The sequence below is a fragment of the Streptomyces sp. WAC04114 genome, assembly GCF_019733245.1.
GTDB lineage: Bacteria > Actinomycetota > Actinomycetes > Streptomycetales > Streptomycetaceae > Streptomyces > Streptomyces massasporeus_A.
Genome location: NZ_JAIGQA010000004.1, coordinates 1 through 55,293, shown reverse-complemented (window position 1 = coordinate 55,293; position 55,293 = coordinate 1). Strand labels below are relative to the sequence as shown.

Here is a 55,293-nt window from a genome sequence, read left to right as displayed (position 1 = left end):
GCCAAGGACGCGGCCGGGGCCGAGGGGCTCATCGGGCGGTTCGGAGTGGGCTTCTACTCCGGCTTCATGGCGGCGGACGAGGTGACGCTGGTGACCCGGCGCGCCGGCGAGGGCCAGGGAACCCGCTGGACGTCGCGCGGCGAGGCGACGTACACGCTGGAGAGGGTCGACGACGCGCCGCAGGGCACGTCCGTGACGCTCCACCTCAAGCCCGCCGACCCCGAGAACCAGCTGCACGACTACACCTCGGAGTGGACGCTCCGGGAGATCGTCAAGCGCTACTCGGACTTCATCACCTGGCCGATCCGGATGGTCCCGGAGGCGAAGGACGGCGAGGACGCGCCCGAGCCCGAGACGCTGAACTCGATGAAGGCCCTGTGGGCGCGCTCCCGCGACGAGGTGTCCGACGACGAGTACCACGAGCTGTACAAGCACATCAGCCACGACTGGCGCGAGCCCCTGGAGACGATCCGGCTCCAGGCCGAGGGCACCTTCGAGTACCAGGCCCTGCTCTTCGTCCCCTCGCACGCCCCGCACGACCTGTTCACACGGGACTTCAAGCGAGGCGTCCAGCTGTACGTGAAGCGCGTGTTCATCATGGACGACTGCGAGGCGCTGCTGCCGCCCTACCTCCGCTTCGTCAAGGGCGTCGTCGACGCCCAGGACCTCTCGCTCAACGTCTCCCGCGAGATCCTCCAGCAGGACCGGCACATCCGGATGATGCAGCGCCGGCTGACCAAGAAGGTGCTGTCCACGGTCAAGGAGATCAGGACCAAGGACGCCGAGCGCTACGCGACGTTCTGGCGCGAGTTCGGCACCGCCCTGAAGGAGGGCCTGGTCACCGACTCCGAGAACCGCGACGCCATCCTCGCCGTCTCCTCGTTCGCGACCACGCACTCCGCCGACGAGCCGACCACGCTCGCGCAGTACGTGGAGCGGATGAAGGACGGCCAGGACGACATCTGGTTCATCACCGGCGAGTCCCGGCAGAGCATCGAGAACTCCCCGCACATGGAGGCGTTCCGGGCCAAGGGCATCGAGGTCCTGCTGCTCACCGACGCCGTCGACGAGGTCTGGGTCGACGCCGTCGGCTCGTACGAGGGCAAGACGCTGCGATCCGTAGCCAAGGGCGAGATCGATCTCGACGCCGAGGACGAGGAGAAGGCCGGCGAGGAGCGGGAGAAGCAGGCCGAGGAGTACGCCGGGCTGCTCGGCTGGATGCGGGAGCGGCTCGACGAGGACATCAAGGAGGTCCGCCTCTCCACGCGGCTCACGGTCTCCCCGGCCTGCGTCGTCTCGGACGCGCACGACCTGACCCCGGCCCTGGAGAACATGTACCGGGCGATGGGCCAGGAGGTGCCGCGCACCAAGCGGATCCTGGAGCTCAACCCCGGCCACGCGCTGGTGAAGGGACTGCACCAGGCGTACCAGGCGAGCGAGGACCGTACGGAACTCGCCGAGTCCGCCGAGCTGCTGCACACCCTGGCGGTGCTCGCCGAGGGCGGTCAGCCCAAGGACCCGGCGCGCTTCGTCAAGCTCGTGGCGGACCGCCTGGAGCGCACGCTGTAGTCACGGGTCCGGATCAGGGGTGGTCCGGGGCGCCCGCCGGGCGGGCGCCGGGCGGGGTGGTGCCGGTACCCGGCGGGACGACCTCGCCCTGGACCACCTTGGGCGCCGGGGCCGTCCCGGCCTCCTCGTCCTTCGCCGCGCGGGCCTCGGCCTTCAGGATGCGGGTCGCCTTGCCGGCCGAACGGGTCAGCTCGGGGAGCTTCTTCATCCCGATGACGGCTATGACGACGATGAGAATGATCGCGAGCTCGCTCAGTCCGAACATGGTGTCCTGTCCTCTCTCGCCCGGGCCGGGCACGGCGTGAGCGTATCGGGCGGGGAGCACGATGTGATCGCCGTCCCGGGATGCGGCCCCAGGTGCCGGCGCAGGTGCGGCAGCATCCCGCGGTCGAGCAGCTCCTGCCGCCAGACCAGCCGGGCGTGCTCCACCTGTTCGGCGGCCGGGGGCCCACCGCGCCGGCGCAGGGCCGTGTGCGGCACGGCGGCCAGGGTGACGAGGCCGTTCACGGCCGCCACGAGCGCCATGGTCCAGCCGGCCGCGACGAGCGACCCGGGCAACGGGCCGAGGGTGTCGGCGACATGGAGCAGACCGCCGATCAGGAGCAGTGCCGCGGCGGACGTGCCCGCCACGAGCGGTGTGAGCACCGCGAGGGCCGGCAGCAGGCTGCCCGCGCCGAGCAGGCTCCGCGTCTCGTGGCGGGCGGCCCTGCGGACGGCCAGGTAGGAGCGGTACGGCCGCTCGGCCGCCGCCGCGATGTCGTCGGCGTGGGCGAGCGCGTGGGCGCGCAGGTGCGCCGCCGCCCGGCCGGTCGGGTCGGCGCCCAGGACGCCACGGATGTCCGCGGTGCCCAGCGCGTGGTGCAGTACGGCTTCGAAGTCCGCGCGGTCGTCCGGGCGGAGGCGGGACGGGTCGGCCACATGGTCTCCCGGTCGGTTGCTGGGGCGGCGCCGGGCCCGGCCACACGCGGTCGGGCCCGGCGCCGCGGTCGGTCCGTCTCAGACGTTGACGCCGAAGTCGGCGGCGATGCCGGCCAGCCCCGAGGCGTAGCCCTGGCCGACGGCGCGGAACTTCCAATCGGCGCCGTGCCGGTAGAGCTCGCCGAAGACCATCGCGGTCTCGGTGGAGGCGTCCTCGGACAGGTCGTAGCGGGCGATCTCCTGGCCGCCCGCCTGGTTGACGACCCGGATGAAGGCGTTGCGGACCTGCCCGAAGCTCTGGCCGCGGTTCTCGGCGTCGTGGATGGACACCGGGAACACGATCCTGTCGATCTCGGCCGGGACGGCGGCGAGGTCCACCTTGACGGACTCGTCGTCGCCCTCGCCCTCACCGGTGAGGTTGTCGCCGGTGTGCTCGACCGAACCGTCCGGGCTCTTGAGCTGGTTGTAGAAGACGAAGTGCTGGTCCGAGGGGACCTTGCCGGAGGCGTCGAGGAGCAGGGCGGAGGCGTCGAGGTCGTAGTCGGTGCCGGTGGTCGTGCGCACGTCCCAGCCCAGGCCGACCAGGACGGCGGTGAGACCGGGCGCCTCCTTGCTGAGCGAGACGTTGCCGCCCTTGGACAGGGAAACTCCCACGGGTTACTCCTTCTTGAGCGCTTGACGCGTGCGGTGTGGATGACGGTCTGGATGCCTTTCTGAATCTACAGCAATGTAGAAGTAGGCGGGATCGGGCCGGTGGATCTATACGATGTCCGCAAGGGCAACGCAGGGCGGCGAAAGCGAGGCAGGGCGGTGACGGATCCCGGGCAGCGTCCCCGGCGGGGACAGGGTGAGCTGGAGGCGCTGGTGCTGTCGGCGCTGCGGGAGGCGGACGGCCCGGCCACGGCCGGCTGGGTGCAGGAGCGCCTCGGCGGTGACCTCGCGTACACAACGGTGATCACGATCCTGACCAGGTTGCTGGGCAAGGGCGCGGTCTCCCGGGAGCGGGTCGGCCGGTCCTTCGCCTGGACACCGGATTCGGACCAGGCGGGCCTGGCCGCCCGGAAGATGCGCAAGGTGCTGGACGCCGAGAGTGACCGCGGGGCCGTGCTGGCCAGCTTCGTCACCGGCCTCGGCCCCGACGAGGAGCGGCTGCTGCGCGACCTGCTGGATCAGGCCCAGGGCGAAGGGGAAGACTGACGCCTCATGGGGGTCTTCGTCTTTCTGCCACTGATCCTTCCGCTCACGGCCTGGCCGGTCGCACGCCTCGCCGAACAGCATCTGCATCCACGCACCGCGACCCGGCTGCTGACGGTGCTGGCCGTGGTGCTGGCGTTGTGCAGCACGGTGTGCCTGGCGCTGGTGATGGTGGTCGGCACCGCCCAACTCCCCGGCAATCCCCTGCCGGACGGCTGGTCCGACCCCGAGGTGCGGGCGGCGGTGCCCTACGACGAGGTCGTGGGCAAGGCCGCGATTCCCGCGCTGTGCGCGGTCGTGGTCGCCTGCGCCCGGACGGTGCGGCGGCACGGGCGGGTGCGCCGCCAGGCGCACCTGGCGCTGGCCGGGCTGCGGGGGACGGAGGTGGCGGTGCTGCCCGACGCCGTGCCCTACGCGTACGCGCTGCCGCCCGGGGGCGTGTCGAGTCGTGGTGCGGGACGCGGCCGGGTCGTGGTGACCACGGCCCTGCTGGACCGGCTCCGGCCGGCCGAGCGGCGGGCCCTGTTCGCCCACGAGCGGGCGCACCTCGCCGCACGCCACGACCGGTTCCTGCTCGCCGTGCAACTGGCGGCCCGCGCCAACCCGTTCCTGCGGCCGCTGCGCACCGCCGTGGGGTACACGGCGGAGCGTTGGGCGGACGAGGAGGCGGCCCGGGCGATCGGCAGCCGCCGCACGGTGGCGCGGGCGATCGGCACGGCCGCGCTCGTCTCGCGGGGCACCCCGCTCCCCACGCTCGCCGGACTCGCCGCTCCCGGCCCGGTGCCGCGCCGGGTTGCGGCGCTCCTGGGCCCGGCTCCCGCCGTGCACGACTGGCCGCCGGTGTTCACGGCGGTCGGCCTGGCAGCCTGGGGCGCGGCGGCGGGAACGGCCGTCTCGGCGATGTCCTCCGCGAACGCGGCCGTGACGATGGTCCTCATCCTCCACGCGGCGACACCGCTCTAACGGTGGCTTCGGCCGCCGCCGGGTCGCGCTCTGGGGGGCGCGGGGGACTGCGCGACAAGCCACGACGGCGCCGCCCCGGGCAGACGCCGGGAAGCCCCACCCCGGATGCCGCCGAGCCCTGACGACAGCCCTGCTCGCCCTCCACGCGGTGCGCGCCCTGAGGGGCGCGGGGAACGGCGCGACAAGCCACGACGGCGCCGCCCCCGGCAGACAACGGGAGACACCCGGTCCCTCAGCCCTCCTCTTCCTCCTCCTCGCCCTCGAAGAAGTCCCCGACTTCGTCAACGACTTCGGCAGCGACCATGCCGCCGACGACCCCGACCGCAAGCCCCGCCGCACCCGCGGCGACGGCCGTGCCCACGCCGGGACCCGAGCGGCGGCCTTCGTGGTGCCCGGCGTCGTGCCCGTGGCCGAAGCCAGGGCCGAACGCGGTGGGGGAGTCGTAGCCGGACGACCGGTGCTCGGCCAGTTGCCGCATCCAGCCGTCGACGATCGCGGGCCAGTCCTGCTGCTCAACGCCGTCGTGGGAGACGGTGAACCGGGTGAGCGCGTCATGGCCCGGCGACAGGAGACCGCCCCGCTGGTCCGCCTCCAGCACGACCTCCATGCCGCCCGGGTCCGCCAGGAACGTCAGCTCGATCTCGTTGAACCGCTGCGCGTACTGCGGCGCGGGGACGAGCTCGATCTCCTGGTAGAAGGGCAGTCGCTGACCCGTACCGCCGATGCGCCCGTACTCGAGGTCGGCCGACCTGAAGCCGAAGCCGAGTCCGCCGAGGGCTTCCAGCACGGCCTCCTGCACGGGCAGCGGTGCGACGCTCAGCTGATCCAGGTCGCCCTTGTCCTTCGCGCCCGCCACCGACAGCTCGGTGCGCACCCCGAGGACCACGCCCAGGCTCTGCCCGTGCAGTTCCGTGATCGGGATCTCCCACGGAAGGACCACGCTGAACGGCACACTGTGCTGCTCGCCCTCCGCGAGCCGGAAGCCGCCGCCGACGGTGAACCGGTCGAAGGCCACGACACCCTCGCTCTCACCGCCCTCGTGCTCCGCCTCGACCCGGGCCACCAGCTCCAGGGTGATGTGCTCGATCTCGAAGTCGGCCTTGCCGCCCACGAGATGGACCTGACCGGTGAGCGTGCCGCCGGGCCGGACCGAAGCGGGTTCGAGCACCGTGTCGGCCGTGGGGCCGCCGACACCGAGCGCGCCGAGCAGTCGTTTGAACACCATGGTGGCGTCCACTCCTTCATGTGCGTGTACTGGCTTCTACAGGCATGTAGAAGCATAGGGGGTGCGGGTGGAGGGAGGCCGCGCTGCGCGTCCCAGCGCGCCGTGATTGTCCGAAAAGGGATCACCTCCCGACGCGACGGTGCCGCAGCCCGCCCCCCGGGCGGACTGCGGCACCAGAACCCGCCGACCCCGCAGCCGCTCAGCCCACGACGCGGCCCAGTGAACTCGGCCTTCCTGGACGGGCTCCGTGAGACGGTTCGCTCAGGCGCGTACGGCGTTGCGCTCCCGCGCCTGATCGCGCGCGTCCCGGCGGAACGCCCACGCCATGTCGGGCTCCATCACCCAGCGGAACATCCGCCGCACGGGCGGGGTGCAGAGGACCGTCACGAGCGCCGCGGCGGCGACCGTCACCAGGATCTCGCCCAGGGGCCGGTGCACCCACGCCGGCTCGTACCAGCCCCAGAACTTGGATCCCTGCGCGACGAACCCGTGCAGCAGGTAGCCGTAGAGCGTGCCCGCCCCGAGCGCCGTGAACCAGGCGCGGCGGCCGGGCACCCAGGCGAGGAAGCAGGCGACCAGGACCATCGAGCAACCGAAGGTCACCAGTGTCATGACGGGCCCGTACCAGGAGGGCGCCTCGAGCTCCGCGGCGCTGTCCCGGTGGTAGAACCAGGCGCCGCTCATCCGCGTCACCGCCCAGTAGGCCACGGCCAGCGCACCGGCGAACACCGGCACGGCGAGGATCCGCGCCGCGCGGCGCCGCACCAGACGGAAGTGCTCGGGCCGCAGCAGCAGACCGACGACGAAGTACGGCAGGAACTGCAGAGCGCGCTGCAGATCGAGGTCGTTGCCGATCGACGGCGAAAGCGTCGCCAGCATCGCGATGACGAGGGCGATCGGCAGCGGCCACCGCACGCGCTGCCAGATCGGCGTGGTCAGCCGCCAGATGAACAGGGCGGCCAGGAACCAGGTCAGGTAGAGCGGGTCCAGCAGGCTCACCGGCCGGACCGGCTCCTGGTCGGTCCAGCGGGTGAACAGGGTGTATGCCGTCTCGAAGACGACGTACGGCACGGCGAGCCCGGTGACCAGTCGCCTGATCCGGCCGGGGCTCGCGTCGAAGGAGCGCGAGAAGTAGCCGGAGATCACGATGAACGCCGGCATGTGGAAGGCGTACACGACCATGTAGAGCGCGTCGGCCGCCCGGCTGCCGTCCCGCAGGGGCTCCCAGGAGTGCCCGATCGCCACCAGCACGATCGCCAGGTACTTGGCGTTGTCGAAGAACGGGTCCCGCCGGGCGCCCGGTTCCGGCGCGGGCGTCGTCTTCCGTTCCGCTTCGCCGGTCGCGACCGCGCGCATGCGCAGGGTGTCCTCGCTCATCACGCCTCCCGCGCGGGGATCGGGGAACCCGGACGGGCGTATGCGCGTCTTGCCGGAGATACGGCGACGGGGAGCCGGTGCGACATCCCCGCCGCCTGACCACTGCGGGGCGGCCTAAACCGCATGCCGCTTCGCTGTAGCGCGGATCACATCATTGGCGGTGGTTCGCTCCGCAGCGCAACGGCGGGCGGTGCCGCCGGACCGGAGCGCGGCGGCACCGTCGCACGGGGGCCCGGTCAGCTCACCGAGCCGTCCGGGCCGTTCAGGGTGAACGCCGTCGGGCTGGGGTTCGCGGTCGACCGGGAGGCCGTGAGGCCCAGGGTGACCGAGCCGCCCGCCCGGGCGGCACCCACCTCCCGGTGACCCTCGTCGTGCTGTGCGCCGACCCGGGCGTGAACGGCGGCCCGACACGCGCGAGGTTCAGGAACGCGCGTGCGGGTCGCCGTGAACCGGGGAGGTGGAGATCCGCTTCCCGGACGGCACCCGGGAGCGGGTGCCGTGAGGACCGGGTCAGGCCGCCGCGCGGCTCCGGGTCAGCGCCTTCCTCAGCAGCGGCCACACCAGCAGCAGCACGATCACCGCGTACACGGTCACCGCGAACGGCGTGTTGACCAGACCGGTGACACTGCCGTCGCTGATCTGCAGCGCGCGCCGCAACTGCTGCTCGACGTTCGGGCCGAGGATCACGCCGATCACGGCGGGCAGCACGGGCAGCCCGTAGCGGCGCATCCCGAAGCCGATCAGACCGATGATCAGCAGGATCACCAGGTCGATCACCTCACCGCCGACCGCGTACGCGCCGACCGCCGCGAAGAACATGATCCCGGCGTAGAGGTACGGCCGCGGGATGCGCAGCAGCTTCGCCCACACCGGCGCCAGCGGCAGGTTCAGCGCGAGCAGCAGCACCATGCCGACGAACAGGGAGGCGATCAGGCCCCACACCAGGTCCGGTTCCCGCTCGAAGAGCAGCGGACCGGGCTGGATGCCGTACTGCTGGAAGGCGGCCAGCATCACGGCCGCGACAGCGGTGGTCGGCAGGCCCAGGGTCAGCATCGACACCAGCGTGCCCGCCGCCGAGGCCGACGCCGCCGACTCCGGGCCCGCCACACCCTCGATGGCGCCCTTGCCCCACTCGTCCTTGTGCTTCGACAGCCGCTTCTCCGTCACGTACGACAGGAAGGTGGGTATCTCCGCTCCGCCGGCCGGGATCGCGCCGAACGGGAAGCCGATGAACGGGCCGCGCAGCCACGACTTCCAGGTCCGGTTCACGTCGCCGCGCCCCAGCCACGGACGCCCCACCGGGATCGGCTCCGGCGGCCTGCGCCGCAGATGGGCCGCCACCCACAGAGCCTCGCCGATCGCGAAGAGCCCGACCGCGACGATCACCACGTCGATGCCGTCGGCGAGTTGGAGCGAACCGAACGTCAGGCGCTGCTGGCCGGTCATCTGGTCCAGGCCCACCAGCCCCAGGGTGAGGCCGATCAGCAGGGAGGCGAGGCCCCGGATACGGGACGAGCCCAGCACCGAGGTCACCGCGATGAACGCCAGCACCATGATGGCGAAGTAGTCCGGGGCGCCGATGTCCACGGCCAGTTTCGCGACCGTCGGCGCGAGCGCCACCAGGAGCAACGTGCCGATCAGACCGCCCGCGAAGTGCCCGACGGCGGCCGCCGCGAGGGCCTGGGCGCCACGCCCGGACTTGGCCATGGGGTTGCCCTCCATGGCCGCCACCACCGCCGCGCTCTCACCGGGTGTGTTGAGCAGGATGGAGGTGGTCGAGCCGCCGAACATCGCGCCGTAGTAGATGCCGGCGAACATGATGAACGCGCCGATCGGGTCGAGCCCGTACGTCACCGGAAGCAGCAGCGCCACCGCCATCGCCGGGCCGATGCCGGGCAGCACACCGATCGCCGTGCCGAGCAGCACACCGATCACGGCCCACAGGAGATTGATCGGCGTGAGGGCCGTACCGAAGCCGTCCAGAAGGGAGTTGAGGGCGTTCATGTCACAGCACTCCCATCAGCGGACCACCGGGCAGGGGCACTCCGAGCAGGTTGTTGAAGACGGCGTAGGTGACCAGGGACAGCCCGGCCGCGATGAGCGGATCGCGGTCGATCCTGCGGCTGCCGAGCGCGAACGCGGCGCCCCAGAACAGCAGCGCGCCCGCGACGGGGAAGCCGAGCGGCTCGATCAGGACGGCGGCGCCGAGGAACACCCCGGCGAGCAGCAGTACCGTGCGCCAGTCGGCGGGCTCGGACAGGTCGATGTCCTCGCCGCCCTCGGCCTGGCCCCGGCCGCCGCGCAGCACGTCCCCGGCGAGCAGCGCGGCGATGACCAGCAGGCCGGCGCCGACCACGATCGGCACGGTCTTCGGGCCGACCGGGCCACGCTGGGCGATGTCGACGTCCATGGTGAGCGCGTCGGTCAGGACGAGGACGCCCAGGGCCAGCAGCAGGGCGCAGACGCCGAGTTCGGAGTGCTCGCGCAGCCAGGAGCGCTGTTCACCGCCGGTCTCGGCGGCGGGGATGTCGGTCTGAGTCGTCACAGTCCCAGCTCCTTGAGCACCGAAACCACGCGCTTGTCCTCGGCGTCGAGGAACGCGCCGAACTCGTCGCCGGTGAGGAAGGCGTCGTCCCAGCCGTTCTGCCGCAGGGACGTGCGCCACTCCTGCGAGTCGTGGAGTTTCTCGATCAGCTTCACGAGCTTCTCGCGCTCCCCGTCGTTCAGGCCCGGCGGGGCGACGACACCGCGCCAGTTGGTGAAGTTCACGTCGTAACCCGCCTCCTTCAGCGTCGGCGCGTCCAGGCCCTCGACGCGTTCCGGGCCGGTCACCGCGAGGAGGCGCAGCTCGCCCGCCTTGATCTGGTCCAGGTACTCGCCGACCCCGGAGACACCGAAGGCGACCTTGTTGCCGAGGATCGAGGCGAGCAGTTCGCCGCCGCCGTCGAAGGGGATGTAGTTGACCTGCTTCGGGGGGATCCCGGCGGCCCGGGCCATCAGCATCGGCGCGAGGTGGTCGGGTCCGCCGGGCGAGGAGCCGCCGCCCACGGGGAGCTTGCCCGGGTTCTCCTTCCAGGCGCCGATCAGGTCGTCGATCGTCTTGTACGGCGAGTCCTTCGCCACGACCACCACGTCCTGCTCCTCGGTGAGCCGGGCGATCGGCGTGGTGTCCCCGAGCGTCTTCGGCGCGTCGTTGGAGCGGACGGCGCCCACGACCCCGAGGCCCATGGACATGGCGAGCTTGCCGTTGCCGTGCTCGCTCACCAGCCGGCTCAAGCCCACCGTGCCGCCGGCGCCGGGCAGGTTGAAGACCTCGATGTTGTGGGTGAGTCCGGCGTCCTCGGCGTTCTTCGCGGCCGTGCGGGCCGTGATGTCGTAGCCGCCGCCCGGCGTGTTGGGGACCATGAAACGCAGGCCCGGGATCTGTGTGCCGGTCTCGGAGCCGCTGCCGGTGGTCAGCAGCGGTGGTCCGACGAGCACGAGCACGGCGGCCCCGAGCAGGGCGAGGGGGGTGCGCAGGCGCACGAATGCCACCACCTGTCGGTACGTCGATGCGGGTAGGTAAAGGCCCTGTGAGGGAGGGTGACGTGGGCCACATGGTGCCCGGGCTCCGCCGCACTGTCTGCCTTGCGGAACCAACGGAGGTTCTGGTCTTTGCGGTCACCGGGGTGACGGCCGGGTTCGTCGTCCCCGTCCGGTAAAAGCGATCCAGGTTCCCGTGAATCTTGTGAAGAAACCCGGAAATTCGACTGTGTGTTCGTCGATGGGCAGGGCATCAGGACGAGCGGAGGTTGATAACTATGGTTCCCCTGCTTCTCGTCCTGCTGCTGGCCCTGGTCCTGTTCGGCGCGGGTTTCGCGCTCAAGGCCCTGTGGTGGATCGCGGTGATCGTGCTGGTGCTGTGGCTGCTGGGCTTCGTGCTCCGCAGCGCGGACAGCGGCGGCCGTAAGGGCCGCTGGTATCGCTGGTAGACCGGCGGACACCCTGCGGCGAGCAAAACATCAGGAATGGGGTAAACGAAAAATGACCCGATTCTCTCCTGGGAAAGGCGTTCCATTTCCATGGCCGACACAAAAGACGTCGTAGAACTCATCCTTCAGGACCACCGGCGCATGGAGGACCTCTTCCGCCGCATGCGGAGCGTCGAGGACGACCGGGCGGGTGCGCTGCGGGAGTTCGCCGACCTGCTGATCGCGCATGCGCAGGCCGAGGAGGCCGAGGTCTACCCCGCGCTCAAGCGGTACAAGAACATCGACGACGAAGAGGTCGAGCACGGCGAGCACGAGCACGACGAGGGCAACGAGGCCCTCCTGGAGCTCCTAGAGGTCGAGGAGGTCGGCTCCGACGAGTGGGACTCGAAGCTCGAGGAGCTGGTGGAGGCCGTCACCCACCACGCCGACGAGGAGGAACGCACCATCCTCAACGGCGCTCGGGAGAACGTGGCGATGGAGCGCCGCGAGGAGCTCGGCCTGGCGTTCCTGCGGGAGCGTGAGCGTCAGTTGAAGGCCGGGTGCGGTTCCGTGGAGAACGTACGCAAGCTCGTCGAGTCCTGACTCGACCGGGCCGGCCCCGGTGGTCACCGCAGATGGGCGGTGACCACCGGGGCCGTTCGCTGTCCCGGGCGCGCTTCCGGACGAGGGACCTCAGGCGTGTTGCGTGTCCGCCGCGCGCAGGGCGGTCCGGATGCCGAAGGTGACCACGACGATCAGGCACAGGGCGATGACCGCCTCGGCCCAGAAGAAGGCGAACCAGTCCATCACGCAGCCGATCGGGGGAGTGCCGGGGGCGGTGTTGCGGAACGCCGCGAGAGCGAACAGCGTGGCGGCCATCCAGGCGAGGGCGGGCCAGACCAGGCCCTGTCGGCGGGTCGTCAGGTACCAGGCCCCGAGGAGCACGGACGAGGCCAGCGCCCACATCGCGACCATCATGAAGACCGCGAAGGTGAGCAGGCTGCCCGACCGGGACAGCTTCAGCGCCACGACGGCCTCCTGCCCGGAGGGCGGGGGCGTCACCGAGACGGAGAAGAGCGTGTCGGCGTTGGAGAGGAGCATCCGCACCGGCACCGGGTCGCCGCCCAGTACGGCCCAGAACTCGATGTCGGTGTCGTAGGTGTCGAACGGGTAGTCGCTGATCGATCCCCCCGTGATCGCGACCCGCACGTCCTGGGGCGCGATCCGCTCGTGCGCCTCGAACGCCAGGTCGTCGAGGGTCGCCCCCGACGTCCGGAGGCTGAGGTCGGCCACCGGGGCGGTCCCCTTCTCCTCGCCGAGGGCCCCGCGCGGGCTGGCCCTGACCCGCAGGACGAGTTCCCCGGCCGTGGCGTCGACGCTCTGGACAGTGGCCTCCACGTCCACCCGGTCGACGGCCCGGGATCCGACCGTGTGCACCGTGTCCTTCGCCTGCCGCTCGGTGTACTGCAACCATGACCCCACGGACACCGCCACCAGGATCAGGACCGCCAGAGGGATCAGGACCAGCAGGACGGACGGCCCCGAGCGGCGTGGGCGGGGAGCGTGCGTGGACGGGGCCATGGCGACTCCGATGAGGTGGCAGGGCGACGGGCTCGTCCCGCCCGGCGGGGAGTCACCCTCCGATCACAGGCAGCCACTGTAAGTGCTGCCTGCGGCGACTTCACGGAGGCGGCGGCTCAAGGGCTGTGCCGCTCCTCGCGCGCCGCGCAGTCGAGGTCCCGGGCCGGCAGGCGCCCCGTCGTGAGGTAGTCGTTGACCGCGTCGTCGACACACGCCGAACCGTAGACGCCGTACACCGCGTGCTGGTCGGCGCCCTCCAGGGTGACCAGGCGCGAGGAGGGCCATCCCTCGCGGACGGCCTTGGCGCCGTCGTAGTACGTGCGCGGGTCTCCGGTGGCGTTCACCAGCAGGGCCGGCAGGTCACTCCGGATCCTGGTCGGGCGCTCGCGCGGCCGGAGACGGTGATCGTCCGGCCGCGGGGGTCGGAGTAGTCCAGCGGTACGGTCACGTCGGCGCAGCGGGCGCCCGCCTGCTGCAGTTCCTTGCCGGTCGGATCGTCCGGCCCGAGCAGGCAGCTCTTCCAGGTGAGGTGCTGCCGGTGATAGCGGGCGAGGGGGTCCGATGCCGCCTCGGCCGTGGCGGGCGGTGCGGTGAAGGCGAGGGCGGCGGCCGTCAGGGCCAAGACCGCTCGTCTCGTGGTTCCCGGGGAACGGGATGACACGGGGGTGTCCTCTCTGGCGCCGATGTTCCCCGCGGGGTTGGCAGGGGCATGCCCGAGGGGGGTGTGGTGCGACAGAACGGTAGGGACGTCTCGCGGGCCGATCACTCCGGCTGACAGCAACTTCGTGGTGGGGCCACCCCCAGCGTGGAAGCGGGGGAACGCCGTTTCCATGGCAGGGACAACAACCCGAATCTCTGCCCCAGGCTGGGACAATGCCCGGCAGACCTTGTGCAGGTCGCTGCAGGGGGGTTGTCCAGACATTCCCTCGCCCCTAGGGTCCCTTCCGAGTGCAAGCGCTTTCCGAGCGCGTGTCCGCCGGTTGTCCGAGGAGCGCCGCATGTCCGTGACCCCAGGGTCTCCCGCCCGCCGCCGCGTGGCCGTCGTCGGCACCGGCGCCATCGTCAGCGGCAGTCATCTGCCCGCGTTGTGGGCCCACGCCGACCGGGTGGAACTGGTGGCCGCCGTCGACGTGGACCAGGAGCGCCTCGACGCCTTCCGCGAGCCGGCCGGCGCGCAGGTCGCCGGGTTCACCTCGGTGGACGCGATGCTGGACGCCGTACGCCCCGACCTGGTTCTGATCGGGACCCCGCCCTCCCGGCACCGGGACCAGACGGTGGCCGCGCTGAAGGCGGGCGCCTGGGTGCTGTGCGAGAAGCCGCTGACCCTGTCGCTCGCCGAGTACGACGAGATCGCCGCCGCCGAGGAGGCCTCCGGAGCGTACGCGGCGGTCGTCTTCCAGCACCGCTACGGATCCGGGGCCGTGCACGCCCGCGAGCTGATCACGAGCGGCGAGCTGGGCGCCCCGCTGGTCGCGCACTGCCAGACCACCTGGCACCGGGACGCCGCCTACTACGCGGTGCCGTGGCGCGGGAAGTGGGCCGGCGAGGGCGGCGGCCCCACCATGGGCCACGGCATCCACCAGTACGACCTGATGCTGCACCTGCTCGGCGCGTGGGACGAGATCAGCGCGATGGCCGCGCGCCTGGTCCACGACACCGAGAGCGAGGACGTCTCCACCGCCCTGGTGCGGTTCAGGAGCGGCGCCCTCGCCACCGTCGTCAACAGCGTGCTCTCCCCGGACGAGGTGAGCCGCATCCGCATCGACTGCGTGGACGCCACCGTCGAGCTCACGCACCTGTACGGCCACGGCAACGACAGCTGGGCCTACACCCCGGCCCCGCACGTCACCTCCGAGCGCGCCACCGCCTGGCGCACCCCCTCGGCCGACGTGCCCAGCTCGCACACCGCGCAGCTGGGCGCACTCCTCGACGCCTACGACACCGGCACCCGGCCCCCGGGCAGCGGCCAAGACGCCCGCGCCACCCTGGAGTTCGCCGCCGCCCTGTACAAGGCGGCGTTCACCGGCCGCTCGGTGCGCGCGGGGGAGATCGGCCCAGGCGACCCGTTCTACGAGGCCATGCACGGCGAGCACCCCGACTGGGCACCCAAGGAGCGCGCATGACCATCCGCGTCACCCACACGCACGGCGAGGACATCGCCGTCACCGCAGGCGGCACGGAGATCCTCCGCTACGTCTACCGCCCCGACCCGGACCCCTTCGAGTCCCGCAAGCCCTACGCCCACCCCGTGCGCACCCTCTCCGGCCGCACGGTCACCGGCTACCGCCCGAACGACCACCGCTGGCACAAGGGCCTGCAGATGACCGCCAGCCACCTGTCCGGTCAGAACTTCTGGGGCGGCAACTGCTACGTCCACGGCCAGGGCTACCTCCCCCTGCCCGAGCGCGTCGGCTCGATGCGGCACGACGGCTTCGCCGACTTCACCGTCGAGGACGACCGCCTCGCCTTCACCGAGAACCTCACCTGGATCGAGAACGGCGGCGAGGAGTGGGCGCGCGAGGTGCGCGGCCTGACGGTTCACTCGGTGGACGAGGAGGCCGGTTCCTGGGCCCTGGACTGGTCGATCCGCCTCACCAACACCCGTTCCGCACCCCTGGTCTTCGGCTCCCCGACCACCGCGGGCCGTGACATGGCCGGCTACACCGGGCTCCAGTGGCGCGGCCCGCGCGACTTCACCGGCGGCACGGTCTTCGCCCCGGACACCGACGCCGACGCGGGCAAGCTGATGGGCACCCAGGGCCCCTGGCTCGCCTTCACCACCGAGCACGACGACGTCGACGGCCACTCCACCCTGGTCTTCGCGCACGCGCCCGAGAACCTCGACGGGGCGTCCCCGATCCACGAGTCGCACTGGTTCGTCCGCTCCGAGCCCTTCCCGACGGTCGCGTTCTCCTGGGCGTTCTTCGAGGAGTTCGAGCTGCCGCCGGGCGAGTCCTTCGGGTACCGGTACCGCATCGTCGTCGCCGACGGCGCCTGGGACCGCGACCGCGTCGGCACCCACCTGGAGGGCCTGCCGTGGTGAGCCAGGCGAAACCGGCGGGCCTTGTGCACCCGCTGCCCGGCGCGATCGGCCTGTCCCACCTCAGCGCCTACGACTGGGAGGCCGCCGACGGCGTCTGCGGCGGCAGCCCGCACCTGCACCTGGTGTGCACGGAGGCGTACGTCGTCACCGGCGGCCGGGGCGCGGTCCAGACGCTGAGCCCCGACGGCTACCGGGACATCCCCCTGGAGGCCGGCTCGATCGCCTGGTTCACGCCGGGGACCGTGCACCGCATGGTGCAGGGCGGCGATCTGCGCATCACCGTGCTGATGCAGAACAGCGGCCTTCCCGAGGCCGGGGACGCCGTGTTCACCTTCCCGCCCGAGGTGCTCGCCGACCCGGAGGAGTACGCCGCCGCCGCTGCCCTGCCGCCCGGCACCGGACCGGAGACGGCCGCGGCCGCCCGGCGGCGCAGGGATCTCGCCGTCGAGGGCTACCTCGGGCTGCGCGAGGCCCTCGTGGCCGGGGACAACGGCCCCTACCTGGAGTTCCAGAGCGCCGCCGCCCGGATCGTCCGCGACAAGGTTCCCACCTGGCGGAAGTTGTGGCGGGAGGGCGCCCTGGCCACCGCGGAGCGCACCGGCGCCCAGCTCGACGCCCTGGCCGCCGGCGATCCCGGCCACCTCGGCGAGGCCACCGCCCACCAGGCCGCCCCGACCCGGCTCGGCGGCTTCGGCATGTGCGGTCGGCGCGACGAGTACGCGCTGCCGGGCACCACGCTGCCCTATCAGGAGGAGTAGCGGCAGCAAGGGGGGACCGGGGGGTCTCAGCCCATCTCCGAGGAGAGGAGTGACCTCGGCATGCCCGGACACAGGACGAAGGGGTTCTGCGCGTCGGCCGCCGCACTGGCACTGTGCGCCGTGCTGGCGGGCTGCGGAGGATCCGGGGAGTCCGCCGGAGGCGGCAAGGTCGTGCTGCGCTACACGTGGTGGGGCAACCCCGACCGCGCGGAACGCACCGAGCAGGCCGTCGCGCTGTTCGAGAAACAGCACCCGAACGTCGACGTGTCGACGTCGTTCTCCGGCTACGACGCCTACAAGCAGAAGCTCGCCACCCAGGCCGCCGGCGGCGATGCCCCGGACGTGATGCAGCTGGACTACCGCCAGATCGACCAGTACGCCTCCGGCGGCGTCCTGCTGAACCTGGCGGAACAGAAGTCCGTCCTGCGCACCGCCGAGATCGACCGGGGCCTGCTCGCCACCGGCCGCGTCGACGACGTGCAGTACGCGATCCCGCAAGGGCGCGGCACCGAGACCGTCGCCCACGACGTCCGGACCTGGAAGAAGTCGGGCGTTCCGCTGCCCGGAAAGAGCTGGACCTGGAGCCGGTGGGCCGACACCATGCGGGCCCTCGCGAAGAGGACGGGCAAGCCCGGGGCGACCGACCCCGGCCAGAGTGAGGACGCCTTCGAGGTCTGGCTGCGTGGCCAGGGCAAGGCCCTCTACACGAAGGACGGCGGGCTCGGCTTCGGCGTCGCCGACCTCACCCGCTGGTGGACCTTCACCGACAAGCTCCGCCGCGAGGGCGCCGTCTCACCCGCCGAGCAGACCACCCAGCTCGACGGATCCGTGGAGAACACCCCGCTGGGGCGCGGCACGTCCGTCACAGACGCCAACTGGGACGCCCCGGCCAGCGGTTTCCTCGCGCTGATCCCCACCGGCGTCGCGCTCGCCCCGATGCCGTCCGGCGAGGACGGCACACCCGGCCAGTACTTCAAGCCCTCCATGTTCCTGGGCGTCTCGGCCGACACCGGGCACCCGAAGGAGGCGGCCCGGCTCGTCGACTTCATGATCAACGACCCCGAGGCCGCGAAGATCCTCGGCGCGAGCCGCGGCATCCCCGTCAACGAGAGCATCCGGGATGAGATCGGCCCGCGGCTCAAGGACTTCGACAAGACCATCGCCGACTACCAGGCATCCCTGGAAGGCAAGCTCAAGGACCCGCCCCAGGCGCCGCCCTCGGGCGACAACGCCCTGCAGAGCACCTTCCAGCGCGACTACGACCAGGTGTCCTACGCGCGCATGTCGCCCCGCGAAGCGGCCGAGAACTACGTCACCGAGGCGAAGGCGGAGCTGAGGTCATGACCACCACCGCGATTCCCTCGGAGGCGAGGCGTGCCCCCGCCGCGGCCCCGAAGCGCCGCCCCGAGCGCGAACGCGAGGGCGCCGCCTGGGTGTTCCTCTCGCCCTGGGTGCTCGGCGCGATCGTCCTGACCCTGCTGCCGATGGCCGTGTCGCTGTACCTGTCGTTCACCGACTACGACCTGTTCAACCCGCCGCAGTGGGTGGGCCTGCGCAACTACGCGCAGATGTTCACCGAGGACCCGCGCTACTGGCGCTCGGTCGTGACGACCCTGACGTACGTCGTCATCGCCGTGCCCCTGCAACTCGCCCTCGCCCTCGTCGTCGCCCTCGCCCTGAAGGGCATGAAACGCGGCAAGGGCTTCTACCGCTCCGCGTTCTACGCGCCGTCCCTGCTGGGTGCGTCGATGTCCATCGCGCTCGTCTGGCGGGCGGTCTTCAACGACGGCGGTACGATCGACAACCTGCTCGGCACCGGTGGCTGGGTCAACAAGCCCGGCTGGGCGCTGCCGGCCGTCGCCCTGCTGACGGTGTGGCAGTTCGGCGCCCCGATGGTCATCTTCCTCGCCGGGCTGCAGCAGATACCCGCCGAGCTCTACGAGGCCGCGGCGGTCGACGGGGCCGGGAAGGGGCGGCAGTTCCTGTCCGTCACCGTGCCGATGCTCTCCCCGGTGCTGTTCTTCAACCTGGTCCTCCAGACCATCCAGGCCTTCCAGGTGTTCACCCCAGCCTTCGCGGTCAGCGCGGGCAAGGGCGGACCGGCCGACTCGACCCTCGTCTACACCATGTACCTCTACGACCGCGGCTTCGTCGCCTCCCACATGGGCTACGCCTCCGCCATGGCCTGGGTGCTTCTCCTCGTGATCGGCATCGTCACGGCGGTGCTGTTCCGCACCTCGCGCTCCTGGGTCTTCTACGCCTCCGAGGGGGACCGGTGACCTCAACGACTGTTGCCCACAAGCCCGTTCGGTGGGGACGCGTCTTCCTGCACATGGGCTGCCTGCTCGCCCTGCTGGTCATGCTGTACCCCCTGGCCTGGCTGCTGGCCACCTCGCTCAAACCCGCCGACGAGGTCATCGCGAGCCTCGACCTGCTGCCCGGCCACCTGGAGTGGTCCAACTACACAACCGCCCTGAACGGCGTCAACGACGTCTCCATCTGGCGGCTGCTCGGCAACTCCCTGCTGATCGCGGGCGGCGCGGTCCTCGGCAACGTCATCAGCTGCTCGCTCGCCGCCTACGCCTTCGCGCGGCTGCGGTTCCGGTTCCAGGGGCCGCTGTTCGCTTTCATGATCGCCACGATCATGCTGCCGCACCACGCGGTCCTGATCCCGCAGTACATCATCTTCAACCAGCTCGGCCTGGTGAACACCTACTGGCCGCTGATCCTGCCGAAGTTCCTCGCCACCGAGGCGTTCTTCGTCTTCCTCGTCGTGCAGTTCATGCGCGGCCTGCCGCGCGAGCTGGAGGAGGCGGCCCGGATCGACGGCTGCGGACCCTTTCGCAGCTTCTTCCAGGTCGTACTGCCGCTCACCCGGCCGGCCCTGATCACCACCGCCATCTTTACGTTCATCTGGACCTGGAACGACTTCTTCACCCAGCTCATCTACCTCTTCGACCCGGACAAGTTCACCCTCACCCTGGCGCTGCGCTCCTTCGTGGACGCCTCCAGCACCTCCGCGTTCGGCCCAATGTTCGCCCTGTCGGTGATCGCGCTGCTGCCGATCGTGCTGTTCTTCCTCGCCTTCCAGCGGTTCCTGGTGGAGGGCATGGCCAGCTCCGGAGTCAAGGGGTGAGCGGGATGCGCACACCCGAGGCGGGTGAGGTGTTCGGCCCGCGCCTGACCCTGTTCGCCGACGTGCTGAGCGTCGGACTCGTCACCGCGGCGGCCTGCCTGCCCCTCGTCACCGTCCCGGCCGCCCTGTCGACGGCGTGTGCGGTGCTGCGCGGCGCGGGGCGGGACCAACCCGCCACGGCAGGGCGGTATTTCGCCCTGCTGCGGCGGCGGTTGCGCGCGGGTGACCTGGTGGCGGGGGCCGGGGCCCTCGCGGGCCTGCTGCTGCTCGCCGCCGACCTGGCGCTGGCCCGGGCCGGGTTGCCGGGGGCACCGCTGTTCGCGGTCGCGGCCGCGGTGATCGGCGGGTGCGCGGCGCTGGTCGGCCTGCGAGCCTGCGGACGACCCGAGTCGCTCACCGACTGGCGTGCGGCGGTGCGCGGGGCCGGGCGCGACGCCGTGGCGGACGTGGGTGGCAGCGGCCTGGTCGTGCTCGCGGTGGCGACGGCCGCGCTGTGTGCCTGGATGCTGCTGCCGCTGGCCCTCCTCGCGCCCGGGCCACTGGCCCTCGCGCTCACCGCCGTCGACGTACGCAGGTCCGCTGCCGTTCTCCTTCGATAGCCGGAAATTCAGGAGCCATTGGCGCACGACAGGTGTGAGCACCGGGACGAGATGGCCATCCTCTTGTCATGAACCTGCGGCTCGATGGGCGGGCCGCAGCCTCATGGAGGTGTGGGATGCACCGCAGATTGGCCACCGGTCTTGCCGCCTCGACCCTGACCCTCGTCACCGTGATCGGCGCCGCCACCAGCGCGAGCGCCGCTCCCGCCGACAAGCCTCAGGTGCTCGCGAACTGGACGCAGACCAGCGAGTCCAGCTTCAGCACGTGGGCCGCCGCCCGGGCCAACCAGGCCGCATGGGCCGCGTACGCCTTCGACTGGTCGACCGACTACTGCTCCTCCTCGCCGGACAACCCCTTCGGCTTCCCCTTCTCGATGTCCTGCGCCCGTCACGACTTCGGCTACCGCAACTACAAGGCGGCAGGCACCTTCAGCGCCAACAAGCCCCGGCTCGACAGCGCCTTCTACGAGGACCTCAAGAGGGTCTGCGCGGCCTACAGCGGCGGCACGAAGACCTCCTGCACCAGCACGGCCTGGACGTACTACCAGGCCGTGCGGGCCTTCGGCTGACGGTTCGTCACCGAGAGGGCGCCGGGCGGCGGGGTGGGTCCCCGCGCCCGGCCGACCCGCGGCTCACCGGCGCAGGGCGCCCATGATGCCGATCCGCGGCCACGACCGCGCAGCCGTGAGCAGAGCCTGCGTACGCGCCGAGGGGGTGGCCGCCGCTGCCGCCAGGGCCGCTGCCGCGCTCGCGATGCCGAGGACCGCGCCCGCCGCCACATCGCCCGGGTAGTGCACGCCCGTGTGGACGCGCGAGTAGCCGACGGCGCCGGCCAGTGCCCCGAGCGGAACCGCCGCCGGGGGCAGCACCACGCCGACGGCCGTGGCGAACGCGACCGCCGACGCCGTGTGCCCGGACGGGAACGACGCCGAGGTCGGCATCTTGACGTGCCGGTCCACCGTCACCCGGGCGGCTTCCCGGTCCGGCCGCGCCCGGCGCACCAGCCGCTTGCCGAGGAGGTTGGCGGAGGCCGAGGCCACGGCGATCGCGCCGACACCGGCGAGGGCGGCCTTGCGCGGCCGCTTGCCCGCCAGGGCCAGGGCGGCGGCGATGGCGAAGGAGATCTTGGAGTGGTCGGCCGCGTGCGACAGGTGGCGCAGCGTGCGGTCCAGGGTCGGTGTGGGGGTGGCGGCCACCGCCGCGTACAGGGCGCCGTCCACGGCCCTGAGATCGCGGAACACGGCGCTCAGGAGCCGGCCGGGTCCGCCCGCGGAGTCCCGGGTGTTCTGGAGCGGACGGGGGGCGTCCGCGTTCGTGGTCCTCGGATCGGTCATGTGCTTCTCCCCGCAGTGGCCTTCCCCAGCAAGGTACCGGCTCACACCCGACGCACGCTCGGCGCCCCTGCCAGCCGGTACCTCCCGGGTGCCCGGACGGCGGACGCACACCCCGGTGAGCCGCGACACTGACCGCATGTCACTCCTGCCCCACCGAGCCCTGCGCGCACTGGACCGTTTCCACGCCGCCCGCCCCTGGGACCACAACGCCCGTTTCCACCGCTGGATCCTGCGGCAGCTCCCCGAGCGGGTGGGCAGTGCCCTGGACGTGGGCTGCGGCACCGGCGATCTGGCCCGTCTGCTGGCCGGCCGGGCGGAGCGGGTGCACGGCATCGACGCCGACCCGGAGATCACGGCCCGGGCGCGGCAGCTGACGCCCGCGGCGGCCCCGGTGACCTACGCGGCGGCCGACGCGCTGACCGGGTTGGGGGATCGGTCGTACGACGTCATCACCTGTGTCGCCGTCGTCCACCATCTGCCGTTCACCCGGGCCCTCGAGACCTTCCGCGACCGGCTGGCCCCCGGCGGCACTCTGGTGATCGTCGGAGTGGCCCGGGAACGGACGCTCGTCGACCACCTGCTCTCCATCGCGTCGATCCCGCTCGACATCGTCATGGCGTTGCTGAAGAACCGGGGCCGTACGGCCCCGCGCCCGGTCTCGATGACGGCCCGCACCCGTCCGGCGGAGCTGACCTTCACCGAGATCGCGCGCGAGGCCCGGGCCGTCCTCCCCGGCGTGCGACTGCGCCGCCGGCTGTTCTGGCGCTACACGCTGGTGTGGCGCCGCCGCTGATCCGCAGGAGCCTCAGCCGGCGGCCCGGAAGGTGCGCAGCCGCAGTGAGTTGCCGACCACGAAGACCGACGAGAAGGCCATCGCCGCCCCGGCGATCATCGGAGTGAGCAGGCCGGAGGCGGCCAGCGGCAGGGCCGCCACGTTGTAGGCGAAGGCCCAGAACAGGTTCGAGCGGATGGTGCCGAGCGTGCGGCGGGCGAGCCGGATGGCGTCCGCCGCGGCTCGCAGATCGCCGCGCACGAGCGTCAGGTCGCCGGCCTCGATGGCGGCGTCCGTACCGGTGCCCATGGCCAGACCCAGATCGGCCTGCGCGAGTGCCGCCGCGTCGTTGACACCGTCGCCGACCATCGCCACCGACCGGCCCTCTGCCTGGAGCCGCTTGACGACGTCGACCTTGTCCTGCGGGAGCACCTCGGCGATGACCTCCTCGATGCCCACCTCGCGGGCGACGGACCGGGCCACCGCCTCGTTGTCACCGGTCAGCAGGATCGGCCTCAGGCCGAGCGCCCGCAGCCGTCCGACCGCCTCCGCGCTGGTGTCCTTCACCGCGTCGGCCACCTCCAGCACCGCGCGCGCCTCGCCGTCCCACGCGACCGCGATGGCCGTGCGCCCGGCTTCCTCGGCCGCCGTCCTCGCCCCGGCCAGGCCCTCGGGAAGCCGCATCGCCCAGTCGGCCAGCAGCCGCTCCCGGCCGACGAGCACCGCGTGGCCCTCGACCACGCCCTGCACACCGAGGCCGGGGACGTTGGCGAAGTCCTCAGGAGCCGGCAGCGCGCCCAGCTTCTCCAGCGCCCCGTCGGCGACGGCCCGCGCGATCGGGTGCTCGGAGGAGTGCTCCAGCGCCCCGGCCAGCCGCAGCACGTCCGCCTCGTCCGTGCCCTCGGCGGTGTGCACGGCCAGCAGCGTCATACGGCCGGTCGTGACGGTGCCGGTCTTGTCGAGGACGACGGTGTCGACCCGGCGCGTGGACTCCAGGACCTCCGGGCCCTTGATGAGGATGCCGAGCTGGGCGCCCCGCCCGGTGCCCACCATCAGCGCGGTCGGTGTCGCCAGCCCAAGGGCGCACGGGCAGGCGATGACCAGGACGGCGACCGCGGCGGTGAACGCGGCCGTCAGTCCGGCGCCGTTGCCCAGCCAGAAGCCCAGCGTGCCGAGCGCCAGGGCGATCACCACCGGCACGAACACCGCGGAGATCCGGTCCGCGAGCCGCTGCGACGCCGCCTTGCCGTTCTGCGCGTCCTCCACCAGCCGTACCATCCGGGCGAGTTGGGTGTCGGCGCCCACTCGGGTGGCCCGCACGACGAGCCGCCCGCCGACGTTGATCGTCGCGCCCGTGACCGGGTCGCCCGCGCTCACCTCCACCGGCACGGACTCGCCGTTGAGCATCGAGGCGTCGACGGCGGAGGAACCCTCTTCGACCGTCCCGTCCGTCGCGATCTTCTCGCCGGGCCGGACCAGGAAGCGGTCTCCGGCGTTCAACTCCGCTACCGGGACGGTCTGTTCACGGCCGTCGGCCCGCAGCACGGTGACGTCCTTCGCGCCCAGCTCCAGCAGCGCCCGCAGCGCGGCGCCCGCCTTGCGCTTGGCGCGGGCCTCGAAGTACCGCCCGGCCAGGATGAAGGCGGTCACGCCCGCGGCGGCCTCCAGGTAGATGTTCCCGGCGCCGTCCGTGCGCCCGATGGTCAGCTCGAAGGGGTGGGTCATGCCCGGAGTGCCCGCCGTGCCGAGGAACAGCGCCCACAGCGACCACAGGAACGCGGCCGAGGTGCCCACCGAGATCAGGGTGTCCATGGTGGCCGCGCCGTGCCGGGCGTTGGTGAACGCCGCCTTGTGGAAGGGCCAGGCCGCATAGGTCACGACGGGCGCCGCCAGGGTGAGCGACAGCCACTGCCAGTACTCGAACTGCAGCGCCGGGACCATCGCCATGGCGACGACGGGCACCGACAGCACCACGGCAGTGATCAACCGCTCGCGCAGCGGCCGCAGTTCGTCCGGCTCCTCGGACGGGCCGGTCTCCGGGGCAGGGGGAGTGGGCTCCTGTGCGGTGTATCCGGTGGCCTCAACGGTGGCGATGAGATCACCTACGGAGACGTCGCCGGAGTAGCCGACCCTGGCCTTCTCGGTGGCGTAGTTGACGGTGGCGGTGACCCCGTCCATGCGATTGAGCTTCTTCTCGATGCGCGCGGCGCAGGAGGCGCAGGTCATGCCCCCGATGGCGAGCTCCACCTCGGCGTCGGTGCCGGTCGATGTGCCGGTGCTCATGCTCAGACCCTCCCGGTCAGCTCGTAGCCGGCCTCGTCGACGACCTCCGCGATCACATCGTCGTCGGGCTCGGCGGCACTGGTGACGGTGACATGGCCGGTGTCGAGGTCGACCTCGACACCGGTGACGCCGGTCAGCTCGCCGATGGCCTTGGTCAGCGTGGCCTTGCAGTGGCCGCAGGACATTCCGGAGACGGCGTAGGTGGTGGCGGGCATCGGGTGCCTCCTCGGGGCGGTTCGACAGATGCGGTTCTATACGGGGCAGGGGTATCCCGCGCCGATTTCAGGTATACCCCCGAGGGGTATATGATGCAAGCGCCGAGACGGCTTGACCTGATACCCCCCAGGGGTATGCTGAGCTGTATGGAGGCCCCGCATTCGAGCGGGGGACCGGTATCTGAAGGAGCCGACGGCCATGAACACCGGACTCAGGATCACCACCTTGGCCGCCGCGCTGGCAGCGACCTTCGGCGCGGCCTACGGCGTCGGCCAGGGCATCGACCCCGTCGTCGCCGACAGCCCCCCGAAGCACGGGGACGAGCACAGCCGGCCCACACAGGAGCAGGCGGAGGGCGGCGGTCATGGCGGACACGACACGCCCCCCGCCGGCGGACTGCAGGTCTCCGAGGGCGGTTACACCCTCGACCTCGACACCCCGCGCGTCACCGCTGGCAAGCAGGCCGACCTGCGCTTCACCGTCCGCGACGCCGGCGGCCGGGCGGTCACCGCCTACCAGCGCGAGCACGACAAGGAGCTGCACCTCATCGTGGCCTCACGCGACCTGGTCACCTACCGCCATCTGCACCCCAGCCGCGCTGCCGACGGCACCTGGAGCACCCCCGTGGACCTGCCCCGCGCGGGCGGCTACCGCGTCTTCGCCGACTTCACCCCCGCCGGGAAGAACGCCGAGAACCTCACCCTCGGCGCGGACCTCGCCGCCTCCGGCCCGTACGAGGCCCGGCCCCTGCCGCCCGCGAGCACCACGGCCCGGGGCGACGGCTACGAGGTGAAGCTGTCCGGCGCCCCGCAGCCGGGCAGGGCGAGCGAACTGAAGCTGAAGGTCTCCCGCGGCGGCAGGCCCGTGACCGACCTCCAGCCCTACCTCGGCGCGTACGGCCACCTCGTCGCCCTGCGCTCCGGCGACCTCGCCCATCTGCACGTCCACCCGAAGGGCGAACCCGGCGACGGCACGACCAGGCCCGGGCCGGACATCTCGTTCACGGCCACCGCACCCAGCTCCGGCGCCTACCGCCTGTTCCTCGACTTCAAGCACGACGGCAAGGTCCACACGGCGGCGTTCACCGTCCGGGCCGGGGGAGCGGCGCCCGACTCGGGTACCCCCGAGGGGCATGCGGAGGACGGCCACGGGCACTGAGCCGAGCGTCAGCCGAGCACCCGGTCCAGGTTGAACGCCGCGCTGATCAGCGCGAGATGCGTGAACGCCTGCGGGAAGTTGCCCTGCTGCTCCCCGGTGTGGCTGATCTCCTCGGCGTACAGACCCAGGTGGTTGGCGTAGGTCAGCATCTTCTCGAAGGCCAGGCGCGCCTCGTCGACCCGGCCCGCGTGCACCATGGCCTCGACGTACCAGAACGAGCAGATGGAGAACGTGCCCTCGTCGCCGCGCAGCCCGTCGGGGCTGGAGCGGGGGTCGTAGCGGTACACCAGCGAGTCGGACACCAGCTCCTCGGTGAGCACGTCCAGCGTCGACAGCCACTTCGGATCGGTGGGGGCGATGAACTTCGACAGCGGCATCATCAGCACCGCCGCGTCCAGCACGTCGCCGTCCTCGTGCTGGACGAAGGCCCCGCGCTCATCGGACCAGCCACGGCTCATGATCCGCCGGTAGATCGTGTCGCGGCACTCCCGCCAGCGCGGCAGGTCGGCGGGCAGGCCGCGCCGGTTGGCCATCCGGATGGCCCGCTCGATCGCCACCCAGCACATCAGCCGCGAGTACAGGAAGTTCCGGCGCCCGCCCCGCGTCTCCCAGATCCCCTCGTCGGGCTGGTCCCAGTGCGCGCACACCCAGTCCACCAGGGCGCACACGTCGTCCCAGTGACCGCTGGAGATGGGCTTGGCCCACTTGTCGTAGAGGTAGATGGAGTCGATCAGCGCGCCGTAGATGTCGAGCTGGAGCTGGTCGGCCGCCGCGTTGCCGACCCGTACCGGCGCCGATCCGTGGTGGCCCTCCAGATGGTCGAGGGTGCGCTCGGGCAGCTCGGTGCGGCCGTCGATGCCGTACATGATCTGCAGCGGCCCGGAGACCTTGCCGTCGCCCGGGCTGATGTGCCGGGTCACGAAGTCCATGAACGCCTCGGCCTCGCCGGTGAAGCCCAGCCGCAGCAGGGCGTAGACGCAGAACGCCGCGTCGCGCACCCACACGTACCGGTAGTCCCAGTTGCGCTCGCCGCCCAGCTCCTCGGGCAGGCTCGTCGTCGGCGCCGCCACGATCGCCCCGGTGGGCGCGTACGTGAGCAGCTTCAGCGTCAGCGCCGAGCGGTGCACCATCTCCCGCCAGCGGCCCTTGTACCGGGACGCCGACAGCCAGCGCCGCCAGTACGCCACCGTCGCCGCGAACTGCTCCTCGGCCTCCGTGCGCGCACACCTGCGGGGCGTCACGTCGCCGCCGACCTTGTCCAGCGCCAAGACCGCCGTCTCGCCCTCGGACAGCTTGAAGTCGCCCCTGACGTCTCGCCCGTCGGCCTCCAGCGGCACGGTCGCGGTCAGCGCCAGCGCGAGCCCCGGGGCCTCGAACACCGCGGTGTCGCCGGCCAGCCGGACCGTGTGCGGCAGGGAGCCGTAGTCGAACCGGGGCGCCACGCGCGTACGGAACGGGATCGAGCCGCGGACGCACACCACCCGCCGGATCACCCGGTGCCGCTCGGCCTCGGCCGGCCCGCCGCCGACCGGCATGAAGTCCTGCACCTCGCCGACCCCGTCCTCGGTGAAGAAACGGGTGATCAGCACGTTGGTGTCGGGGAAGTAGAACTGCTTGGTCCGCGCCGGCACGGACGCCGCCAGTTCGAAACAGCCGCCGCGCTCCGCGTCCAGGATCGAGGCGAACACGCTCGGCGCGTCGAAGGCCGCGCAGCAGTACCAGTCGATGGTGCCGTCGGTCCCCACCAGGGCCACACTGCGCAGATCGCCGATCAACCCGTGCTCGGCGATCGGCACATAGCGCCGGCCGCCCGGCACGCCCCGCTCCTGTGCGGCTCCGCCCATGACGGCCTCCCTGCCCGGTAGGCGCTCAGCCCCAGCCTAGAACCGCCGAAGGACGGCCGCCGTCGGACGGTCGCCGGTCGGCCGGTCGCCGTCATGGAGTCACCGTCAGACCGTGATGACCCGCAGCCCCGCCTCCTCGAAGCGCCGCACCGCCCCCGCGTCGGCCGCCGTGTCCGTGACCAGCGTGTCCACCGCCTCGGCCGCGCAGATCCGGGCGAATGCCCGCTGCCCCAGCTTGCTGGAGTCCGCGGCCACCACCACCCGCTCGGCACGCTCGCACAGCAGCCGGTTGATCGCGGCTTCCGCCTCGTCGTGCGCCGCGGCGCCGTGCGTCACATCGAACGCGACCACGCCGAGCACCGCCACATCGACCGTGATCTGGCCGAGCACCCCGTCCGCGAGCGGTCCCACCAGCTCGTACGACTGGGGCCGGGCCACTCCGCCGGTCAGCACGATCTTGAACTGGGGCCGCACGACCAGCTCACCCGCGATGTTCAGCGCGTTCGTCACCACGGTCAGCGCGGGCGACCCGGATGCCAGATCCCCGCGCACGGCCAGGGCCCGGGCCACCTCGGTCGTCGTGGTCCCCCCGGTGAGCCCGACCGCCTCGCCCGGCGCGACCAGATCCGCCACCGCCTTGGCGATGCGCTGCTTCTCGGAGGCGCGGCGGGCCGTCTTGTAGCGCAGCGGCAGCTCGTACGACACGCCGTGCACGACCGCCCCGCCCCGGGTGCGCACGAGCATCTGCTGCTCGGCGAGTCCGTCGAAGTCACGGCGGATCGTCGCCGCGGACACCCCGAGTTCCACCGCCGCGTCCTCGACGTCCAGCCGGCCGCGCTCCACGAGCAGTTCCAGCAGCGCCTTCCAGCGGGCGTCGCGCGACATCCGCACCTCCACGTATCGATCTCCGGCGACCTTAGCGCACCCGATCCTGCCGGATGCTTGATGATGCTTGGAAGCTGGCTATATCTTGCAGGAACAAGCATGGGCGGAGGGTGCGGTATGACGCATGTCGAGGACGAGCTGACCAGCCAGCCCGAGTGCTGGGCGCGCGCCGCGTCGGAGGCGCCCCGATGGGCGAAGGTGCTGCCGGCGCCGGGGGAGCGGGTCGCGATCGTCGGCTGCGGCACCTCGTACTTCATGGCGCAGGCCGCCGCCGCCCTGCGCGAGGGCGCGGGGCAGGGCGAGACCGACGCCTTCGCCGCCTCGGAGTTCCCGCACGGCCGCCGCTACGACCGGGTCCTCGCCATCACCCGCTCCGGCACCACGACCGAAGTCCTGGACCTGCTGGGCCGCTTGAGGGACACCACCCCCACCACCGCGATCACCGCCGACCCGGACACGCCCGTCAGGACGGCCGCCGACGCCCTCGCCATCCTGGACTTCGCGGACGAACGCTCCGTCGTCCAGACCCGGTTCGCGACCACGGCCGTCACCCTGCTCCGCGCCCACCTCGGCCTCCACCCCGACACCGCCGTCACCGACGCGCGCACCGCCCTGGCCGCGCCGCTGCCCGAAGGCGTCGTGGAGTGCGGGCAGTTCACCTTCCTGGGCCGCGGCTGGAGCGTCGGACTGGCCAACGAGGCCGGGCTGAAGATGCGCGAGGCCGCCCTGGCCTGGACGGAGGCCTACCCCGCGATGGAGTACCGGCACGGCCCCATCAGCATCAGCACCCGGGGCACGGCCACCTGGATGCTGGGCGACGCACCGGACGGACTCGCCGAACAGGTGCGCGACACCGGTGCGTTGTGGATCCCCGGAGCCCTGGACCCGCTCGCCGAACTCGTGCGCGTCCACCGGCTCGCGGTCGCCGTCGCCGCCTCCCGGGGGCTGGACCCCGACACCCCGCGCCACCTGACGCGCTCGGTGATCCTCGAACCCTGACCCTGGAGACCCCGTGCCCCTCACCACCACCGGCGCCCTCGTCACCGCCGCCGCGGCCACCCGCTCGGCCGTCGCCTCCTTCAACGTCATCACCCTGGAGCACGTCGAGGCCGTCATCGCGGGTGCCGAGTCGGTGCGCGCCCCTGTCGTCCTCCAGGTCAGCGAGAACGCGGTCAAGTTCCGCGGCGGACACCTGTTCCCGCTCGCCCGCGCGGCCGTCGCCGCCGCCGAACACGCCGCCGTCCCGGTCGCGTTGCACCTCGACCACGTGCAGAGCGAGACCCTGCTGCACCAGGCCGCCGACGCCGGCTTCAGCTCCGTGATGTACGACGCGGCCCGGCTGCCCTACGCGGAGAACCTCGCCGCGACCCGGGCGGCGGTCGACCGGGCGCACGCCCAAGGGCTCTGGATCGAGGCCGAGCTGGGCCAGATCGGCGGCAAGAACGGCAGACCCCCGCTGGACGCACACGCCCCCGGCGCCCGCACCGACCCCGACGAGGCACGCGTCTTCGTCACCGACTCGGGCGTGGACGCCCTGGCCGTCGCCATCGGCAACTCCCACGCCATGACCACCCGCACGGCGGCCCTCGACCACGCCCTGCTCAAGCGCCTGTCGGCCGCACTGGACGTCCCGCTCGTCCTGCACGGCTCCTCCGGCGTCCCGGACGACGAACTCACGGCGGCGGTCGCGGGCGGCATCACCAAGGTCAACATCGGAACGGCCCTGAACATCGCGCTGACCGGTGCGATCCGGGAGTTCCTCGCCGAGCGGCCTGAGGCGGTCGACCCGCGCAGCTACCTGACCCTCGCGCGGCAGGCGATGACGCGGGCGGTGGCGAGGATCCTCCACACCCTCGGCGCCGCTACCGTTTGACGGCCTTCAGCACCACGAACTTCGGGTCGCTCGCGACGAGCCGGCTGTTGCCGAACAGCTTCCGCAGCTTGACGTGGTAGCCCAGGTGCCGGTTGCCGATCACCCACAGCTCCCCGCCCGGCCTGAGCGCCCGCCGCGCCCCGGTGAACATCCGCCAGGCCGTGGCGTCCGTCGTCGCCTGGTGGGAGTGGAACGGCGGGTTGTTCAGAACCAGGTCGACACTCCCGGACGGCACACCCGCCAGCCCGTCACCGACCCGGAACTCGGCATGCCCCGAAGCGCCGTTCGCCTTGTACGTCGCCTCCGCCGAGGCCACGGCCTGGAAGGACTCGTCCACGAACAGCACCTCGGCGTCCGGGTCGGCCAACGCCACCGACGTGCCCACCACGCCGTTGCCGCACCCCAGGTCCACCACCCGGCGGCCCCGCCCCTCGGGCAGATGCCGAAGGAAGAACCTCGTCCCGATGTCGAGCCGGTCGGCGCAGAAGACCCCAGCGTGATTGACGACCGTGCCTCCCGCGGCCGCGCCGATCCCGTCCGGCAGCGTGTAGACGTACGGCCACGGATTGCCGGGCCGCTCCAGGGCGGGATCCGGCGCACAGAAGATCAGCCGCGCCTTCTTCTCGGCGAGCGAGGTGCGGGTCGGGCCGAGGATCCGCTCGAACAATGTCAGCGTCGAGGTGTGGATCTCCTTCACCATGCCCGTGCCGACGACGACCGTCCCCGCGTGCACCGCCGGAGCCAGGCGCAGCAACTGGTCCTCCAGCAGCGCCAGGCTCTTCGGCACCCGCACCAGCAGCACGTCGATCCGCTCCGGCGGCGGATCCTGCGTGGTGAGCAGCCCCACCGCACCCGGTTCGACGCCGGCCCGCGCGAGGTTGGCCCGGGTCGCCTCCTGCGTGAGGTGGGAATCGGTGATCTGCACCGGCCGGTGCGCGGCAAGCGCCGTGACCAGCGCGCCCCACCGGTCCCCGACGACCACGACCGTCCCGTCCAGCGGCACCCGCTCCTCGGCCAGGTGCCTCAGCAGGTACTCGTCCGAGGCGTCCCAGGCGCGCAGCCTGTCGCGCGGGTCCTCGGGGAATCGGGTCAGCGCCGGCTCGCCCCACGGCGTCGTCATACGGTCGTCCATCGTGCGACCAGGCTAGCCGAGGCCCAGCTCAGGGCGTGTCGGGCACCATGGAAGGCATGGACGCCGAGCTGTTCCCCAGGGCCCGTACGCAGGTCGCGCCCGGCGCCGTGCACCTGCCCGACTGGCTGGACGCCGAACATCAGAGCGCGCTGCTCGACGCCTGCCGCGACTGGGCCCGGCCGCCCGCGGGGCTCCGCACGGTCCGCACACCCGGCGGCGGCACCATGACCGCCCGGCAGGTCTGCCTAGGCTGGCACTGGTACCCGTACGCCTACGCCCGCACAGTCACCGACGGGGACGGCACCCCGGTCAAGCCTTTCCCGCGATGGCTCGGCGACCTGGGCCGCCGGGCGGTCCGCGACACCCTCGGCGGGCCCCCGCCGGACTACGACATCGCGCTGATCAACTTCTACGACGCCGACGCCCGCATGGGCATGCACCGCGACAGCGACGAGAAGTCCGACGCGCCGGTGGTGTCGCTGAGCCTCGGCGACACCTGCGTCTTCCGCTTCGGCAACACCGAGACGCGCACCCGGCCCTACACCGACGTCGAGCTGCGCAGCGGCGACCTGTTCGTCTTCGGCGGCCCGTCCCGCCTGGCCTACCACGGCGTCCCACGCGTGCGCGCGGGCACGGCACCGCCCGGACTGGGCCTGACGGGCCGGCTCAACATCACCCTCCGGGTCAGCGGCCTCTGATGCCCGGCCGCATGCGTCGCCGCTCTTCCCCGCCGCCCGGCCGGCAGGCTCGGCCACCATCCCGGCGGATCATGGGAGACTCGCCCTCATGAGCGGGAAGGCGGACCCCCGGCAGGCGGGGAACGGGAGCACTTCGAGAGCGCGGCTGGACCGGGGGCGCGGAGCGCTCGGACCCGCACTGGAACTCGTGCACACCGGACGCGCGCCGACCCGGGCCGTGCTCACCGCCGAGCTCGGGGTGACGCGGGCGACGGCCGGTGCGGTCGCCGCCGAGCTGGAGGCACTCGGGCTCATCCGGGTCGACGCCCGGCCAGGCGCTGCGGCCGGCTCGCAGGGCAGGCCCTCCCACAGGCTGGCCGTCGCCGACGACGGGCCCGTCGCGCTCGCCGCGCAGGTGCACGCCGACGGGTTCCGGGCGGCGCTGGTCGGACTGGGCGGGCGGATCGTCGCGACCGCGCCCGGCTGCGAGGTCGTGGACGCCGACCCGGCCAAGGTGCTCGCCTCCGTCGTCACGGCCGGCGCCGAGTTGCTGCGCGAGACCGGACTGCGCTGCGTGGGCGCGGGTCTCGCCGTGCCCTCCGCCGTCGCCGAACCCGAGGGGCTGGCGCTGAACCCCCTCCACCTGGCCTGGCCCGCGGGCGCGCCCGTGCGGGACATCTTCGCCGAGCAGGTCCGCGCGGCCGGCATCGACGGGCCCGCGTTCGCCGCGAACGACGTCAACCTCGCCGCGCTCGCCGAGCACCGGCACGGCGCCGGCCGAGGCTCCCGCGACCTGCTGTGCGTGGCCACCGGCCACCGCGGCGTCGGCGGCGCGCTCGTCCTCGACGGCCGTCTGCACCGGGGCAGTTCGGGCCTCGCGCTGGAGGTCGGGCACCTCACCGTGCACCCCGAGGGCCGCCCCTGCCACTGCGGCAGCCGCGGCTGCCTCGACGTGGAGACCGACCCGCTGGCCTTCCTCACGGAGGCCGGACGCGAACCGGGCCCCGAGGTGTCGCTGCTCCAGCAGTCCATCGACCTGATCCGCCACCACTACGACGACCCGGGCGTGCGCACCGCCGCCGAGGCCATCGTCGACCGCCTCGGCCTGGGCCTCGCCGGCCTGGTCAACATCCTCAACCCGGACCGCATCATCCTCGGCGGGCTGCACCGCACCCTCCTCGACGCCGACCCCGGCCGGCTGCGCGCGGTCGTGGCCGACCGCAGCCTGTGGGGCCAGAGCGGCGGCGTCCCCATCCTGCCCTGCACCCTCGACCACAACAGCCTGGTCGGCGCGGCGGAACTGGCCTGGCAGCCGGTCCTGGACGACCCGTTGGGGGCGCTGGCCCGGCGGGGATGAGCGCGTGACCGGACGAAACCGACCTCACTGGTATCAGGCTTGGCCGCGCCGCTTCCGGGAAGGCGCGCCGCTGAGCGGGCAGGCTGGGTCGCGGGCAGTCCGTCCGCACCGCACGACCGAGGAAGTTGACGCAATGACCGACAAGCTCACCGTGGGGGTCCTGGGTACCGGCATCATGGGCGCCGCGATGGCCCGCAACCTCGCCCGGGCCGGACACACCGTCCACGCCTGGAACCGCACCCGGGCCAAGGCCGAGCCGCTGGCCGCCGAGGGCGTGCGGATCGCCGACACCCCCGGGCAGGCCGTCCAGGACGCCGATGCCGTCCTGACCATCCTCCACGACGGGCCCGCCGCACTGGACACGATGCGCGAGGCCGCCCCCGCCCTGCGCCCCGGCACCGCCTGGGTGCAGTCCACCACCGCGGGCATCGAGGACGTGGCCCAGCTGGCCGCCTTCGCCCGCGAGCACGGCCTGGTGTTCTACGACGCCCCCGTCCTCGGCACCCGCCAGCCCGCCGAGGCCGGGAAGCTGACCGTGCTCGCGGCCGGTCCCACCGAGGGCCGCGAGAAGGTGACGCCGGTCTTCGACGCCGTCGGCGCCCGGACCGTGTGGAGCGGCGAGGACGGGGCCCAGGGCGGTGCCACCCGGTTGAAGCTCGTCGCCAACAGCTGGGTCCTCGCCGTCACGGCCGCCGCAGGCGAGGCCCTCGCCCTGTCCGAGGCCCTCGGCGTCGACCCCCGCGGCTTCTTCGACCTGGTCGCCGGTGGCCCGCTCGACATGGGCTATCTGCGCGCCAAGTCCGAGCTCGTCCTCGAGAACAAGCTCACGCCGCCCCAGTTCGCCGTGAGCACCGCCGCCAAGGACGCCCGGCTGATCGTCGAGGCCGGCACCGCACACGGTGTCCGCCTGGACGTTGCCGAAGCGGCCGCCGCCCGCATGGAGCGCGCCGCCGCCCTGGGCCACGCCGACGAGGATATGGTCGCGGCCTACTTCGCCAGCTTCGACGACAAGACCGACTCCTAGGAGATTCCCCCCCATGTCCAAGCCGCCGCTGCCGCCCGAGGCCGACGACCTGCTGAGCCGGCCCAACCCGTGCGTCATGGCCACCCTGCGCTCCGACGGCGCACCCGTCTCCGCCGCCACCTGGTACGCGTGGCAGGACGGCCGTGTCCTGATCAACCTCGACGAGGGCCGGGTACGGCTGAAGCACCTGCGCCGCGACCCGCGCGTCACCCTCACCGTCCTCGACGCCGACAACTGGTACACCCACGTCACCCTCATCGGCCGCGTCACCGAGATGTACGACGACGAGGACCTGGCCGACATCGACCTCCTCGCCCGGCGCTACATCGGCAAGCCCTACCCGGACCGCGACCGCCGTCGGGTCAGCGCCTGGATCGAGGTCGACCGCTGGCACGGTTGGGGCTCGCTGAAGGACAGCGACCAGGCCGGCGGCTGAGACCCGGTGACCTGGCAGGTCAGGGCCACTCGGTCCCGAACGCCCGGCCCGGGTTCTCGGTGAGGATGCGCTCGACCAGCGCCTCGCCCACGGCGTGCACGAGCCGGGGCCGCACCCGGCGCAGCAGACAGGGCATCCCGGGGCCGCCGTCCACCGAGCGGGCGGCGGCCGTGGTGGTGTCCGCGCCCAGCAGCACCCGGTCGCCGAACCCGGCCTCGGCGAGGGCCCGTACGGCCTCCGGCATCCGCCAGTCCGTTGCGTGGTGGGCGAGGGACGGTCCGTCGAAGGCCAGATAGCAGCCGGACTCGGCCGCCTGCCGGTGCACCACGAGATCGGGGGAGCGGTTGAGGTGCCCGAGCACCACGCGGTGCGGCGGCACCCCCAACTCCCCGCACAGCAGGTCCAGTACGTCCAGCGCCCCGGTGCCCATCTCCAGGTGCACGGTGATCGTCGCGCCCGTGGCGTGATGCGCCTCGGCCGCCGCCGTCATGGTCCAGCGAGCGTGCGCGTCCAGGGCGTGGAAGCCGCCCGCGACCTTGACCAGTCCCGCCCGCACCCCCGACGTCCCGATGCCCACGGTGAGTTCGGAGACGAAGACCTCGGCGAGCCGGCTCCGCAGCCCGGCCAGCGTGTCCTCGTCGTAGTGCACGGCCTGATGCAGACCGGTCGCGGCCACCACGTGCACGCCCGTCTCCCGGGACAGCGGCGGCAGATCGGCCGCCCGCCGCCCGAGCCCGTACGGCGTCCACTGCACCACGGCCCCACCGCCCTGCTCGCGGAAGGCGACCAGCTCCGCCCGCGCCGCCGGCACGCTCCGCAGCTCCTGGCCGGGCAGCCGGGGACTGCCGAAGAACAGATGGTCGTGGGCGTCGCACACGCCCAGGTCGGCGGGAGACACATCCCCCAGGACCGTGCGGACCGCGCTCACCACTGGCGTCCCCGGGGCAGCAGGTCCCGGCCCGGCGCGGACAGGTGCAGCACCTCGAACACCTCGCCGTCGGCCTTGGGCGTGTCCTGCTCCCAGTGCTCCCAGAGGGAGAAGTGCACCAGCTCCCAGCGGCTGGTGTCGACGGCCGCGGCGGCGCACAGGGCCCCGTCCTCCGCCGCCAGCCGCCGGGCCTCACCCACCGCGTCCTCCACGACCTCGGCCAACAGCCCGCCGTCCGGCACCGGTTGGCGGTGACGTATCGCGAACCGCGCCCGCGAACCGTCGCCTTCCTCGTACGCGAGGCCCGTCCACTGGCGTGCCGGCGGCCGCCCGAAGTCGTCGCCGACTCCCTGGAACCCGCCGCCCCACAGGAAGGAGTTCATGCCCTCGACGGTGTTCCAGAGGTAGAAGGGCGCGTACTGGTTGACCGGCGAGCCGCGCAGGCCACGCTCTCGGACCAGATAGGCCTTGAGGCCCAGCCCGTCCCAGTCGTCGAGCAGATGCCCCCGGCGGGCGACGCGGTCTCGGATCACGCCCATGTCGTAGTCGGCGGGAAGGGTGATCACGTACTGCAAGGCATGCATGGAGGTCTCCTCAAGAGGTCCGGGGTGCCAGCAGGGAGAGCAGCCCGCGGACCCCGGCGTCGAACACGGCGGGGGAGCCGGAGGCGCGGGCGAGGACATAACCGCCCTGGACGGTCGCGACGACCGCCGCCGCGATCTCCCCGGCGTCCAGACCGGGCGCGAACTGGCCCTGGGCCTTGCCCTCTTCGACGATCCCGGCGATGCGCCCGCGCAGCCAGTCGAGCGTCTCGTCGACCGGTCCGCGCAGCTCGGGGCTCGCGATCACGTCCGGATCCATCGTCAGCCGGCCGACCGGGCAGCCCCGCAGCACGTCCCGCTCGCGCCGCAGATAAGCCTCGATGCGCGCGTGCGGCGTGCCGGGGCCGTCGAGTACGCCGGCGGCGGCAGCGCGCATCTCCTCGGCGGTACGGCGGATCGCGGCCAGGGCGAGATCGGGCTTGCCCTTGAAGTGGTGGTACATGCTGCCCTGCCCGGCGTCCGCGCGCTCCAGGATCGCCTTGGGGCTGGTGCCCGTGTAACCGCGCTCCCACAGCAGCTCGCGGGTGGACTCGATCAGCCGTTCCGGTGTGCTCATGGCGTGACTGTACATACCAGTAGTTACAGAAGTCGAGTGCGCGCGGAGCAGAGGAGATCCGTCCGTCTACTCCCCGCGGGGTACGCGCAGTGCCGTCGGCCGTACGACGACCGGCGACCCCTCGCCGGACGACTCTCGAAAGCGACACCGCACACGAAGCGACCGAGGAGTTGGACGACATGCAGACCCTGGCGAACTTCGGCGACGGCGGCGGGCCCGGCCCGTGGATCCTGCTCTTCCCGGTGATCTGGGCGCTCGTGATCGGCGGCGGCATCGTGCTGCTGCGCCGCACGGTGTGGCGCGGACGCCGCGGCGGACCCTGGCAGCGGCCCACCGTCGAGGGCGACTCGCCCCTCGCCGTACTCGGCCGCCGCTTCGCCTCCGGCGAGATCGACGAGGACGAGTACTGGCGCCGACTGTCCGTGCTGAACGAGGAGTTCGGCCGCAAGGGAGGCGCCGCATGACCACACTGACCCGGGCGATCCACGAACGCACCCGCGAGCCGGGCCTGCTCAGGGCCGTCGGTCAGACCCGTGCCCAACCGCGGGCCATGGTCCGCTGGGAGTCGGTCATGGTCGCCGCGTTCGGCACGGCTGGCGGGCTCGCCCTCGGCGCCTTCCCCGGCCGGGTCCTCGTCAGGGCCTCGGACGGCGCGAGCGGCAGTGCCTTCGCCTTCGGGGTGCCGCCCGCCCAACTCACCGTCGTGGTCGCCGTGGCACTCGCCGCCGGCGCCCTCGTGCGGCTGCGCCCGGCCCGGCGCGCGGCACGTCTGGACGTGCTGCGGGCCGTGGCCGCGGAGTGACGCACACCCTGGCGCACAGCCCGGGCGCACGCCCGATGGCGTGCGCCCCCGGTGCTCCCGAGGGGACGGTGGTCACCGCCCGGTCAACCGGCAACGGCCGACCGGGCGGGAGCATGGTCGGGCCGGAGCCCGTCGGTGGCAGCGCCGACCTCGGCGAACCGGCGTGCCGGCTTCTCCTGGATCGTGCGCCGCGTGCGGAGCGACGGCGACGTCACCACAGGGGCGGACGTCGGCAGGGTGAACCACACGACCTTGCCGGACTCGCCGTCCGGCCGGACGCCCCAGCTCTCGCTCATGGCGGCCACCATCGCGAGCCCGCGCCCGCAGGTCGCCAGCGGCTCGGCCTCGTCGATCACGGGCATCCGCGGATCCCCGTCGCGCACCGAGACCGTGAGCCGGTCGAGCAGCAGCTCCATCTCCACGGTGCACGTCTTGTCCGGCTGGGCATGCCGGTGGACGTTGGACAACAGCTCCGTCACGCCGAGCGAGGCCCGGTCGATCAGGGGGTCGAGATGCCAGTAGCGCAACTGCGCAGATACGATTCTGCGGACCTGGCCGATCCGCGACGGCAGGGCTTGGAGCTCCACCGTGCAGTGCCTGCTTGGGTAGCTGATCACGGCTGCGACTCCCCGACGTGAGGTCCGGAAGAACACGGGATTCGGATCCAGCAGGGCGCCTGCGTGACACTGCCGCCTGCTGTCGTGGCCGGCGGGCTGGTTCGCAGCGTTATCGCCGGTAAACCCAGAGTGACGTGAGACCAGAGTGGCGCAGGGGATGAGGCACCGCAACTCGCGCACATCTCAGTCGCCACGCCCCGCTGCCCTGCGCACGGCTTCGATGAAACGCCGGGCGGCCGGCGGGCCGGGCTCTCCCGGGGCGGGGTCGTGGTCGCCCAGGGTGAGCAGGTACCGCTTGCCGTTGAGATCCGCCGTGGCCCGGTCGTCGGGGCCGAACCAGGGCTTGGAGGCGCGTACGGCCTGCACCGGCGCGCTGTCGATCTCACTGCCGTAGCTGGTCAGCAGCTCGAGCCGGCCGTCACTGATGCGGACCTGGCCGGCCCGGGTGAGCGACCGCAGCCGTTTCCCGATCCGCACGCCCGTGGCCCTGAACTCCGGCTCTCCCATGCCACCCGCCCCCTAGTGCGCGTCGGTGTACCGGCCCGCTGCGCGCGGTGCCCGGTACGGGCTCGTGTCCTGATCCAGTGTGCCCCGTCCGGACGCATCGTCCCTCCGGGTGCTGCGTCCGCCCGGTCCGCACCCCGGCCCGGCCGTGCGGTGTGCCCCTCTGTCCCCGCCCCGGGCTGTGGTGCCGGAGGTGTGCCCCTCCGTCCGACGCCCGGGGTGTGGTGCCGGTGCCCGGAAGCCTGCTCCGGGAGGCGGTCGTGCCCTGCGTTCACCCCGTCCGGGGCCTTGGTCCCGTCGTGCAGTCTGCCCCCGCCGGGCGCCGAGCACCAGTGCCCGCGAGCCCCCTGCCTGGGGGCGCCCGCAGCACACTCGCGAAGGCGCCCCCGGGAGTGCGCGCCCCCTTGCACCGGGTCCTGCCCCTGGGGGCGCTTTGGGGGGCTCAAAGATGCGTTTATGCAGGTGAGAAGCGTGCGACGGGTGTCTATGATCGGAGGTGTCGGCCGCGCGACGCGTCGGCGGCGCGCAGCGTTAGGAGCCCCCGTGAGCACTCCCCAGCAGACCCGGACCGGCGTGACCCTCGACGTCGACCACAGCGACGCCGGCTACCGGGCCTGGCTCAAAGAAGCCGTCCGCAGAGTCCAGGCGGACGCCAACCGCTCGGCCGACACCCACCTGCTGCAGTTCCCCCTGCCGGAGCGCTGGGGCATCGACCTCTATCTGAAGGACGAGTCGACCCACCCCACCGGCAGCCTCAAGCACCGCCTCGCCCGCTCCCTCTTCCTCTACGGCCTCTGCAATGGCTGGATCCGGCCGGGCCGGCCCGTCATCGAGGCCTCCAGCGGTTCGACGGCCGTCTCCGAGGCGTACTTCGCGAAGCTGATCGGCGTGCCCTTCATCGCCGTCATGCCGCGCACGACGAGCGCCGAGAAGATCCGCCTCATCGAGTTCCACTCCGGCCGCTGCCACTTCGTGGACGACCCGCGCACGATGTACGAGGAATCCGCCCGCCTCGCGGCCGAGACCGGCGGCCACTACATGGACCAGTTCACCTACGCCGAACGGGCCACGGACTGGCGCGGGAACAACAACATCGCCGAGTCCATCTTCCGCCAACTGCGCCTGGAGCGGTTCCCCGAGCCGGCGTGGATCGTCGCCACGGCGGGCACCGGCGGCACCTCCGCGACCCTCGCGCGCTACGTCCACTACATGCAGTACGACACCCGCGTCTGCGTGGCCGACCCCGAGAACTCGTGCTTCTTCGAGGGCTGGACCACCGGCGATCCGGACGTCACCTGCGACTGCGGCTCCCGCATCGAGGGCATCGGCCGGCCCCGTATGGAACCGAGCTTCGTGCCCGGCGCGATCGACCGGATGATGAAGGTGCCCGACGCGGCCAGCGTCGCCGCGGTCCGGGCCCTGGAGCGCGCCATCGGCCGCAAGGCCGGCGGATCGACCGGCACCGGGCTGTGGAGCGCGCTGAAGATCGTCGCCGAGATGGTGTCCGAGGGCCGGCAGGGCAGTGTCGTGACCCTGCTGTGCGACCCGGGGGACCGGTATCTCGACAAGTACTACTCGGACGCCTGGCTCGCCACGCAAGGGCTCGACACAAGGCCGTACACAGCCGCGATCGACTCGCTTCTGGAGACGGGTGTCTGGCCCGACTGAGCCACCGGCCCTGCTGCGGTAGCGATCTTGCCGGGCCGACCGACCGTAGAGGGCCTCTCAGGCCGTCAGCCGCCGTTCCAGCGCCCGCACGGCGTCCCGGAACGCGCGCGCCTGGCCCCCGCGCGCCACCTTCAGGGCCAACCGGTACGCGGCCGTCCCGTCGGTGGCGAACGTCCACCGCAGCCGGGTCCCGGCGCCCGCCGGTGCGAGCCGCCACTCCTCGGCTATCGCCCGGGCGCCGGGCAGATTGGTGACGTCCACGCGATAGGCGTACACCTCGGGTGCCGTGGCCGCGATGACCGACTCACGGAACCGGACGCCACCGGTGAGCGTGATGTCGCGCCCGGCACCGGCGTCCACCGCGCGAGCGGCCGACACCTGCGGGAACCACTCGGCCCAGCCGGGCACGTCCTCGAGCGCGCCGTAGACCGCCTCCACCGGGGCGGCCACCTCCCGTACGAAGACGTGCCGGACGGGCGCGGCCTCGACGAAGTCGAGTCCCACCGGGCGCAGTCGACGAGCCATGGACGCCTGCCCTCCTGGACGGGAGCGGGTGATGCCGGGAGCGTCACCCTAGCTGGCGCCCCGTCAGATGTCTGCGTCGTCCTCGGGCTCCCCGGCCACTACCAGCCGCCGCAGATGCTCCGTGACCACTCCGCGCGCCTCGTCCGGCAGGCCGGCGTCCGTCACGAGCGTGTCGATCCGCTCCAGCGAGGCGAACGAACTCAGGCCCACCTTGCCCCACTTGGTGTGGTCGGCGACCACGACCACACGACGGGCCGACTGCACGAGCCGCCGGTTCGTCTCGGCCTCCGCGAGGTTCGGCGTCGACAGGCCGGCCTCGACCGATATGCCGTGCACCCCGAGGAACAACAGGTCGAAGTGGAGCGCCGCGATCGCCTGGTCGGCCACCGGCCCCACCAGCGAGTCGGAGGGCGTGCGCACCCCGCCCGTCAGCACGACCGTGGCCGCGCCCTGCCGCGGGCCCGAGGTGCGCTGCGCCGCGTGGAACACGTCGGCGACCCGCACCGAGTTGGTGACCACCGTGAGGTCCGGGACGTCCAGCAGCTGGTGCGCCAGCGCGAAGGTCGTCGTACCGCCCGACAGGGCGATCGCCGCGCCCGGCGCGACCAGCTTGGCCGCGGCGCGTGCGATGTCCTCCTTGGCGGTCAGCTCCAGGCCGGACTTGGCCTCGAAGCCGGGTTCGTGCGTACTCGCCTCGACCACCGGGACCGCGCCGCCGTGCACCTTCTCCAGCACGCCCTGGCGGGCGAGCGCGTCGAGGTCGCGGCGGACGGTCATGTCCGACACGCCGAGCTTGCGGGTCAGCTCGTTGACCCGGACACCGCCCCGGCGGCGGACCTCGTCGAGGATCAGGGATCGCCGCTGCTCCGCGAGGAGGTTCTGATTCTCGCTCACGTACGCTCCGGTCCTTTCGCCTCAATGCCGTCCGACACCCCCTGCACCGGCTCCGACTAGGACATTCTTCCTGGCTCCGGTGCGAGGACGTCCCATCCTCGCATGTCGCGGACCGGAGAGTGTCACCGCGCTCGCTCGTCGCACACATGCCATCGCCGGCACGTCTCCGCGCTCCGCTTCATCACGGATCGGGGAGATTCCGTGACAGCAGGTGTGGGGGGCCGCGGAAGTGGAGATCCTTGTGCCCGCACGGACGGAGCAGACGGCGTGTCACGGGGGAAGTGCGAATCAGTGGAACGTGCGCAGGAACAGGCCTCGACCGATGGACCGGCGGGTCCCGCAGCGCGGCCCGGCGAGCCCGGGACCGCCCTGGAACTCCTCGTCCACGGCGTGGGCGGCACCACGCCGCAGGAGATGCTGAACGACCCGCGGACGGTGCGGATCACCGGTGACCACACCGCGGCCGTCTTCCGGCGCGCCGACGACGTCGACGCCGAGCACAGCCCGGACGACCGCCGCCGCGACGGACCGGTGCCCGAGGCCTACGTCTGGTGCAACCTCACCTCCGGCAACGGCACCCGCGCCCTGTGGCTGCTGCTCCTGCCGTTCATGGTCGTCAACCTCGCCCACTGGATGCGCCCCACCGCCCACGGCCGCCGCCGCACCGTGCGCCTGTACGGGCTCCTGGTACGGCTCGCGGGGCTCTCTTTGACGGTGCTGCTCGTCGCCGCGGCCTGCGAGGTCGCGCTCGACCTCGCGGCCTGGCAGTGCGCGGGCACCGCGGCGTGCGCGGACCGCCACTCCTGGCTGGGCTTCCTCTCCCCCACCGTCTCGGACGGTGGCTGGTGGAGCGCCCCCGGCCGCAGGCTCGCCCTCGCCGCCGTCGTGCCCACCGCCCTGACCGTCCTGCTCTGGTACCTGTCCCGGCGCACATGGAGCGACTACGAATCCCAGCAGCCCATCGAGCGTGCCCCCGAGCCCGAAGGGGAGGGCGGCCCGACCGCACTCGGCCGGCCCGGCTTCTGGTACGGGCGCCGGCTGGTGGCCCGGCTGCGTGCCGCGCACACCGCCGCCGGCCTGATCACGGTCGCCGCCGCGGTCGGAAGCGCCGCCGCCCGCCACGACCGGCGCCCCGGCGGCCCGGCCCTACTCGACATCCTGGGGCTGATGCTCGAAGCGGCCCTCGCGGCCTGCGCCGTCGCCGTGGTGTGGGTGGTGTGCCGCCGCGGCCGCAGCGAGAAGCGCCTGGACCGCACACTCGACGAGCGTTTCGTACGGCGTCTGCCGCTCGCCGCGCTCCTCCTGCTCATCCTCGCCGTGCTGTACGCCGGGTGGGAGCGCCCGGGGTGGACGTCGCAAGGCCGGCTGCCCGGTGACACGACCTTCGGCGGGATCGCCCTGGTGCAGGGCCTGCTGGTGATCGTCCTCGGCGTCGTGGCGTACACCCTGCACCGCACCGACCCCGACCGGCGGGCGGTGCTGCGGGGCTTGGGCGGACCTGCCGTGGCGATGCTGGCCTGCGCCCTGGGCGGAGTGATGTCCGGTGGTGTGTCCCAGCGCGTGTCCGACTGGCTGGACGGCACCGGGGCGTCGATCGACGGCCCGCCGGTGCTGCTGACCTGGCAGGCGTCCGTGATACCGCCGCTGCTCGTCGTCCTGCTGGGGCTGTTGGGCTGGCTGGCCCACCGCGCCTGGCAGCTCGCCCGCGCCGAGCGCGTCGCGGTGGCACTCGACTACCCGGACGAGGCCCAGGACCGCGCCCGCACCCGGCGTATCGCCAACACCCGCGCGATGGCCTCCCTCACCGACCGGGGACCCCGCGTCGTCGCCGTCACCTCCGGCGTCACCCTGTTGTTCGGCGCCGGAGCCCTCGTGGGCGCCCTCGTCACCGACGAGACCCCGGGCGAGGCCGCGCAGGGCACCTACCCCGTCGTCCACGGCGCCGCCGAGACCGCACAGGCCCTCGGCTCCTGGATGATCGGCCTCGGCTTCATACTCTTCGTCACCTGGGGCCGGCGCGCCTACAAGGACCCCGCCGCCCGCCGCACCATCGGCATCCTGTGGGACGTCGGCACCTTCTGGCCCCGCGCCTCCCACCCCTTCGCCCCGCCCTGTTACGCCGAGCGCGCGGTGCCCGACCTGACCTGGCGGATGGCGACCTGGACCCGTGCCACCGGCGGACGGCTGGTCATCTCCGGGCACTCGCAGGGCAGCGTGCTCGCCGCCGCCGCGGCCTGGCAACTCGCCCCGTCCGCCCGCAAACGGGTCGCGCTGCTGACCTACGGTTCCCCACTGGAGCGCCTCTACGGCCGCTGGTTCCCGGCACACTTCGGACCGGCCGCGCTCGGTTCCCTGCACCGGGACGTCGACTGCTGGCGCAACCTGTACCGGCTCACCGACCCCATCGGCGGCCCGATGCGGCTGCCCGGCGCACAGGTCGACCACGCCCCCCTGATGGACCCCCTCACCTACGGCCGCACCGCGCTGGTGCCGCTGCCCGCGCCGATCCTCGGACACTCCGACTACCAGGCCGACCCGGCCTTCGCCGAGGAACGCCGCAAGCTGCTGGCCCGACTTCGGCCGACGACTCCGGATGTCCCCGAGGGAGAGGCCTCGGAGCGAGCTGAGGCGCCGGACGTGCCGTCGCCACGGCACGAGCCCGAGCCGCCCGCCGCATAGGGGGGCGCTGCGTCGGGGCGCGCCTCCTCAGAGCACCTCGGGGAGGTCCTCGGCGTAGAGCAGCGTCAGGTCGTCCGTGCTCGGCTCCGGAAGCTGGGCGACCCGGCTCGCGTGCCGCTCGACCATGGCCTCGAAGGTCTGCCGTGCGGTACGGCCGTTGCCGAACGCCGGGCCCTTGGGGAGCACCGTGAAGTACTTCCGCAGGCCCTCCGCCGCGCCCGGCGCCAGCCGGTACTCGTGCTCTTCGGCCTGCTGCTCCACGATCCGCAGCAGGTCGTCGGGGCCGTAGTCGCTGAAGGTGATGGTCCGCGAGAAGCGGGACGCCACACCCGGGTTGACGGACAGGAACCGCTCCATCTCGGCCGTGTAGCCCGCGACGATCACCACGACCGCGTCCCGGTGATCCTCCATCAGCTTCACCAGCGTGTCGATGGCCTCCTTGCCGAAGTCGCGGCCCGCGTCCTCCGGGGACAGCGCGTACGCCTCGTCGATGAACAGCACACCGCCGCGCGCCTTCTCGAAGGCCTCCTGGGTGCGGATCGCCGTCGAACCGATGTGCTCGCCGACCAGGTCGACCCGGGACACCTCCACCAGGTGGCCCTTCTCCAGCACACCGAGGGAGGCGAGGATCTCGCCGTAGAGCCGCGCGACCGTGGTCTTGCCGGTGCCGGGGGAGCCGGTGAAGACCAGGTGCCGCTTGACCGAGGCCGCCTTCAGGCCGGCCTGCTGCCGGCGCCGGCCGACCTCGATCATGTCGGTGAGGGCGCGCACCTCGCGCTTGACGCTCTCCAGGCCCACCAGCGCGTCCAGTTCACCGAGGACGTCCTTGGAGGAGCGGGCCGGCGCCTCGGGCTCGGCGCCCGGTGCCGGGGGCACCGGCTCGGCGCGCGGCCCGGGGACCCCGCCCAGCAGACCGGGGGAGTGGCTCACCGTCTGCACGGCCGTCTCGAGCGCGGCGGGCGGGCGCAGCCCCGCGCTCTCGTCGCTCGTGCAGTCCTCCACGAGCGGGCTCGCTCCGGACGCCGCGTCCGCGCCGCTGTCCGCGAACTCGTAGCCCCCGCGCGCGCACCGCTCCGTGCGGCACTTCCGCAACGTCGTACGACTGCCGTCGATCACATGGAAGCCGTAGCCGCCGCTGCCCGTGACCCGGCAGTTCAGGAAGCTGCCCCGGCCGCCCGCCGAGACGTAGACACCGGCCTCCGCGGGGGAGTCGATCGTGCAGCGCTCCACGGTGGGGTCGGCGCCCTTGGTGACGATCACGCCGGTCTGGGTGCCGTCCACCGTGCAGTTGCTCAGCGTGCCGCCGCTGCCGTGGTCGCGGAACCACGCTCCCGTCGCCGCGTCCCGGATCCGGCAGTCGTCGAGCTGCGCGGTCGCGCCGTCGCTCACCGACACGGCCGTGTTACGCACCTGCGACAGGTCGGTGTCGACGACGTCGGCGCGCGAGCCGCGGTCGAGGACGAACAGCGCGTCCGGCACGTCGTGCACCCGGCACGAGTCCAGGACGGCGGTGGCGCCGTCGCTGACCCACACCGCCGGGTAGTCGCCCGTGCTGTCGAAGATCTCGCACTGGTTGGCGTCCACGCGGGTGCCCGGGTCCCACACCGACAGGCCGTTGCGCCCGAACTGCCGCACCGTGGTGCGCGTCAGCGTGAGGACGGAACGGGAACGCAGGTCGACCGCGTTCTCCGGGATGTCGTGGATGCGGCAGTCGGCGAGGGTCAGCACGGCGTCGGTGTCGAGCGTGACCCCGTCGGCCGTCGTGCGGTGAACGTCGCAGTCGGTGAGGTGGGCGGTGGCCCGGCCGGTGATCTGCACACCGCTGCCCCGGACTTCGTAGATCTCGCAGCCCACCGCCTCCAGCGCGGAGTTCTCCCCGGTCGCCGACAGGCCCGAGCCGGAGGTGTGGTGCACCCGGCAGCGCTCCAGGCGGGGATGGGCCCCGCCGCGCACCGCTACGCCCGCCTGGCCGGCCGCGACGACCTCGCACTCCTCGAACACCCCGCCCGCGCCGTCGAGTACGGCGATGCCGATGCCCGCCGGGTTGTCGACCGCGCAGCGCCGCACCGTGGGCCGGGCGCTGCCGCGCACCTCGATGCCGGCCGCCGACCGCGTCACGACCCGCACGTCCCGCAGCTCCGGGGTGCCCTCCTCCACCAGCACGGCGGGGGCGGCCGCGTCCTGGCCCTCCACGTGCAGGTCCTGCACCACGGCCGAGGCGCGCACGGTCAGCGGCACACCGTCCACGGGCGCGATGCGCACCGAGCCGGGTGAGCCCTCGGGACCGCGCAGGGTCACCGCGCGCTGCAGGATGAGGTTCTCCCGGTAGGTGCCGGGCGCGACGGTGAGGACGTCTCCGTCGGCCGCGGCCTCCAGGGCGGCGGCGAGCGATGCGTACTCACCCGTGCGGCGCCGCCACCGCGACGTGCCGGTGTGCGTCACCTGGACCGTGCCCTGTGCCATGGTGTAGCCGTGCCCCCACCTCGGTCGTACTGATGGCTCGTCCGCCGTCGGGGCGCTCCACCCCGGGGTCGCGACCGCGGCCGTGCCCTCCCTTTTGGGCCTGGGCGCTTACGCGGCATCGACACCGGCGCGTCCCTGAGGCTCGCTCGCGCGCGGGTTGTGCCGAACGGTTCGGCCGGACCACCGTAGCGTGCGCGCGCGTGGTGGGTTGACCAGAGCCGGAACGCGGTCAGCTGCCGGCGCCCGTCCTGCCCCAGTCCGGGCCCGCCTTGTCCCATGCCTGGTCCCAACGCGCGTACCGGCGGCGGACCATGCGCCAGACGATCAGCCGTCTGCCGCCCTCTATGAGACCGCCCGCCGCCAGGGCGGCGCCGAAGCCGGCGAGGACCGCGTGCGTCGAGGCCGTCGCGGAGTCGAGGGGGCGGGCCACCATCCGGCCGTGCCGGTCGGTCCATATCCGGAACGTGTCGCCCTGCTGCGGGTCCTTCAGACTCGCCAGCACCGGGCCCTGGTGCGGGGTGCCGTCCGGCGCGGTCCAGTCGGCGAGGACGCGGTTGCGCAGATCCCTGCCCGACGAGGTCTCGGGGTCGGAGTCCAGCGGGGAGCGGTCCAGCTTGCGGATCACCGTGGCCGTCACCAGGTGCCGCGCCTCGTGCTGGGACCGGACGGAACGCTGCAGCGCGTCCTGAGCCGTGTTCCCGACGAGTGAGCCGACCACCGGGGCGGCCAGCAGGATCAGCAGCAGCGCGGCCAGTGCCACCCACGCCTCGGCCAGGTCGGTCGCGCGGCACAGCGGATTGCGCCGCCAGCGCCAGAGCCCCCTGATCGCCCGCACCGCCCGCACCCCCTTCCCGCTCCGTGATACTCCCCGGCGGAGCCGTCCATGCACGGACCCGTCGAAGAGAGAGCCACATCACCTCTCCCCGGGGCCTCTCACGAATTTCTCACACAAGCTCAACGCCCGGGCCCGCGGCACGGTTCCCGCCCCGCTCGCAGAGCTGTTCGACGATCCTGACCGGGTCCCCGACCCGGATGGTGCCGCGGGACAGCGGTACCAGGTTCTGACCGAAGAGCAGCTTGCCGCCGAGGCGGCGATGCCGTCCGAGGCTGTACAGGGGCTCGCGGCCGCGCTCGCCGGTGTCCTGGTCGGTGGTGGTCACCACGCACCGGCCGCAGGGCTTGGCCACGCGGAAGGGCACGTCGCCGATGGTGAGCCGCGACCAGTCGTCCTCGGCCCATGCGGGGGTGCCCGCCACGACCACGTTCGGCCGGAAGCGGTTCATGGGCAGCGGGCCCTCACCGGCGTACTCGCCCTGCGCGATCAGGGAGTTGAGGGCGTCGAGCGAGGCCGTCGTGGTGAGCAGCAGCGGAAAGCCGTCGGCGAAGGAGACGGTCTCACCGGGCCGCGCGTACTCCGGGGCGACGGGCCGGCGTGTGGCCGGATCGTCCATGTACGCCAGTCGCACGGCGATGCCGAGGCAGGAGCTGAACCAGGCGTGCGCGGCCTCGTCCTCGGCCTCGACCGCCTCGACCTTGTCGCGGAAGATCTCCACCGGCACGGTGACGGACGGCCGGGGGACGGGCACCGTCAGCGGTGGCATGCCGGGCGCCGACAGACGGACGGCGCCACCGGGCCGGGGCTCGGCGGCGACGAGTGCGAGGCGCGGCAGCAGGCGTTGCGTGACGACCTTTCCCCCGTCGTCGATCAGCACCCAGCGCCGGTCTCCGGCCAGCCCCCAGGGCTCCACGGCGGCCTCCCGGGGCGCGATGCCCCGGACCGCCTTGACCGGATGAACATGGATCGAGTGCAGGTGAGCGTTCCCCATGGGGCCATCGTGCCAGCCGGCACCGACAGCCCCCGGAGGTCGGCTCAGTACCCGCGGTACTGCTGGTTGTTGTACGGGTCCTGATACGGAGCCGGGGCCGGCCGGGGAGCGGCGGGGCGCATCGCCTCGTAACCGGCGGGGGCCGCCGGACGCGGCTGCTGCGGGCCGGGGTAGCCGCGCGGAGCGGTGGCCTGCTGCGGGATGTACGCCGCGGGCGCCTGTTGCAGCGGTGCGGGCTGCTGCGCCTGCGGGTAGCCGTAGGCGGGCTGGGAGGGCGCTGCCGGAAGTGCGGGCAGTGCCGAGGGGAGCGCGGGCAGGTGGCTGCCCGGCATGTCGTACTGGGCGGGGACCCGGATCGGGGCGATCTGCGGGGTGCCCCGCTCGGCGACGAGCCTGTCGTAGATCGGGGTGTCCGGGAAGGAGGCGGAGTAGTAGCCGCCGCCATAGGTGGAGCGGGGGGAGGTCATGGCACATAAGTTAAGCCCACGATGTGCTGGTTGGGGAGACCGATAAGAGGGTTGTTTTCCGCGTCCGCAGTGACCCGGGATCCCCAATGCGAGCGAACTCGGTGAAAAGGGGCACCGGACGGGGCTCTGATCGGGTAAAGGCCGAGTTCCGGGCGGGTTACCGGCGGTTGGCCCGGCCTTCCGCGCGGTCGCCCATGGGACTTCGTCGCCGCAACGCATAGGTTGTGCGCACGGAACTCGACGAACGGCCGGGACGGGCCTGGCGCGGTGACACGCAATGGGGGCGGACATGCACATGTCGAAAGGTTCAAATACTCCGGTGCCCACCGCGGCGCTGCGGGTGGAATTGGGATGGCGGACCGGACCCTCAGTGCCCGACGCCGACGCCTCCGCCCTGCTGTTGGTGAGCGGCAAGGTCCGCTCCGACGCGGACTTCGTCTTCTACAACCAGCCCGCGCACTCCTCCGGTGCCGTCCGGCACGAAGGCAAGCGCGACGCCGGCGGCCGGGTGACCGACACACTCCTCGTCGACCTCGCGCGCGTGGAGCCCGAGATCGAGACGCTGGTCCTCGCCGCCTCCTCCGACGGCGGCGCGTTCGGACAGGTCCCCGACCTGTACATCGAGGTCCAGGACGCGGCCCAGGGCGCGCCGGTGGCCCGCTTCGAGAACCCGGGCGCCACCACTGAAACCGCTTTCGTGCTGGGTGAGTTCTACCGCCGCCAGGGCGCCTGGAAGTTCCGTGCGGTCGGCCAGGGCTACAGCAGCGGACTCGAAGGACTGGCCACGGACTACGGCATCACGGTGGACGAGCCCCAGCAGGCGGCACCCGCACCGGCCCCGGTCACGGCTCCGGCGCCGCCCGCGCCCGTCCGCCTCACCAAGGTGACGCTCACCAAGGCGTCCCCCTCCGTCTCCCTCACCAAGCAGGGCGGCACCTCCGGCGCCCTGCACGTGAACCTCAACTGGGAGGTGCGCAAGCAGTTCTCGGGGTGGAGCAGCAAGTTCGGGCGCCCGACGGCGATGCACTCCGACCTCGACCTGGACCTGTGCGCGCTGTACGAACTCAACGACGGCAGCAAGGGCGTCGTCCAGGCCCTCGGCAACAGCTTCGGGGCTCTGCACCAGCCTCCGTACATCCACCTCGACGGCGACGACCGCACCGGCGCCGTGTCGACGGGCGAGAACCTCACCGTCAACCTCGACCACAAGAACGCCTTCCGACGCATCCTCGTCTTCGTCACCATCTACGAGGGCGCCCGCTCGTTCGCCGACCTGCACGCCTCGGTCACGCTCCGGCCGCAGCACGGCGCACCGATCGAGTTCTCCCTCGACGAGTGCACGGTCCCCTCCCTCGTGTGCGCGCTCGCCCTGATCACCAACACCGGCGGCGATCTGATCGTCCAGCGGGAGGCCCGCTACCTGGTGCCCGACCGCGGGGTGAGCCCGCAGCGGACCGTCGACCACGCCTACGGGTGGGGCATGAACTGGACCCCGGGCAGGAAGTGACCCCCCACGTCGGGCGTCAGCCCTCGTCGGGCACGGCGTCCGGGCGCGCATAGGTGCGGCCCTTCCAGGCCGCACCCCGCCCCCGGTAGTGCTGCACCGCGGAGTCCACCGTCATGAGGAGATAGAGGAACGCGGTGAACGGCAGCAGGGGGGCGAGCCACAGTGGCTGCCGGTAGTAGCGGAGCATCGGGACGTACGTCCCCGCCATGATCAGCCACGCGAGCCCCCCGAGCACCGCCGCGGGCGCGCGGCCGGTGGCGAGGCCCGCCAGGACCGCCACCGGCGGGACCAGATACACCAGCGCCAGCCCGGCGACCGTGCCGGCCAGCAGCAGGACGTTGTGCCGCAGCTGGGCGTAGGCGCTGCGTGACACCATGCGCCACAGGTCGTGCAGCCGCGGATACGGCCGCACGCTGTCCACCCGCTCGGCGAGCCCCAGCCAGACGCGGCCGCCGCCGTGCTTGACGGTCCGGGCGAGCGCCACGTCGTCGATCACGGCGTGCCGGATCGCGTCCGGGATCCGCGCCCGCTCGGCGGTCTCCGCGCGGAGCAGGACACAGCCCCCGGCCGCGGCCGCCGTCCGCCCCGGGCCGGCGATCCGGCGGAAGGGGTACAGCTGCGCGAAGAAGTAGACGAACGCCGGCACGACGAGCCGTTCCCACACGCTCGCCACCCGCAGCCGGGCCATCTGGGAGACGACGTCGAACCCACCGGAGCGGGCCGCCGCCACCAGCTCGCGCAGACTGTCCGGCGCGTGCGCGATGTCGGCGTCCGTGAGGAGGAGGTACTCGGGCTCACGCGCGCGTGCCAGTGCGATGCCGTGCCGCACCGCCCACAGCTTGCCGGTCCAGCCGGCCGGGGGCTCGCCCGGCGAACCCACGGTCAGCGGCAGTCCGCCGTGCCGGCCCGCCAGGTCACGCGCCAGCTCGCCGGTTCCGTCCGAACTGCCGTCGTCGACGAGGAAGACCTCCGCCCGCCCCGGATAGTCCTGCGCGAGCAGCGACGGCAGCGCGGCGGGCAGTACGGCCGCCTCGTCACGGGCGGGGACGACGACGCACACGGACGGCCACGCCGCAGGCTCCACGCGCGACGGGAGCCGCACATCGGTGCGCCAGAAGAAGCCCTGGCAGAGCAGCAGCCACAGCCAGGCGAGCAGTGATCCAGCGGCAGTCCACACAACGGCGCTCACGCGCGCAGTCTGCACCACCCGGCCTGCCCGGAACGGCTCATCGTCTATCGTGATCGGGTGAAGATCGCGCTCATGGACTCCGGAATCGGTCTGCTGGCGGCCACCGCCGCGGTTCGGCGGCTGCGCCCCGACGCCGATCTCGTGCTCTCCCTGGACCCCGACGGCATGCCCTGGGGCCCGCGTACTCCGCAGGATCTCACCGAGCGCGCCCTGGCCGTCGCCGAGGCCGCCGCCGCGCGCCGCCCCGAAGCCCTGATCGTCGGCTGCAACACCGCGACCGTGCACGCCCTCACTGCCCTGCGCGCCCGCCTCGAACCGGACATCCCGGTCATCGGCACCGTCCCGGCGATCAAGCCGGCCGCGGCCGGCGGCGGGCACCTCGCCATCTGGGCCACCCCGGCCACCACGGGCAGCCCCTATCAGCAGGACCTGATCCGGGACTTCGCCGGCGGCGTACCCGTCACCGAGGTGCCGTGCTGGGGTCTCGCCGAGGCCGTGGAGCACGCGGACGAGGCGGCGATCGACGCGGCGGTGTCCGCGGCCGCCGCCCTCACCCCGGACGACGTGACCACCGTCGTCCTCGGCTGCACCCACTACGAACTGGTCGCCGAGCGCATCCGGACCGCCGTCCAGCGCCCCGGCCGCGCGCCCCTCGTGCTGCACGGCTCCGCGGGAGCCGTGGCCGCCCAGGCCCTGCGCCGGCTCGGCGAGCAGCCCGCGCCGGGAGCCACCCCCCACGGCACGCTCACCGTGCTGCTCAGCGGCCGCGAGGGCACGCTGCCCGCCCCAGCCCTGGCGTACGCCGAAGGGCGTCTGCTGCAGGCGGTCACGCCCGCCCGCTGACCGCAGCCCGTCACCGACGGTCACCCGGCGGCCGGATCGGCGCGACGCCCACCCGGCGCAGTCACGCTCCGCCACGGGGTACCAGCGAAGCGAATCCTGAGTACCCTCAAGGCATGAGGGACCACCGCCACGGCGAGAACGCCCCGCAGCCGCACACGGTCGTGTGGACCGGCCGAGCCACCAACCGGGTGCAGTGGCTGCTGGCGCTCGTGGGCGCCGCCTGCATGGCGCTCGGCATCGAGCTCGCCGTCGACTCCGCGTGGACGTCCGGCATCGCCCCGCTGGTCATGGCCGTCGTCGGGTGCATCGCGGCCGGACTGCTGGTCCTCTTCGGAACGCTCGCGTTCGTGCACGTCGCCCTGCGGGTCGACGAGGAGCACCTCGAGGTGCGCTGCGGTCACATCGGCGTTCCCCGCCGCCGTATCCCGCTCTCCAGCGTGGTCGGCGCCACGTACATCTCGCATGTCACCCCCCGCCACTGGGGTGGCTGGGGCTACCGCTGGCGGCCCGAGAAGGGCACCGCGGTGGTGGTGCGACGCGGTGAGGGTGTCGAGCTGGAGCTGTGGGACGGGCACACCTTCACGGTCACCGTGGACGACGCGGAGGCGGCCGTGCGGGTGATCGAGGCGCGGCTGCGGCCCACCAAGCCGGGCGCTCCCGCGCACTGAATCACGAGTTGTCCGTCACCGGCAGTGATCGACGCCGGTGATCACTGACTGTGATCATCGGTCGTCCCTGTGGCCGTGGTCGAGCGGTCCTGCTGCCGTGGTCGAGCCGTCCTGTTGCCGTCGTCCGAGGACGGACATCCGAGCGGTCACCGCGCCGTGGTGCGTCCCGCGCCGCGTGCCCGTATGTCCGCAGACCGGCCCGCCGGTTCGTCGGTGAGGGGGCGTGCCGTGGCCATGCCCGCCAGCAGGCCCGCCCCCACCGACACCGCCGTGAAGCTCAGCGCGTTGCCGATCGCGGCGATGGCGGCGAGCGCCGTCAGGGCCGCGCCCGCGGTGAGCACCACCGGGGTCGGTCGCGGGCCGCGCCACAGCGCGTACAGGACCCAGCCGAACGCCGCCGCCAACAGTGCCACCCCGACAAGTCCCTGTTCCGCCGCCTGCTGCAGGGGCGCCGAGTGCGGCTTGCCGTCGGACAGCAGCGACTGGGCGGACGTCGCGCTCAGCTCCCCGAAACGGCCCGGACCGGCCCCCAGCACGGTGTCGTCGCCGAGCAGACGCCATGCGTCGTGCCACAACTGCACGCGGTGCGGCGTCAGCCGCCCCTCCAGCGCCGCCACGAACCCGCCCGGCACGGCCCGCGCGGCGACCGCCCAGATCAGACCGGTCACCAGGGCGGCGACCACGCCCAGTACGGCCATGGCGGCGCCGCGGTGACGGGTGCGGCCGGCGGCCAGTGAGCACACCAGCACCGCGAGACAGGTCACGAGCCCGCTGGTCGAGCCGAGCAGGGCCGCCAGCACCGCGGTCCCCGCGGCCAGCAGGCGCAGGGCGAGGCGAACGGCCGGAACCGAAGCGGCCCAGGCCGCACAGCACGCGGCCCCGGCCGACAACGTCAGTACGGCGGCGGTGGCACCGGCATGCCCGAGGGGCGCGGCGATCTGCGGGCCCGGAGCCAGATGTGGAACGGCCACCGTCAGCGCGATACCCGCCAGCGCACCGGCGAAGGGCGCCCCGACCGGCAGCAGTGCCCCGCCGATCCGCCCGGCGGCGTACCCGGCGGCCACCGCGAGCACCGCGAGGAGAACCCCCTCCGGCCTGCCGTCGTGCACGGCCGCCGTGATCAGGGACCAGGCGGCGCAGGCGCCCAGCACCACGACCCCCGCCGCGTCAGAAACGATTCGTCTCTCGCCGTCCGCGTCCGACCCGGACGCGGACGTCATCCCACTGGAACCCACCCCGCCCGCCCCCCGG

Annotated in this window: 56 protein-coding genes and 2 pseudogenes (1 of these 58 only partly in view); 28 read left to right on the top strand and 30 right to left on the bottom strand. The window is 72.7% G+C overall.

The features are described from left to right. Positions 1-1,569: the 3' portion of a molecular chaperone HtpG gene (htpG, locus tag K4G64_RS02530; RefSeq protein WP_221754370.1), read on the top strand. The gene continues 330 nt to the left of window position 1, outside the view; the window shows 1,569 of its 1,899 coding nt (coding positions 331-1,899); its start codon lies beyond the left edge, outside the window; it ends in the stop codon at positions 1,567-1,569. Between the two features lie 13 nt (positions 1,570-1,582). Here the strand turns inward: htpG and K4G64_RS02525 are convergent, their stop codons facing one another. The 3 genes from K4G64_RS02525 to K4G64_RS02515 all read right to left on the bottom strand — a co-directional run bounded on the left by K4G64_RS02525 (position 1,583) and on the right by K4G64_RS02515 (position 3,141). Further along, a complete protein-coding gene (locus K4G64_RS02525; RefSeq protein ID WP_221754369.1) occupies positions 1,583-1,834 on the bottom strand; it encodes a twin-arginine translocase TatA/TatE family subunit in 252 nt (83 codons plus the stop codon). Further along, the gene (locus K4G64_RS02520; protein WP_221754368.1) at positions 1,822-2,487 is read right to left on the bottom strand and encodes a hypothetical protein; all 666 of its coding nucleotides are present in this window, start codon (positions 2,485-2,487) and stop codon (positions 1,822-1,824) included. Before K4G64_RS02520 ends, K4G64_RS02525 begins: the two co-directional genes overlap by 13 nt. Before the next feature lie 78 nt (positions 2,488-2,565). Continuing rightward, the gene (locus tag K4G64_RS02515) at positions 2,566-3,141 is read right to left on the bottom strand and encodes a TerD family protein (protein ID WP_221754367.1); all 576 of its coding nucleotides are present in this window, start codon (positions 3,139-3,141) and stop codon (positions 2,566-2,568) included. 156 nt (positions 3,142-3,297) lie between these two features. Between K4G64_RS02515 and K4G64_RS02510 the strand changes: the two genes are divergently transcribed. Together K4G64_RS02510 and K4G64_RS02505 are read left to right on the top strand one after the other, a co-directional pair. Then, positions 3,298-3,684, top strand: coding sequence for a BlaI/MecI/CopY family transcriptional regulator (locus K4G64_RS02510; protein ID WP_031112169.1), 387 nt, complete (start codon positions 3,298-3,300; stop codon positions 3,682-3,684). Positions 3,685-3,690: 6 nt separating this feature from the next. Continuing rightward, positions 3,691-4,644, top strand: coding sequence for a M56 family metallopeptidase (locus K4G64_RS02505; RefSeq protein WP_221754366.1), 954 nt, complete (start codon positions 3,691-3,693; stop codon positions 4,642-4,644). A 232-nt stretch (positions 4,645-4,876) separates the two neighbouring features. On the opposite strand, the gene K4G64_RS02500 is transcribed toward K4G64_RS02505, so the two are convergent. From K4G64_RS02500 to K4G64_RS02480, 5 genes are all read right to left on the bottom strand, one after another. Beyond that, on the bottom strand, positions 4,877-5,869 hold the full coding sequence (locus K4G64_RS02500) for a sporulation protein (protein ID WP_221754365.1): 993 nt from the start codon (positions 5,867-5,869) through the stop codon (positions 4,877-4,879). A 261-nt stretch (positions 5,870-6,130) separates the two neighbouring features. Further along, positions 6,131-7,246 (bottom strand): acyltransferase family protein, encoded by a 1,116-nt coding sequence (locus K4G64_RS02495; RefSeq protein ID WP_221754364.1) that lies wholly within the window; start codon positions 7,244-7,246, stop codon positions 6,131-6,133. 510 nt (positions 7,247-7,756) lie between these two features. Further along, positions 7,757-9,250 carry a tripartite tricarboxylate transporter permease gene (locus tag K4G64_RS02490; RefSeq protein WP_221754363.1) on the bottom strand — a complete coding sequence of 498 codons (1,494 nt, stop codon included), beginning with the start codon at positions 9,248-9,250 and terminating at the stop codon, positions 7,757-7,759. A 1-nt stretch (position 9,251) separates the two neighbouring features. Then, the gene (locus K4G64_RS02485) at positions 9,252-9,791 is read right to left on the bottom strand and encodes a tripartite tricarboxylate transporter TctB family protein (protein WP_221754362.1); all 540 of its coding nucleotides are present in this window, start codon (positions 9,789-9,791) and stop codon (positions 9,252-9,254) included. Continuing rightward, positions 9,788-10,771, bottom strand: coding sequence for a tripartite tricarboxylate transporter substrate binding protein (locus K4G64_RS02480; protein WP_221754424.1), 984 nt, complete (start codon positions 10,769-10,771; stop codon positions 9,788-9,790). Before K4G64_RS02480 ends, K4G64_RS02485 begins: the two co-directional genes overlap by 4 nt. A 275-nt stretch (positions 10,772-11,046) precedes the next feature. Between K4G64_RS02480 and K4G64_RS02475 the strand changes: the two genes are divergently transcribed. Further along, a complete protein-coding gene (locus tag K4G64_RS02475; RefSeq protein WP_221754361.1) occupies positions 11,047-11,217 on the top strand; it encodes a DUF5670 family protein in 171 nt (56 codons plus the stop codon). Positions 11,218-11,307: 90 nt separating this feature from the next. Further along, the gene (locus K4G64_RS02470) at positions 11,308-11,799 is read left to right on the top strand and encodes a hemerythrin domain-containing protein (protein WP_221754360.1); all 492 of its coding nucleotides are present in this window, start codon (positions 11,308-11,310) and stop codon (positions 11,797-11,799) included. Between the two features lie 90 nt (positions 11,800-11,889). Here K4G64_RS02470 and K4G64_RS02465 read toward each other — a convergent pair whose 3' ends face one another. The 3 genes and pseudogenes from K4G64_RS02465 to K4G64_RS39780 form a co-directional block, all read right to left on the bottom strand. After that, complete coding sequence (locus tag K4G64_RS02465) at positions 11,890-12,777, bottom strand: DUF4436 family protein (protein ID WP_221754359.1); 888 nt, start codon at positions 12,775-12,777, stop codon at positions 11,890-11,892. A 116-nt stretch (positions 12,778-12,893) separates the two neighbouring features. Beyond that, positions 12,894-13,169 (bottom strand): annotated as a pseudogene (locus K4G64_RS39785) (alpha/beta hydrolase); the annotation flags it as partial. Beyond that, on the bottom strand, positions 13,118-13,399 hold the full coding sequence (locus K4G64_RS39780) for a hypothetical protein (protein ID WP_260459896.1): 282 nt from the start codon (positions 13,397-13,399) through the stop codon (positions 13,118-13,120). The gene K4G64_RS39780 and the pseudogene K4G64_RS39785, both read right to left, overlap by 52 nt. A 376-nt stretch (positions 13,400-13,775) precedes the next feature. Here K4G64_RS39780 and K4G64_RS02455 point away from each other — a divergent pair, with 376 nt between their 5' ends. The 8 genes from K4G64_RS02455 (at position 13,776) to K4G64_RS02420 (ending at position 20,882) form a co-directional block, all read left to right on the top strand. Next, a complete protein-coding gene (locus K4G64_RS02455) occupies positions 13,776-14,900 on the top strand; it encodes a Gfo/Idh/MocA family protein (protein ID WP_221754358.1) in 1,125 nt (374 codons plus the stop codon). Next, positions 14,897-15,820, top strand: coding sequence for a PmoA family protein (locus K4G64_RS02450; RefSeq protein WP_221754357.1), 924 nt, complete (start codon positions 14,897-14,899; stop codon positions 15,818-15,820). Before K4G64_RS02455 ends, K4G64_RS02450 begins: the two co-directional genes overlap by 4 nt. After that, on the top strand, positions 15,814-16,578 hold the full coding sequence (locus K4G64_RS02445; RefSeq protein WP_221754356.1) for a cupin: 765 nt from the start codon (positions 15,814-15,816) through the stop codon (positions 16,576-16,578). Before K4G64_RS02450 ends, K4G64_RS02445 begins: the two co-directional genes overlap by 7 nt. 60 nt (positions 16,579-16,638) lie before the next feature. Continuing rightward, on the top strand, positions 16,639-17,922 hold the full coding sequence (locus K4G64_RS02440) for an ABC transporter substrate-binding protein (RefSeq protein ID WP_221754355.1): 1,284 nt from the start codon (positions 16,639-16,641) through the stop codon (positions 17,920-17,922). Then, a complete protein-coding gene (locus K4G64_RS02435; RefSeq protein WP_221754354.1) occupies positions 17,919-18,857 on the top strand; it encodes a carbohydrate ABC transporter permease in 939 nt (312 codons plus the stop codon). The genes K4G64_RS02440 and K4G64_RS02435 overlap by 4 nt, the downstream gene beginning before the upstream one ends. Then, complete coding sequence (locus K4G64_RS02430) at positions 18,854-19,714, top strand: carbohydrate ABC transporter permease (protein WP_221754353.1); 861 nt, start codon at positions 18,854-18,856, stop codon at positions 19,712-19,714. The genes K4G64_RS02435 and K4G64_RS02430 overlap by 4 nt, the downstream gene beginning before the upstream one ends. Before the next feature lie 5 nt (positions 19,715-19,719). Beyond that, positions 19,720-20,313 (top strand): hypothetical protein, encoded by a 594-nt coding sequence (locus K4G64_RS02425; RefSeq protein ID WP_221754352.1) that lies wholly within the window; start codon positions 19,720-19,722, stop codon positions 20,311-20,313. 116 nt (positions 20,314-20,429) lie between these two features. Beyond that, positions 20,430-20,882, top strand: coding sequence for a phospholipase (locus K4G64_RS02420; protein WP_221754351.1), 453 nt, complete (start codon positions 20,430-20,432; stop codon positions 20,880-20,882). A 63-nt stretch (positions 20,883-20,945) separates the two neighbouring features. Here the strand turns inward: K4G64_RS02420 and K4G64_RS02415 are convergent, their stop codons facing one another. Further along, entirely contained in the window at positions 20,946-21,647 is a 702-nt protein-coding gene (locus K4G64_RS02415; protein ID WP_221754350.1) for a phosphatase PAP2 family protein, read from the bottom strand. Between the two features lie 136 nt (positions 21,648-21,783). On the opposite strand from K4G64_RS02415, the gene K4G64_RS02410 reads away from it, so the two are divergent. Beyond that, on the top strand, positions 21,784-22,440 hold the full coding sequence (locus tag K4G64_RS02410) for a bifunctional 2-polyprenyl-6-hydroxyphenol methylase/3-demethylubiquinol 3-O-methyltransferase UbiG (protein ID WP_221754349.1): 657 nt from the start codon (positions 21,784-21,786) through the stop codon (positions 22,438-22,440). A 12-nt stretch (positions 22,441-22,452) separates the two neighbouring features. Here K4G64_RS02410 and K4G64_RS02405 read toward each other — a convergent pair whose 3' ends face one another. Beyond that, positions 22,453-24,702 carry a cation-translocating P-type ATPase gene (locus K4G64_RS02405; RefSeq protein WP_221754348.1) on the bottom strand — a complete coding sequence of 750 codons (2,250 nt, stop codon included), beginning with the start codon at positions 24,700-24,702 and terminating at the stop codon, positions 22,453-22,455. A gap of 2 nt (positions 24,703-24,704) precedes the next feature. Next, a complete protein-coding gene (locus K4G64_RS02400) occupies positions 24,705-24,917 on the bottom strand; it encodes a heavy-metal-associated domain-containing protein (protein ID WP_221754347.1) in 213 nt (70 codons plus the stop codon). A gap of 199 nt (positions 24,918-25,116) precedes the next feature. On the opposite strand from K4G64_RS02400, the gene K4G64_RS02395 reads away from it, so the two are divergent. Next, complete coding sequence (locus K4G64_RS02395) at positions 25,117-26,076, top strand: DUF748 domain-containing protein (protein WP_221754346.1); 960 nt, start codon at positions 25,117-25,119, stop codon at positions 26,074-26,076. Positions 26,077-26,084: 8 nt separating this feature from the next. Here K4G64_RS02395 and K4G64_RS02390 read toward each other — a convergent pair whose 3' ends face one another. Next, on the bottom strand, positions 26,085-27,920 hold the full coding sequence (locus K4G64_RS02390; RefSeq protein WP_221754345.1) for a glycoside hydrolase family 15 protein: 1,836 nt from the start codon (positions 27,918-27,920) through the stop codon (positions 26,085-26,087). A 105-nt stretch (positions 27,921-28,025) separates the two neighbouring features. Beyond that, positions 28,026-28,805: a DeoR/GlpR family DNA-binding transcription regulator gene (locus K4G64_RS02385; RefSeq protein WP_221754344.1), complete on the bottom strand. Its 780-nt coding sequence runs from the start codon at positions 28,803-28,805 to the stop codon at positions 28,026-28,028. Between the two features lie 117 nt (positions 28,806-28,922). On the opposite strand from K4G64_RS02385, the gene K4G64_RS02380 reads away from it, so the two are divergent. Both K4G64_RS02380 and K4G64_RS02375 read left to right on the top strand, forming a co-directional pair. After that, the gene (locus K4G64_RS02380; protein ID WP_221754343.1) at positions 28,923-29,804 is read left to right on the top strand and encodes an SIS domain-containing protein; all 882 of its coding nucleotides are present in this window, start codon (positions 28,923-28,925) and stop codon (positions 29,802-29,804) included. A gap of 13 nt (positions 29,805-29,817) precedes the next feature. Then, on the top strand, positions 29,818-30,678 hold the full coding sequence (locus tag K4G64_RS02375) for a class II fructose-bisphosphate aldolase (RefSeq protein ID WP_221754342.1): 861 nt from the start codon (positions 29,818-29,820) through the stop codon (positions 30,676-30,678). Here K4G64_RS02375 and K4G64_RS02370 read toward each other — a convergent pair. Then, positions 30,668-31,798 carry a methyltransferase gene (locus K4G64_RS02370; RefSeq protein ID WP_221754341.1) on the bottom strand — a complete coding sequence of 377 codons (1,131 nt, stop codon included), beginning with the start codon at positions 31,796-31,798 and terminating at the stop codon, positions 30,668-30,670. The genes K4G64_RS02375 and K4G64_RS02370 overlap by 11 nt on opposite strands. A 68-nt stretch (positions 31,799-31,866) precedes the next feature. Between K4G64_RS02370 and K4G64_RS02365 the strand changes: the two genes are divergently transcribed. The 4 genes from K4G64_RS02365 (at position 31,867) to K4G64_RS02350 (ending at position 35,304) form a co-directional block, all read left to right on the top strand. Then, positions 31,867-32,508: an alpha-ketoglutarate-dependent dioxygenase AlkB gene (locus K4G64_RS02365; protein WP_221754340.1), complete on the top strand. Its 642-nt coding sequence runs from the start codon at positions 31,867-31,869 to the stop codon at positions 32,506-32,508. Between the two features lie 88 nt (positions 32,509-32,596). Then, positions 32,597-33,844 carry an ROK family protein gene (locus tag K4G64_RS02360; protein WP_221754339.1) on the top strand — a complete coding sequence of 416 codons (1,248 nt, stop codon included), beginning with the start codon at positions 32,597-32,599 and terminating at the stop codon, positions 33,842-33,844. A 133-nt stretch (positions 33,845-33,977) separates the two neighbouring features. After that, entirely contained in the window at positions 33,978-34,868 is an 891-nt protein-coding gene (locus K4G64_RS02355; RefSeq protein WP_221754338.1) for an NAD(P)-dependent oxidoreductase, read from the top strand. 13 nt (positions 34,869-34,881) lie between these two features. Beyond that, positions 34,882-35,304 carry a PPOX class F420-dependent oxidoreductase gene (locus K4G64_RS02350; RefSeq protein WP_221754337.1) on the top strand — a complete coding sequence of 141 codons (423 nt, stop codon included), beginning with the start codon at positions 34,882-34,884 and terminating at the stop codon, positions 35,302-35,304. A 19-nt stretch (positions 35,305-35,323) separates the two neighbouring features. On the opposite strand, the gene K4G64_RS02345 is transcribed toward K4G64_RS02350, so the two are convergent. Genes K4G64_RS02345 through K4G64_RS02335 form a run of 3 tightly spaced genes read right to left on the bottom strand, consistent with a single transcriptional unit; the run spans position 35,324 to position 37,405 of the window. Next, positions 35,324-36,232, bottom strand: a complete 909-nt coding sequence (locus tag K4G64_RS02345) for a phosphotriesterase (RefSeq protein WP_221754336.1) — start codon at positions 36,230-36,232, stop codon at positions 35,324-35,326. Continuing rightward, the gene (locus tag K4G64_RS02340; RefSeq protein WP_221754335.1) at positions 36,229-36,816 is read right to left on the bottom strand and encodes a DUF4865 family protein; all 588 of its coding nucleotides are present in this window, start codon (positions 36,814-36,816) and stop codon (positions 36,229-36,231) included. Before K4G64_RS02340 ends, K4G64_RS02345 begins: the two co-directional genes overlap by 4 nt. Positions 36,817-36,826: 10 nt before the next feature. Then, positions 36,827-37,405, bottom strand: a complete 579-nt coding sequence (locus tag K4G64_RS02335) for a TetR/AcrR family transcriptional regulator (RefSeq protein ID WP_221754334.1) — start codon at positions 37,403-37,405, stop codon at positions 36,827-36,829. A gap of 164 nt (positions 37,406-37,569) precedes the next feature. Here K4G64_RS02335 and K4G64_RS02330 point away from each other — a divergent pair, with 164 nt between their 5' ends. After that, positions 37,570-37,854 carry an SHOCT domain-containing protein gene (locus K4G64_RS02330; RefSeq protein ID WP_221754333.1) on the top strand — a complete coding sequence of 95 codons (285 nt, stop codon included), beginning with the start codon at positions 37,570-37,572 and terminating at the stop codon, positions 37,852-37,854. Between the two features lie 2 nt (positions 37,855-37,856). Next, positions 37,857-38,192 (top strand): annotated as a pseudogene (locus K4G64_RS02325) (FtsX-like permease family protein); the annotation flags it as partial. Positions 38,193-38,275: 83 nt separating this feature from the next. Here the strand turns inward: K4G64_RS02325 and K4G64_RS02320 are convergent. Both K4G64_RS02320 and K4G64_RS02315 read right to left on the bottom strand, forming a co-directional pair. Further along, positions 38,276-38,809, bottom strand: a complete 534-nt coding sequence (locus K4G64_RS02320; RefSeq protein WP_221754332.1) for an ATP-binding protein — start codon at positions 38,807-38,809, stop codon at positions 38,276-38,278. Between the two features lie 183 nt (positions 38,810-38,992). After that, positions 38,993-39,316 carry a hypothetical protein gene (locus tag K4G64_RS02315; protein ID WP_031139452.1) on the bottom strand — a complete coding sequence of 108 codons (324 nt, stop codon included), beginning with the start codon at positions 39,314-39,316 and terminating at the stop codon, positions 38,993-38,995. 540 nt (positions 39,317-39,856) lie between these two features. Here K4G64_RS02315 and K4G64_RS02310 point away from each other — a divergent pair. Then, complete coding sequence (locus tag K4G64_RS02310; RefSeq protein WP_221754331.1) at positions 39,857-40,981, top strand: PLP-dependent cysteine synthase family protein; 1,125 nt, start codon at positions 39,857-39,859, stop codon at positions 40,979-40,981. A 57-nt stretch (positions 40,982-41,038) separates the two neighbouring features. Here the strand turns inward: K4G64_RS02310 and K4G64_RS02305 are convergent, their stop codons facing one another. Further along, a complete protein-coding gene (locus K4G64_RS02305) occupies positions 41,039-41,506 on the bottom strand; it encodes an SRPBCC family protein (protein WP_221754330.1) in 468 nt (155 codons plus the stop codon). 63 nt (positions 41,507-41,569) lie between these two features. Beyond that, positions 41,570-42,400, bottom strand: a complete 831-nt coding sequence (locus K4G64_RS02300; RefSeq protein ID WP_031108646.1) for a DeoR/GlpR family DNA-binding transcription regulator — start codon at positions 42,398-42,400, stop codon at positions 41,570-41,572. A gap of 291 nt (positions 42,401-42,691) precedes the next feature. On the opposite strand from K4G64_RS02300, the gene K4G64_RS02295 reads away from it, so the two are divergent. Beyond that, complete coding sequence (locus K4G64_RS02295; protein ID WP_221754329.1) at positions 42,692-45,079, top strand: hypothetical protein; 2,388 nt, start codon at positions 42,692-42,694, stop codon at positions 45,077-45,079. A 27-nt stretch (positions 45,080-45,106) separates the two neighbouring features. On the opposite strand, the gene K4G64_RS02290 is transcribed toward K4G64_RS02295, so the two are convergent. The 4 genes from K4G64_RS02290 to K4G64_RS02275 all read right to left on the bottom strand — a co-directional run bounded on the left by K4G64_RS02290 (position 45,107) and on the right by K4G64_RS02275 (position 49,835). Next, positions 45,107-47,542 (bottom strand): right-handed parallel beta-helix repeat-containing protein, encoded by a 2,436-nt coding sequence (locus K4G64_RS02290; RefSeq protein ID WP_221754328.1) that lies wholly within the window; start codon positions 47,540-47,542, stop codon positions 45,107-45,109. 229 nt (positions 47,543-47,771) lie between these two features. Further along, positions 47,772-48,377 carry a hypothetical protein gene (locus K4G64_RS02285; RefSeq protein ID WP_221754327.1) on the bottom strand — a complete coding sequence of 202 codons (606 nt, stop codon included), beginning with the start codon at positions 48,375-48,377 and terminating at the stop codon, positions 47,772-47,774. Between the two features lie 109 nt (positions 48,378-48,486). Next, on the bottom strand, positions 48,487-49,368 hold the full coding sequence (locus K4G64_RS02280) for an MOSC domain-containing protein (RefSeq protein ID WP_221754326.1): 882 nt from the start codon (positions 49,366-49,368) through the stop codon (positions 48,487-48,489). Between the two features lie 44 nt (positions 49,369-49,412). Next, positions 49,413-49,835 (bottom strand): DUF6643 family protein, encoded by a 423-nt coding sequence (locus K4G64_RS02275; RefSeq protein WP_031111223.1) that lies wholly within the window; start codon positions 49,833-49,835, stop codon positions 49,413-49,415. 295 nt (positions 49,836-50,130) lie between these two features. Here K4G64_RS02275 and K4G64_RS02270 point away from each other — a divergent pair, with 295 nt between their 5' ends. Then, on the top strand, positions 50,131-51,342 hold the full coding sequence (locus K4G64_RS02270) for a TerD family protein (protein WP_221754325.1): 1,212 nt from the start codon (positions 50,131-50,133) through the stop codon (positions 51,340-51,342). A gap of 16 nt (positions 51,343-51,358) precedes the next feature. On the opposite strand, the gene K4G64_RS02265 is transcribed toward K4G64_RS02270, so the two are convergent. Then, positions 51,359-52,549: a glycosyltransferase gene (locus tag K4G64_RS02265; RefSeq protein ID WP_221754324.1), complete on the bottom strand. Its 1,191-nt coding sequence runs from the start codon at positions 52,547-52,549 to the stop codon at positions 51,359-51,361. 39 nt (positions 52,550-52,588) lie between these two features. Here K4G64_RS02265 and K4G64_RS02260 point away from each other — a divergent pair, with 39 nt between their 5' ends. Together K4G64_RS02260 and K4G64_RS02255 are read left to right on the top strand one after the other, a co-directional pair. Beyond that, on the top strand, positions 52,589-53,374 hold the full coding sequence (locus K4G64_RS02260; RefSeq protein ID WP_221754323.1) for a glutamate racemase: 786 nt from the start codon (positions 52,589-52,591) through the stop codon (positions 53,372-53,374). Between the two features lie 113 nt (positions 53,375-53,487). Continuing rightward, positions 53,488-54,042, top strand: coding sequence for a hypothetical protein (locus K4G64_RS02255; RefSeq protein ID WP_221754322.1), 555 nt, complete (start codon positions 53,488-53,490; stop codon positions 54,040-54,042). A gap of 146 nt (positions 54,043-54,188) precedes the next feature. Here the strand turns inward: K4G64_RS02255 and K4G64_RS02250 are convergent, their stop codons facing one another. Beyond that, the gene (locus tag K4G64_RS02250) at positions 54,189-55,262 is read right to left on the bottom strand and encodes an O-antigen ligase (protein WP_221754423.1); all 1,074 of its coding nucleotides are present in this window, start codon (positions 55,260-55,262) and stop codon (positions 54,189-54,191) included. Positions 55,263-55,293: the final 31 nt, after the last annotated feature.

Coding starts and splice junctions, on each gene's coding strand:
- K4G64_RS02340 (WP_221754335.1), bottom strand. CDS start 36,816: ATGCATGCCTTGCAGTACGTGATCACCCTTCCCGCCGACTACGACATG.
- K4G64_RS02440 (WP_221754355.1), top strand. CDS start 16,639: ATGCCCGGACACAGGACGAAGGGGTTCTGCGCGTCGGCCGCCGCACTG.
- K4G64_RS02410 (WP_221754349.1), top strand. CDS start 21,784: ATGTCACTCCTGCCCCACCGAGCCCTGCGCGCACTGGACCGTTTCCAC.
- K4G64_RS02390 (WP_221754345.1), bottom strand. CDS start 27,920: ATGGGCGGAGCCGCACAGGAGCGGGGCGTGCCGGGCGGCCGGCGCTAT.
- K4G64_RS02525 (WP_221754369.1), bottom strand. CDS start 1,834: ATGTTCGGACTGAGCGAGCTCGCGATCATTCTCATCGTCGTCATAGCC.
- K4G64_RS02360 (WP_221754339.1), top strand. CDS start 32,597: ATGAGCGGGAAGGCGGACCCCCGGCAGGCGGGGAACGGGAGCACTTCG.
- K4G64_RS02305 (WP_221754330.1), bottom strand. CDS start 41,506: ATGGCTCGTCGACTGCGCCCGGTGGGACTCGACTTCGTCGAGGCCGCG.
- K4G64_RS02255 (WP_221754322.1), top strand. CDS start 53,488: ATGAGGGACCACCGCCACGGCGAGAACGCCCCGCAGCCGCACACGGTC.
- K4G64_RS02465 (WP_221754359.1), bottom strand. CDS start 12,777: ATGGCCCCGTCCACGCACGCTCCCCGCCCACGCCGCTCGGGGCCGTCC.
- K4G64_RS02280 (WP_221754326.1), bottom strand. CDS start 49,368: ATGGGGAACGCTCACCTGCACTCGATCCATGTTCATCCGGTCAAGGCG.
- K4G64_RS02505 (WP_221754366.1), top strand. CDS start 3,691: ATGGGGGTCTTCGTCTTTCTGCCACTGATCCTTCCGCTCACGGCCTGG.
- K4G64_RS02495 (WP_221754364.1), bottom strand. CDS start 7,246: ATGAGCGAGGACACCCTGCGCATGCGCGCGGTCGCGACCGGCGAAGCG.
- K4G64_RS02475 (WP_221754361.1), top strand. CDS start 11,047: ATGGTTCCCCTGCTTCTCGTCCTGCTGCTGGCCCTGGTCCTGTTCGGC.
- K4G64_RS02330 (WP_221754333.1), top strand. CDS start 37,570: ATGCAGACCCTGGCGAACTTCGGCGACGGCGGCGGGCCCGGCCCGTGG.
- K4G64_RS02380 (WP_221754343.1), top strand. CDS start 28,923: ATGACGCATGTCGAGGACGAGCTGACCAGCCAGCCCGAGTGCTGGGCG.
- K4G64_RS02270 (WP_221754325.1), top strand. CDS start 50,131: ATGTCGAAAGGTTCAAATACTCCGGTGCCCACCGCGGCGCTGCGGGTG.
- K4G64_RS02275 (WP_031111223.1), bottom strand. CDS start 49,835: ATGACCTCCCCCCGCTCCACCTATGGCGGCGGCTACTACTCCGCCTCC.
- K4G64_RS02355 (WP_221754338.1), top strand. CDS start 33,978: ATGACCGACAAGCTCACCGTGGGGGTCCTGGGTACCGGCATCATGGGC.
- K4G64_RS02405 (WP_221754348.1), bottom strand. CDS start 24,702: ATGAGCACCGGCACATCGACCGGCACCGACGCCGAGGTGGAGCTCGCC.
- K4G64_RS02415 (WP_221754350.1), bottom strand. CDS start 21,647: ATGACCGATCCGAGGACCACGAACGCGGACGCCCCCCGTCCGCTCCAG.
- K4G64_RS02420 (WP_221754351.1), top strand. CDS start 20,430: ATGCACCGCAGATTGGCCACCGGTCTTGCCGCCTCGACCCTGACCCTC.
- K4G64_RS02450 (WP_221754357.1), top strand. CDS start 14,897: ATGACCATCCGCGTCACCCACACGCACGGCGAGGACATCGCCGTCACC.
- K4G64_RS02500 (WP_221754365.1), bottom strand. CDS start 5,869: ATGGTGTTCAAACGACTGCTCGGCGCGCTCGGTGTCGGCGGCCCCACG.
- K4G64_RS02370 (WP_221754341.1), bottom strand. CDS start 31,798: ATGACGACGCCGTGGGGCGAGCCGGCGCTGACCCGATTCCCCGAGGAC.
- K4G64_RS02350 (WP_221754337.1), top strand. CDS start 34,882: ATGTCCAAGCCGCCGCTGCCGCCCGAGGCCGACGACCTGCTGAGCCGG.
- K4G64_RS02315 (WP_031139452.1), bottom strand. CDS start 39,316: ATGGGAGAGCCGGAGTTCAGGGCCACGGGCGTGCGGATCGGGAAACGG.
- K4G64_RS02400 (WP_221754347.1), bottom strand. CDS start 24,917: ATGCCCGCCACCACCTACGCCGTCTCCGGAATGTCCTGCGGCCACTGC.
- K4G64_RS02435 (WP_221754354.1), top strand. CDS start 17,919: ATGACCACCACCGCGATTCCCTCGGAGGCGAGGCGTGCCCCCGCCGCG.
- K4G64_RS02395 (WP_221754346.1), top strand. CDS start 25,117: ATGAACACCGGACTCAGGATCACCACCTTGGCCGCCGCGCTGGCAGCG.
- K4G64_RS02365 (WP_221754340.1), top strand. CDS start 31,867: ATGGACGCCGAGCTGTTCCCCAGGGCCCGTACGCAGGTCGCGCCCGGC.
- K4G64_RS02250 (WP_221754423.1), bottom strand. CDS start 55,262: ATGACGTCCGCGTCCGGGTCGGACGCGGACGGCGAGAGACGAATCGTT.
- K4G64_RS02455 (WP_221754358.1), top strand. CDS start 13,776: ATGTCCGTGACCCCAGGGTCTCCCGCCCGCCGCCGCGTGGCCGTCGTC.
- K4G64_RS02490 (WP_221754363.1), bottom strand. CDS start 9,250: ATGAACGCCCTCAACTCCCTTCTGGACGGCTTCGGTACGGCCCTCACG.
- K4G64_RS02470 (WP_221754360.1), top strand. CDS start 11,308: ATGGCCGACACAAAAGACGTCGTAGAACTCATCCTTCAGGACCACCGG.
- K4G64_RS02335 (WP_221754334.1), bottom strand. CDS start 37,405: ATGTACAGTCACGCCATGAGCACACCGGAACGGCTGATCGAGTCCACC.
- K4G64_RS02385 (WP_221754344.1), bottom strand. CDS start 28,805: ATGTCGCGCGACGCCCGCTGGAAGGCGCTGCTGGAACTGCTCGTGGAG.
- K4G64_RS02290 (WP_221754328.1), bottom strand. CDS start 47,542: ATGGCACAGGGCACGGTCCAGGTGACGCACACCGGCACGTCGCGGTGG.
- K4G64_RS02425 (WP_221754352.1), top strand. CDS start 19,720: ATGCGCACACCCGAGGCGGGTGAGGTGTTCGGCCCGCGCCTGACCCTG.